Genomic DNA, 57,671 nt, shown 5'->3' on the forward strand with positions numbered 1-57,671 from the left:
TTACAAATAGATTATATAATTGATGTAACGTATGCAGATTAATTAGTTTGGGGGGAAATAGGTATGGAAGGTACGGGTTATGAATTTAAGGTTGATTTAGAAGAATTGGAGAATCAAAGAGAAAAGTTAAAACAAGTTTTTTCGTATGTTCATAATGGTTTAAAAAATATTGATGAAGCTTTACAAGGTGTAGAAGATAAAGGAATTAAAGGGAAATCTGCTGATAGTATAAATGAATTAATGGAAATTATAAGATCAGATGTCATTTCAGTATCAGATAGTTATAATAATTTATTGATTTCTAACATCAATGTAGCGAAAGTAGTTTTCAAAGAACTATAGGAGGGAGTATATAAAAATGGTAGCGAAAAATTACTTTCAGGCACCAGGTAGTCCAGAACCCGATTTATCAAAAAATAACTTATCAAGTAATGTTCCAGGTATGCCTGATCCACCTGATAAAAAAAATTCATCTGGTCCATCAGCTAATATAAAAAGCCCAGAAGTGATGACAAGAAATGCAGGTAAACAAATCTTAATGAATAAAGTAAAGATTCAAGAAGATATTTGCTTAAATATTCTAATAGGTACAAATCAAATTAAAGAAGGTAAGAAAATTTTAGGCGAAATTAAGGGCAATATTACAGAAGATATTTGGAAATCGAAATCTGCTAAGGAATATCAAAAATATTTAGAACAATATGAATTGTATATTGATCAATTAGCTCAATTTTTTAATAATTTTTCAAAAAAATTAATTGATAATGCGGAAGTTTTTGAAGAACTTGATACGTTGATGCAAAAGCAACTTAATTTTGAAGATTGGAGACCTGAATAAATGGGGGACAAAAGAATTATTTTGGATGATCAGATGTCAAAGGACCATCTTAATTTAAAAAGTGCTATTGAAAATTTTTCAGCTATTATGACTAATTTTTATACTAATTTAGATAAAGTAGATGAAGTTAAATCAAGCACTAAAATAGCTAAAGGTAATTATTTAGGTTTTAATAAAAAGGAATCTGACCTGCACACTAAAATAAATTGTGCAACAAGAGAGTCTTTTTCAGAAGAATTATATGCAGATTTAGCTACTATCGAAGGAATTATGACAAACACTGTAACTACATCTAAAATAAATGATAATGCTTTAACAGTTCAAATTACTGAAAGAATAAATGAGTTAGAAATAATACAAAAAATTATAAAAGAGTACGATGAAACTATTTCAAATAGTGGAGATTTATCTAACCCTAGTACATTGGCTAATCTTACAAAAGTTCGAAGTACATCAGGAATTAATGATATTGCAGGAGCAATAGAAGCAAAACAAAATCGTTTGAAAAATAGAATTGGAAATAAATATTTTACTGATGCTGAGTTAGCAAAAATGATCAAAGAAATATATGGAGAGCCTGTTGCCACCGATAATATGGAAGAATTTTTAAAATATGCTCGTTATACAATGTTGACGGATAATTATTTAGCTAGTATATTTAAATTAGCGAATGGAAAATCCATAACTGATTTCCAAGGTCTTTTAGTGCAGGATAAAGACGGTAAGTGGCGATTTGTTATAAAATCTAAAGATAACAAATGGAGTGCGACAATTATTGATTTGGATAATTTAGGTGATGGAGCTTATTTTAGTCCTTTGTCCGATGTGAATCCTAAAGGTACTGGTTCTGTAAAAGGAAATAAACCAACAATGGGGTTTGATAGTGGACTTAATACGAAAGGTGGCATCAAGGGGAGCCTTTTTAAAGTTGAAGATAATGATGGAAACTCTGTTTCAATGGGAAATGCAAATGTAGGGGCTAACATTAACCAAAAAGGAATAAATTTCGGATTAGATGCTAGTTTAATAGAGACAAATAGTACGCTAGTTTTCCATGAAAATGATCTATATTATTACCAAACAGAACTAGGTGTTACAGCTTTATCAGCTTCTGTGGGAGGATCATTGACAACACACGGATTTAAATTAAAAACGCCAGGTTTGGTTAGTATATCAGTTGGAATTGGGAAAGTTGATAAAATTGATACTGATTTTAATAATTAGTAACTAGGAGGAAATAAGCTTGAAAAAAAAATTATTAATAGGGGTGACTTTATTATTTCTGTCAGGTTGTTATAACTCTACGAATAAAGTTATAGAATCTGATAATACCTCTAAAAGTAGTGAAAATAAAATAAAAAAAGCAGTAATTATTTTTGATAACACTTATAGATTAGTCTATAATAATAATCAAGAAAAAAATGAAGTTGACAAAACTAATATGGTTGAAATGAAACCTTTGTTAATTAGAAATTTTGAAAAAGTTGAAAATAAAATAAATAAATCTATGGAAATAAATGTTGTACCATTAACTTATACTATTACTAGCAATCAAAATGGTAAATTTATTACTTTTAATATATTTGTAATAAACACAACTGACAAAGAGATAACTAACTTTGAATCAATTATGACGTTTAGTTTTACTGATAATTCATACAGTTTTTCTGACTCATTAAATATGAAAGATATTGATATGGATAAATTATCACGTAATGAAGGAGTTATAATTTCCTATTCTCAAAGCATTGTAGACCAATCTGAAGAATATTTTAATAATCTTAAACTTGAAGATATTAGTATTAATTTAAGTGAAGTAAAAATAGATAGAAATTAGTATTTAAATGTGGTTGGAAATTAAATAATTTGGTTTTTATTTTAAAACAATATTAAATACTGTAGCACTACTAGGAGGAAATAAATTTGAAGAAAAAATTATTAATAGTTGTTTTTTTAATATTCTTTACAGGCTGTTATAATACTATAAATAAAAATAAAAAAAATACAGAATCAGATAATATTTCAAAAGGTAGTGAAAATAAAAAAAAAGCAATAATTATTTTCGATAATAACTATAGGTTGGTATATAATAGTGCTCAAGAAAGAAATGAGATTGACAGAAAAGCAATGATTGAGGCTAAACCATTGTTAATAGAAAATTTTAAGAAAGTCAAAAATAAAATAGATGATAGCCTGTCAATTAATATTTTACCGTTATCCTATATTTTAAAAACTAATCAAAATAGTAAATACATTTCTTTCAATTTATTTGTTATAAATACCTCGGATGAAATTATTACGAATTTTAAAACTAAGGCGAATTTTAGTTTTGTGAATAATCCTTATAAATTTTCATTTGTAACTGAAATGCAAGATGTTGGTATGGAAAAATTATTGCCTAATGAAGGAGTTATAATTTCATATGAAGAAGATATTACTGATCAACCAACAGAATACTTTAATACTCCCCAACTTGAAGATGTTAATGTTAATTTAAGTGAGTTGAAAATATTTTAGCATGAGAAGGATAAACAGATATAGAATGAAATAATTATTGATTTCGATAGTTTAGATGATAGTGCTTATTTTAGTTCTTTATCGGATATGAAAATTAAAATGAAAAGGTTTGTCAAAGTAAATAAATCAAATTTTTTTAAGATAGACGATAATAATGACAGTTTTTTAGTTAGAGTAAGTTTTGAAATTAATGTTAGTCAAAAATTGTTTTTATTACTACCAAACAGAGATAACGATTTCAATTGTTGGACTATTAAAAACTAGGAGGAAATGAGTTTGAAAAAAAAGTTATTAATAGTAATTACTATAATATTTCTTTCAGGTTGTTATAAGACAATAAATAAGACTGAAAAAAATGTGGAAGTAGAAGGTATTTCGAAAGATAGTAGTACAGCAATAAAAAAAGCCCTTATTATTTTTGATAACACTTATAGGCTAGTATATAATAATAGTCAAGAAAAAAATGAAGTTGATAAAAAAGCTATGGATGAAGCTAAACCGTTATTAATTGAAAATTTTGAAATAGTAAAATATAAAATTGATAAATCGAAAAAAATTAATATTTTACCATTATCATACAGTTTGATAACTAATCAAAGTGGTAAGCATTTATCTTTAAACTTATTTATTATAAATACTTCTAATGACAAAATTGTTAATTTTAGGGCTAATGAAAATTTTAGTTTTTCTAATAATCCATATAGCTTTTCTGATACCTTAGAAATGAAAGATATTGGTATGGAAAATTTATCGCCAAATGAAGGAGTGATTTATTCATATGAACAAAATATAACCGATCAACCAGAGGAATATTTTAATAATCTTAAGCTTAAAGACATTAATATTAACTTAAGTGAATTGGAAATTTAAAAATAGTAAATTGAAAGAAAAAATATTTTAAATGACAATAGTTATTTTTATGTTCGAACTATTTTCTAACGATTTTAATTTACTATTAATAGGGAGAGATTTAATGAAAATAAAATTACCAAAATATATGGAAAAGGATTTAGAAAAAAATGACTTAAATATTTTAAAAGAAATTGAAAAAGAGTTAATTTCTTCAAAACTTACAAATGATATCTGTATTTTTTCTGATAAGGTTTATTTGAATGGAAAGAAAATATCTGTACCTCTCATTTTTTTTAATAATACCGATAAAATAATTGGCGATATAGAAATAAAAGTTGCTTTTTCGATATATGGAAAAGTAATTTTTAATGGTGCTATTGCATTTAAAAAAGATATGTATGATAAATTACTTCCTCAAGAGGGGGTATTGGATTATTGGATACTTGAATTAGCTGGAGAACAAGGTGAAATGGAGATAATAGAATTAAAGAAAGATGAGTTTAATTTACAAATAATAGAGTGCCATGAAATTTGTTATGAATAAATAAATTTTTATTATAGTTAAAAGGAGATTAATAAAATTGAATCAACTCTATAAAAAATTGGACACACTTGTACAGTACATGATTGGAATTCAGATTTTTGCAACCATTGCTATTCTGATTGGTGGTTTTTATATTAAAAGTCAAATTTCTTATATAGATGTAAATATGGCTGTATTTGTTATCAAAGCATTAGCTCAAGGAATTATCTCGGTGGTTGTTTTGTGTAAAGAAAAAGAAGAGCCTTCGATGGGAAAAGCAATGTTAGCCTTAATTTTAGCTGTATCAATAGGATTTGTTCGTTTTTCAATTATGTTATCTAGTGGTCTTTATGTCAGTTACGGATTATCTGGTATTGCTCTTGTAATAACAGCAATTGTATTAATTGTTTATCAAGCAAAATATGATGGATTAAAAGGATAATTTTCAGTTGCTTAGGCTACTCAAATTAAAGTCAATTAATTGAGTAACCTAAGTTTTAATTAAATAATTAGATTACATTTGTAATAGTACATAATTTGAAATTTTGGAATAAGTTGTATGAATTATTTATGAGAACAGGAAGAGTAGTAAAGTAACGATTTTAGAAGACGGCACGTATATGATAAATGACGTTAAGCAATTAAAATCGGAAGTGGATATTTTATTTGGAAAATTAGGAGCAGAAGCAAATGCTAATAAAAAAGTTAAGCCGAGTATATCTTCCAAAGGAAAGGTAAAGTCGTGAATTAGTATAGGTGGAGATTTTTCAGCAGAGGCTGTGGCCATGCAGTTAGTTCAAAATGGAGTGCCGTTGGTTTCTATTAATAATGGAGATGTAGAAGTATTGAAGAATACGCAAACCAACTTTGTAAGACAGTATAGTTCTGGAACATTCAATATTACAAAAGCAGGTGAGGGAAATCTAGGTATTAATCTTTCAGCAGGAGTAGATCTGGCATCTATTGAAAGTAAAGTTATTGAAGTAAAAATACCAGGTACTCCTTACTATGTGGCGGTTAAGGTTAGTGGAAATATTGGAATGGGCTATACCTTTACTCCTATAAATTCTGATGGTTGGAAATACGCTGGTGAAATAGGTGCAACTCTGGGATTTGGAGGAAAAGTAGGTACTGAATTTGGTAATAAAGACTATTCAAAAGATTCGATTAATGATTTTGATTTTTAAAAAGTAGAAATGGAGTTAGTGGCTAAGATGAAAAAAACATTATTATTATTCATGTTCCCATTTTTAATTTTAGTTGGTTGTAGTGGAAATGAAGTTCAATTCGAAAAAGAACCGAGTAATACTAAATCAAACAAATCACAGGAGGAAAAAATTTTGAAAGAAAATGACTCTGAAAATTCAAAAGTAATGGACATAAGTGAGTATAATTATAAAATTCCTGAAGCTGTAATAAAGCAAAATAACCAACAATTATTAAATTCTTTTGCTACTATGAAAAAAGTATTTATTGATGAAAAGAGTAAAGAATATAAATCGCAAAATTCAAGGTTCGATGTGATTCCGTACGAGGCTGGTTATAATAAAGAAAGGAAAAAACTTGGCGTAGTTGTACTTCTGGTAAATGTTAGTGGAAGAGATATTGATAATGTTGAATTTAATTTAGATTTATATTTAAATACTGAAAATTATCCTCAAATAAACAAACAAACAGTGAAAATCACTAAAATAAATACAGGTGGAATAGCTGCCAATACTATTATGCCCTATCCTATAAGATTTGACGATGTTGATTTGGATTTAGAATCTGAAAATTTCAGTTCTACCGATTTTGCTGGAAGTAATATGAACAATCTAATAATTAGGTATGAAGATTGATGGATAAAAAAGTCAATAAAATGTTTAGTAAATTAATAAATTTAGCAATGATTATGTTTATGATTCAAATAGTAACGAGCATTTGGATGATTTTAAGAATTTTTGTGTATGATGTTCCAAATTCTTTTTTTGATTTTTCAAAAAGCAATTTAATATCGTACATTATTCAAGTAATTATCCAAGGAATTATTATGCTATTTTTACTCAATTTAGAAAAGAAGAATCCTAAAGTATGGATAGCACTTCTTCTTTTTTTATTAGCCAATTATTTGGGTAGTATACGATTTACCCTAACATTGAACAAACAGAAAACACCTTTATAGTTCTCCAATTTTATACAATGGATGGAATCCAATTAACATTGAGTTTTATTTTACTGATAAAACAAATTCGTTATAGTAATCAAACAAGGGCACGTAAACAGTCTTTTTAAAGTCAATTATTTATAATAAATTAAATGATTTTTGAGACATGACTAAGTGTAGAAATTTATTGATTTATTCATTTTCCCTTTCATATTTTTTAGGTTAAATTATAAATTTCTGTCGATTATATAAAAATCATTCTCAAAGTTATTAATATGAAAATGTTTGTTTTTTTATATGATAATCAATTAAATTCCAAATATATCTAATTATTATTTATTTAGTGTTTTTTTAGCAGGATGTTCAGCAAAAAACGTAGAAAAAGAAATAAATGGAAGTGATTTGATAAGCTCTTTACTAGAGAATGAGTTGAAATTAAAAGACCCTAAGAATGTTGTGAATGAGAGCTATAAAATGGGAAATTAGCATTTCACCCTGATATTACAATTATTTTTCATGAAAATGATTTATATTACTATCAAACAGAGCTTGGCGTCTCAGCCTTATCGGCTTCTGTTGGTAGATCATTAACAACTGAAGGTTTTAAATTAAAGACTCCAAGTTTGGTTAGTATATCAATTGGGGTTGGTAAAGTAGATAAAATTGATACTAATTTTAATCATTGAGTAACTAGGAGGAAATAAAATTGAAACAAAAATTATTAGTAGGGCTGATTGTTATTTTAATGATACTTACTGGTTGTCATAATGTTACAAATAAAAGTGAAGAAGATAGTTCTAAAAATAATGAAGATGAAATAAAAAAAGCTATCATTGTTTTCGATAATAAGTATAGATTGGTATTTAATAAAGGGCAGGAAAAAAGTGAGAGTGATCAAAATACCTTGAATGATGCAAAGCCATTACTTATTGAAAATTTTGAAAAAGTAAAAAATAAAATAAATACTGAAAAATCAATTAATATTTTGCCTTTATCTTATACGTTAACGACAAATCAGAATGGAAAATTTATTTCATTTAATTTGTTTATTGTAAATACTTCAAGTGAAAATATTTATAATTTTAAGACTGATACGATTTTTAGTTTTGTGGGTAATCCGTATGAATTTTCTTATATAACAGAAATGAAAGATATTGGTATGGATAGGCTATTAAATAATGAAGGAGTTATTGTCTCATATGACCAAAAGATCACTGATCAACCAGAAGAGTATTTCAATAATCTTAAACTTGAAGATATTAATATTAATTTAAGTAACATAGAAATTGAAAATAGTAAGTAATAAATAAAAAAATAGCTGAATGATTTTAAAATATACTATACGGAGAATTTTGATGAAAATAAAATTACCAAAATATATGGAATAGGATTAAAAAAAAGCTTAAATAGTTTAAAAGAAATTGAAAAAGAGTTAGTTCCTTCAAAACTTACAAATAAAATCTGTTTTTTTGACACAAACAAGATAATAAAGGAGGTTCAAAATGAGAAATAAATTAGTGGGGGTAGGAGTCTGTTGTATTTTGTTTTTAGGAGGTTGCTATCTATCAAAAAATTATAGCTATGAAGAAATCACAAAGGGTGGAAAAATAGATGTCGAGAAAGCTGAGGCCTCTGGGTATGTAAGTTTAGAAGAAAAAGAAAAATTAGGCTATTACACAATTGAAAGTTCAGCTAATAAAAAGGTTCAAAAGAAAGCGCTAGAACAGAAAAATGAACTTTTTGATCATCTTAAACCTCAAATTGAAGCAAGTTTAGGAGGAAGAGAAGTTGAAATGTTAGGAGTCAATTCACCTTTTCCATATGAGGCTGTAAATGTTTCCTTTAGAAGCAAAGAAGAACCTATTGTGGCCGATTCAGTGACAATTGGATTGTCAGATAATGGCTACTTTGAAAAAGGGGCGATAAAAAGCGATGCCCCTTCAGGTTTTATGGAAAAAACAGTAGAAGGTCTATATGTGATGGCGTATCGAAAAGAAATTCAAGAGATGAAAGAATATATTAAAAAAGAATACCCGCAATATGAAGCTTATCCAGTAAACATGAGAAATTCTGCTCATCAAATAAATGAATATATAAATATAAGTATTTCGTATAAAATTGGTGATGTTGATAATAATGATTTATCACGGGCAGAGCAGAAAGAAATTTTTGAATTATATAAAAAGAATAAAAATAGAACAGATGAAGAGTGGAAAACTATTTTTGAATCAAAGAATCATTTAGATTATTTAATATATTTAGATATTGTAATAAAAAATGGAACTACTTTACCAACAGAACTAATGGTTTATGAATTATTAGATGATATGAAAAGTAACTTATTATTTGAAAAAGGTATTTCTTATGGGGTAATGTTAAATTCTAATTTTCAGGATACTAACAATAATAGATCTTTATCATTTGTGAACAAAGCATACGTTTAAAAAAATAAGGGAGAAGAAATGAAAAATACAACAACACATGAAGACAGGATTGAATTAGATGAATTTTTTTTGTGAATCCAAAGTAATTTAGATAACTATTAAAAAGATAAAGATATCGCGTTAAGAAAAGCAGTATAAGTTAAGATAAATGGTATTAACTATGTTCCGAAGACTGAATTAAATCTAATTACGTTAATTAATAAAACAGATGAAGTAGCCGTTACCTTCGTAAAAACACTAGATATAACGGATGCACTGTCACTCATCAATACAACTCCTCCTCTATACGAAGTTTCAAATAGTCACCGACACAAAATTATTTTTACCATCCTGCCACCAAACTTTTAAAATCTCCCCATCGCATTTTCAAATAAAGTGCTATAATGAAAACTAGTAAAACCAAAGGAGGATATACATGGGAGAAGTTATCAAAACCTATCAAATGGATTCAAAAGTTCAAAAAAATAGATGGCTGATTTTGATTGCCATTGGTTTGTTTACGTTTATGTCCACACTAGATGGCAGTATTGTGAACATTGCGATACCGGTGATTTCAAAGGCTTTAAATGTGCCAATGAACCAATCGGAATGGATCGTGTCAGTATACTTAATGGCAGTTTGTATTTTTATTTTATTATTTGGAAAAATAGGAGATTTAATTGGGAAAATCAAAGTCTTTCGTTGGGGAACGTTTTTATTTGTCATCGGTTCGCTACTTTGTGGCTTTGAATTTAATTTGTCGTTTTTATTGTTTGCTCGAGTAGTACAGGCGATTGGGGCAAGCATGACGATGTCGACCAATTATGGAATTATCACGGAAATTTTTCCGATTAGCGAACGTGGGAAGGCTTTGGGCTTAATTGGGTCCTTCGTTTCGTTAGGCAGTATTGCAGGGCCAGGTATTGGAGGCATTATTTTAGCTCATTTTGGTTGGTCGTATATTTTTTGGATCAATGTTCCAGTGGGCTTGATTACGATTTTAATGGGAATCAAGATTTTACCTGAAGATTTATTTTTCCGAAAAGAAACGATTGATTACAAAGGTTTTCTTGCCTTTGCATGTATGATTGGCAGTTTGTTTATCGGGATTTTTATTGGGCAAGAAATTGGATTTGGCCACGCTTTGATTTTAGGGCTTTTTGCAGTTGCTATTTTGAGCTTTGTAGCATTTATTCGAATCGAAAAGAACGTGAACAAACCGCTAGTTGATTTAAGCTTGTTTAAAAATGGCTTATTTTCGGTTAGCCTATTTTGTGCCTTTTTGATTTTTGTGGCAAATTTCTTTTTTAATGTAATGATGCCTTTTTATTTACAAGGAACAAGAGGATTGAATCCAAGTCAAGCGGGACTTTTATTGATGGTCTTTCCATTAGTAATGGTGATTGCAGCACCCATTAGTGGGAGTTTATCGGATAAGGTCGGTAGAGAATTGCTGACGTTTATCGGGTTGGCACTAACGACGATTGTACAGTTAGGCTTTGTCTTTATTGATGGAAATACGAATATTGCAGTCTTTATTTTGATGACGGGAATTATGGGGCTGGGAAGTGCACTCTTTCAATCACCAAATAATGCGATTGTCATGTCTTCTGTTTCTAAAAAGGAACTGGGAATTGCGGGCAGTTTAAATTCCTTGGCTAGAAACTTAGGAATGGTCTTTGGCATTTCTTTTGCGACGACGATTTTGTATGTTGCTATGAGCAATAAATCAGGATACAAGGTAACCACGTATTTAGCAGATCAGCCAGAATTATTTGTTTACGGAATGCATGTGACTTTTGGGGTTGCCTTTGTGATTTGCTTAGTCGCAACCATTTTAACCGGACGACGCTTACTAACTGCAAAAGGGAAATCCGCTTAATAAAAAATGTTTATAAGCTAGGGATAAAGCTGGCTTATAAACATTTTTACATAGTAAGATGCTTAATTTTTTGTTAAATGTTGAAGGATAAAATAGGGAAGTCATTGCAACCTTTTGTGTTTACAAGTAAAATAGAACAAGACAATAATGATGAGAGTAGGTTAATGAAAAATGCCAAATTCTTCAATAAATATGGAAGAAGCCGTAGTGGAAGAACAAACGGCTCAGGAAAAGATGATTCGTGGCTCAGCTTGGATGACTGCAGGCAGTATTTTTTCAAGGGTATTAGGCGCTATTTATATTATTCCTTGGATGGCTTGGATGGGCGGTCAAGCAGAGTTAGCGAATGGCTTGTTTGCTAAGGGATACAATCCCTATTCGCTTTTCTTAGTGATTGCAACAGCAGGTGTACCCTCGGCAATTGCTAAACAAATTTCCTATTATAATGCTCTTGATGAGTATCAAACGGGACGGAAATTGTTTAAAAAAGGCATGATTCTAATGGTAATTACTGGGATTATTTGTTTTTTAGCGATGTATTTACTCGCTCCTATTATGGGGGTTGGAAATCCCGATGAAATTAAGGTGATTCGTTCGCTTAGTTGGGCGTTGTTGATTATTCCAGGGATGAGTTTGATTCGTGGCTATTTTCAAGGGTATCAAGAGATGGCACCCTCAGCGATTTCGCAGCTGATTGAACAGTTTGCTCGTATTATCTTTATGTTGGCTGCAACTTTTTTAATTATGAAAGTTTGGCATGGCGAAATGGTAGATGCGGTTACGGCTTCAACTTTTGCTGCTTTTATCGGAGCCATTTTTAGTTTAGCAGCGTTAGGGTATTATTGGTTGCGTCAAAAGGATCGAATGGATGTCCTTGCAGCAGGAAGCTTAAATCAAATTGAAATTTCAACGAACCAGATTTTAGTGGAGATGGTCAAAGAATCCATCCCATTTGTGGTTATTGGTTCAGGAATCACCTTCTTCCAGTTAATCGACCAATACACCTTTGAAAAAATTGTGCTAGCTACGTCAAAAATTACGTCAGATGAAGCAAAAACGTTGTTTGCGTTGTTTGCATTTAATGCTAATAAATTGATTATGATTACCATTTCTATTGCAGTAGCAATGGCGGTTACCTCAATTCCGTTGATTACGGAGGCCTTTACTAAAAATTTAGGCAAAGAAGTGCGTAAGCAAATTTCAACGAATATTCAGTTATTTTCATTTATCATGTTCCCAGCTGCAATTGGCATGGCGATTGTTGCAGAACCATTGTACACGTTGTTTTATAAGCACAGTGATTTAGGAACAACGATTTTACAGCTTTCATCGTGTATGAGTATTATTTTAGGACTATTTACAGTTTTATCTGCGCTTCTTCAATCCTTGAATCAAAATCGTTATGCGATTTTCTGTTTAATTGTAGGGATTGGTGTTAAAGGTGCAGTTCAGTATCCGTTAGTATCGATGTTCCAAGCTCAAGGAGCACTTTATGCAACGATTTTTGGTTTTACGGTGTCTTGCGCGATGATGTTGGTATCATTACAAAAGTTAACCCATTTTCATGTGAAATTTGTGCTAAAACGATTGTTGCTGATTGTGATCATGACCGTGATTATGGCACTTGTAACGATTGTGGTTCGGGAAGCTTGTTACTTGTTTATTAGCCCGATGGATCGTGGTTTGGCATTAGTCGTGATGCTCTTATCAGCAGGCGTTGGTGGTTTTGCTTATATGTATTTGACGTTAAAAACAAGACTGGCTGATCGTTTACTCGGTGATAAGGTTGCAGGCTTAAGAAGAAGATTGAAAATCAAATAACCAAAAAGGTATCTGGAATTGATGGAAATACTCCATGTTGCAGGTATCTTTTTTAGAAGGGAAGTCTGACATGCGTTTAGATAAATTTTTAGCCCATACAGGCTTTGGTACAAGAAAAGAAACAAAGGATTTATTGAAAAAAAAAGCAGTTGAAGTGAATGGTGTATGCGTAAAGGATGGCAAATTTCAAGTTAAACCGTTTGTCGATCAAGTGGCTGTTTATGGTGAAGTAGTAGCGTATCAAGAATTTATTTATTTAATGCTGCATAAGCCACAAGGGGTTGTAAGTGCGACGATTGATAATGTGAATCCAACAGTAATTGATTTGTTGACGCCGGCTGAGCAAAATTTTGAGCCTTTTCCTGTTGGACGTTTGGATAAAGACACAGAAGGTCTGTTAATTTTAACTAATGATGGTGTGTTAGCTCACGAGCTGCTTTCTCCTAAGAAGCATGTTGCAAAGCGCTATGAAGCTACTATAGAAGGAATTGTTACGCAAGAGGATAGTGATGCTTTTAAAAAAGGGGTTGTCTTGTCTGACGGCTACCAATGCCAAGCAGCAGAGCTAGAAATTGTCAGTGTGATGCCTGACGAAGGGACTTCCTCGATTTTTGTGACAATTCATGAAGGGAAATTTCATCAAGTGAAACGAATGTTTGAAGCTTGTGGAAAAAAGGTTGTCTATTTAAAACGAGTCGCCATGGGATTGTTGGAACTAGATCCTACCTTACCACTTGGCAACTATCGACCGCTCACACAAGAAGAGCTGAATTTATTAAAAGGAATAGACTAAAAAAGAGAGACACTTCATTTTATAGAAGTGTCTCTCTATTACTTTAAAAATCAAATTTTGTAGCATAATCTTTCATGACGCAAGGAATCCGCTGGATAATTTGAGAAGGAAGTGTCACATAATGCGTTTTTGCTAAATCATCACTGATTCGACTATGAAGGTAAACAGCTGCCAAAATGGCTGTTTTACGGTTTGGAAATTGCGCTAAAAAGCCAGCTAACATGCCGGTTAATGTGTCCCCCATACCACCAGTTGCCATGGCAGGTGTTCCTGCTTCGTTTTTCCAGACTTCCTCTTCAAAATAAATTTCTGAATGGTGTTTTTTTAAGACTACTTCTGCCCCTAATTGTTTTCTGAAATGCGCATTTAAATCTTTCGTTTGTTCTTCAATCGTTAAATGGCTCAATCGTTGCCATTCTCCTAAGTGAGGAGTATAAACGGTTTGTGCTACAGGTGTTTTAAGATTTTCAGAAGCCATTAAGGTAATCGCATCTCCATCAATGACAAGTCTTTGTTGAGGCGTACATGCAGCTAAAACAGCCTTTAAAATTAGTTGCGACTGGTCATCTAGCCCTAAGCCAGGACCAATAACGACGGTTGTCGCTTTTTTCATATGATGAATGACTTTTGCTGTATCATAACCATCAATCACCATTGCTTCAGGTAATCTAGCGTGAAGTGCTGTATGGTTGCTTGGATGAGTTGCGACTGTAACAAGACCAGCTCCACTATAAACAGCAGCACTTGCGGCTAAAATAATCGCTCCTCCTAACTCTTGATTGCCACCAATCAAGAGAACATGACCGTAATTCCCTTTGTAGCTTTCATTTTTTCGTTTTGGTAAAATTCCTTGTACAATATTTTGATTTAATTCTTTCATTATTTATTCCTCCTTGATTCCCGATGTTCTCTTCTATTATAATAGGAATCTCATAGATTTGCACGAAATGTATTTTTTTAGAAAATTGCTATCCTTGGATTGGTAAATATCGTAAAAAGTGATATGATTAAGATGTTGAAAATCAAGAAAAGGAGTGTTGATAAATGTCAATTGATTGGAAAAAAGAAGTAGAAAGTAGAAAAGACGATTTATTTGCAGATTTATTTACTTTATTAAAAATTGATAGTGTAAGAGACGATAGCAAAGCTTCAGAGGATGCACCAGTAGGTCCAGGACCAAAAGAAGCACTGTTAAAATTTTTAGAAATTGGCGCTCGTGATGGCTTTGTGACTAAAAATGTTGGCAATTTAGCTGGGCATATTGAATATGGTGCAGGGGATGAAACTTTAGGCGTTTTTGCTCACGTAGATGTCGTTCCTGTTGGAAGTGGTTGGACAAATCCTCCATTTGAGCCAGTAATCAAAGATGGGCGTTTATATGCACGTGGTTCAAGTGATGATAAAGGACCTGGAATGGCTGGTTACTACGCTTTGAAAATCATTAAAGAATTAGGCTTACCAGTTTCTAAACGTGTTCGTTTTATTATTGGAACAGATGAAGAAAGTGGTTGGAAATGTATGGATCACTATCTAGCAGTTGAAGAAACACCTGATTTTGGTTTTTCTCCAGATGCAGAGTTCCCAATTATCAATGGAGAAAAAGGGATTTTAACGGTTCAATTAAGCTTTGGTGGAAATACTGAAGGTGGAGCAAATGAATTAATCAGCTTTAACTCAGGCTTACGTGAAAACATGGTCCCACAAGATGCTAAAGCCATTTTTATTTCAGAAGATGCAACTAAAATTGAAAAAGACTTCTTTGATTTTGTGGAACAAAATCCAATTACTGGAACTTGCCATATCGAAGGCAACCAAGTAACCATTGAAGTAGTTGGGAAAGGCGCTCATGGAATGGAACCAAAAGCTGGAATCAATGCGGCTACTTATTTGGCAACATTCTTAACAAACTATTCATTTGGTAGCGATGCTAAGCATTACTTGGCTTTAACGACTGAATATCTACACGACGATTCAAGAGCAGCTAAACTTGGGTTGAATTATGTAGACGCTGTGATGGGAGACCTAACAGTTAATCCTGGTGTTTTTAATTTTACAGCAAAAGAAGGCGGTTCAATCGCTTTGAATTTCCGTTTCCCACAAGGAATTACCATTGAAGAAATTGAAGCTGGCCTTGCAAGTAAATTAGCTGATTTTGGTGTGACGTTGTCTCGTGGCAAAGCACAAACGCCTCACTATGTACCAGCGGATGACCCATTGGTTCAAACCTTACTTGATGTGTATGAAAAACATACGGGTGAAAAAGGAGTTGAAAAAACCATTGGTGGCGGAACTTATGGTCGCTTATTAAAACGCGGAGTAGCCTACGGCGCGATGTTCCCAAATAGCATCGATACAATGCACCAAACCGATGAATTTATGGCGATTGATGATATTATCAATGCAACGGTTATTTACGCAGATGCGATTTATCAATTGATTAAAAGTGAAGATTAACATTTAAGGGAAATAAAAAAGCGATGAAGAAGTGTGGTAAAAACCACATTTTTTCATCGCTTTTTTTAAGCAGATTTTTTAATAAATAAACTATTTATTTAGATGTTGAATAGCGTAGTCTGCTTCTTCTTGAGTGAATTGTTCGCCATGTTCAGAAGTTAATTGATCTCGGATCGCTTCAGGGGACATAGACATCGTTTTTTGATAACTTTCAGCTTTTTTAAGAGCATTCTCATTCCAGTCAGCTTTAATATTATCAATCGCATATTGAGCAGCCTCAGGAGAGAATTTATCACCATATTCTGAAGTTAATTGATTTTGTATGCCAATTTTAGACATAAACATCAATTTAGCGTAAGAGTTCGCTTTTTTTAAGGGCAGATGTATACTCAACAGGCACCTCTTTTTCAGGTGCGGGTTCGTTACTTTCTGTCGAATCAGTAGTGCTCTTATTTTCTGATTTAGCTTCTGTTTTTCCAGTTTTAGTTGAAGTATCCTTGTCACTTCCTCCAAGTGAATCAACGATAAAAAATAATACTAATACAGCAATAACCCAAACCCACCATTTTTTGTAAAAAGGCTTTTTCTTTACATAAACATTTCCATTCTCATCTTTAATCTTCTTAGCCATAATAAGCTCCTTTTTTTTGAGTAAAATAACTTTGAATACCAACGGGTAAAGTTATTTTATTCTGTATATAATTGATCAAACTGTGTGATTATACCATAATCTTTATCTGGTAACCATAAAAAAAATGGTATTTATATAACTAAAATCAAGAGTTTTTTTGAAGAATCTTCATGAAAAGAATCTAAACATAATAGAATGATTATTTCCTGAATAGTATATAGATTACTATTATTTTTTTAAATTTTTAGTTTTAAAGGTAAAATTAAAAAAATTCCTATAGATCCAATGAAAAACCAAATAAGTTAATTATGAGTAAATCGCATTAATCGATTTTAGTTTTATGGACAGGCTAAGTTATAAAGGGCCTAAATAAAAAAATGAACATAGAAAATGCTGCTACAAAAGAAAAGTAGCAGCAGTTATCTTGTTTTTAGCCGAATGGCGTATCGCCATATGTTGAAGAATTTCCAACAGTTAAAATTAAATCCAATAAATTATTGATATTCATTTTGTTATCCTCCTATTATATGATATTATAATAATGTTGAACTTGTTATCATCATATAACAGTTGTTTGTTAAAAGCAACAAAAATTTGAAAGGGGAAGTTAAAGTGATCATTTTAGGGGAGAAAGTAAAAGAGTTAAGAAAGAATAAACGATTTAGTCAAAAGCAATTAGCAGAAGGTATCTGTACCCAAGTAACAATTAGTAAAATTGAAAATCACAATAGTATCCCAACGATGAACATTTTAAGTAAATTATGTGAAAGACTAGATGTTGACATCCACGATATATGTATTAATGAAGGTGATTCTAATGAAAATTATGCAATTTTTCAACAAGTGGATCAACTTTGTGACCTTTTTCAATACAAAGAAGCTTATGAAATTTTAAAGATAAAACTCAATGAAGAGCGTCTTTCAACGTTACATGAAAAAAAGATGTATTTTTATTTGATGGGGAAAATTTTGTTAATGGGCTTTAATGATATTGAAGAAGCGTTACATTATTTAAACTTAGAGTTAATTGTAGATCGTAGTGAACGAGTTGATTTTACAGATGTCTTGGTTTCTAATACGATTGGGGTAGCCTATCATTTAAAAGAGGAAACGAACAAAGCAAAAATCTATTTTGAACAATCGATTCGTGAGTTAGAAAAAATAGCTAATATTGATTTAAAGAATTTAGACAAAATTTTATTGATTTACTTTAATACAGCTAAGTTTTATTCAGATATTGGTGATTATCAAGAAGCAGTCACTCTTTGCGAAACGGGTATTCAAATGGCAGAATCTGAAAAAACAACTTCGCAACTAGATAAACTCTATTATGAAAAAGCTTTTAATGAGGCAATGAATGGACAATTAGCAGAAGCAAAGAAAGGTTATTTTATCGCGATGGCCTTTGCGATTATGAATCAAAATGATGTGATTATTGAGATAATCAAGAAAAATATGCATAAATTTAAACTGACATTTGATGAGTTGTTTATTTGATTGAAGAAAAAGGGTAATTACTAGCTAAAAACAAAAGGTTTGTTATGATAAAGGTAATAAGAAAGTAGGTGCTGAAAATGAGTTATAAAATTACATTTCATACAGTTGATGGAAAAGCAATTATTGTCGATGATGTTGTTGCAGAAAATCAAGTAGATGCATGGAAAGAAGTATGTGAACTAAACAGTGAAGGTTATTTGATTACTGTAAATAGTCGCCAAACTCTTCATCAAGTAATGAAACATCAGTTGGTAAGCATTGAAACCAAGGACAAGTCTGCTTCTTCTTTTAAAAATACGGAGACGGCAATGACGGCAATCGATGCATTGTCAAATATGGGCATTTAAACAAAGAAGCACTTTAGTTCATTTTAACTAAAGTGTTTTTTTGCTGTCATTTCAAAGATTTGGAGTAAGGATGAATGAATTTGATAGGTAACACCTGCGTAAAAAATTGTTACGGAAGGGTTATCATATAAATGGTTGTCTTTATCAATTAACCAGATATCTAAGGGAACCCCGTCAATGGTTGATTCAGGATCGAGTGTTACACACGTCCATTCGCCAACTAAATTTGCATAAAGATAGCGCAAAATAGGACACCTCACTTTCAATTTTAGTATAGCGAATTTTTTCTAAAAATAAAAGGTGTTTTTTAAATTTGTATAAAAATAGTCAAAAGCAAGTGTATGCTTTTGACTATTTTTAGATGCCTACAAAGCATTTAAATAAATACGGCGACTAATTTCTAACGTTTGATCACGGCGTTCTGAAATAGCTGTTAACTGATGTTTTTCAAGTTGAGCAACAAGTGGTTCCACCACTTCTTCACCTAAATCGTACTCTTTAAAGTGAGTAGGTGCCCCAAGTTGTTCAAAAAAGGCGCGGGTTTTTGAAATCGCTAATTGAATTTTTTCATCCTCTGTTGCATCTGTAATGTGCCAGACACGTTCCGCATATTGAATTAATTTTTCACGTTTTTCATGTTGACGGATTTCCATTAAAGAAGGCAATACAATAGCTAATGTTCGTGCATGGTCAATATGATACAAGGCAGTAATCTCATGGCCTAAACTATGACTTGCCCAGTCTTGAGGAACTCCAGGAGCTAAAATACGATTTAGCGCATTTGTAGCAGTCCACATAAAGTTAGCTCGTAAATTATAATCATGATTCTTTTCATCAATAACCTTTGGTCCAATTTCAATCAGTGTTTGTAATAACCCTTCTGAAAAACGGTCTTGCACCATGCCGCCAACTGGATAAGTTAAATATTGCTCCATAATATGAACAAAGGAGTCAATTACGCCATTTGCTAATTGTCTAGTTGGTAGTGTGTACGTTAATTCAGGCTCTAAAATTGAAAATTTAGGGAAGGAAAAGGGGCTGCCAAAAGATAGCTTGGCCTTCTTTTCAACAAAAGTAACCACTGCGCCATTATTCATTTCTGAACCCGTTGCTGGTAAGGTTAACACAGTACCAAATGGTAGGGATTTAGTAACAGGCAAACCTTTGCCAATACCAGCGCCGAATATATCAATCGGATCTCCATCAAAAATAGCACCTGCTGCGATAAATTTCGTTCCATCAATAACTGATCCTCCGCCGACAGCTAATAGGAATTCATAGTTTTCTGCTTTTACTAATTCTACAGCCTTCATTAAGGTTTCATATGTTGGGTTGGCTTCGATTCCACCAAATTCTCCAATCGTACGGTTTGGTAAAGCTTCTTTGACCTTATCTAATGTTCCGAAACGAACGACACTTCCACCGCCATATAAAATCAGTACCTTTTTATTCTTAGGAACTAAACGATCTAGTTCAGGAATACGATTTTTCCCAAAGACGATTTCTGTGGGATTGTAAAAATTAAAATTTGAAATTTCAGTTTGCATAAAACACCATCCTAAATGTGAGACTTTAAAGTAAGTATACTCCTAACAAGTACACATAGAAAGTAATAAACCCTATTAAAAAAGACGAATCCTATTCGATTCGTCTCTTTTAATTAATTTTTTCGACAGTCACATGAGGCAATTCTTGCAAAGCTTGAACCAGTTCCATTTCTTCTTCGTAATTTTTAGTCCGAATGGTGAAAGAAACGTGATAGACTTTTGTTTCTTCAAAAATTTCTCGTTTCGATTCAAAAGTTTGATAAATTTTTTGTTTGCTTTGCATAAGCTCTGTAATCTTAGGTAAGGAATCTGCTTTTGTTGTAGAAATTTGAAAAGAAGTTGTGTGATGTTCTATTTTTCGAAACATCAGATTCGATAGTTCAAAACCAACTAGCGTTAAAATGGTAGCACTCACACTAATCCAATACATGCCACCACCAACAGCTAAACCAATACCAGAAGTTGCCCAAATACCAGCCGCACTGGTCAAACCTACCACACTTTGTTTTTGAATGATAATCATACCAGCTCCAATAAAGCCAATACCGCTGACAACTTGTGCAGCTACACGACTCACATCTAAGCTATAGCCAGGTTGACCCACAACGTCCCCAAATCCATGTTGAGAGACAATCATTAAAAGGGCACTTCCTAAACAAACTAAAAAATGTGTCCGAATTCCAGCTTCTTCTGCACGGAACTCACGATCTACACCAATGATTCCGCCTAAAAAACTGGCTAAAATTAAGCGTAATAATAAAATCCAATCCATTTTCATCAGTCCTTTTGTTAACAATTCTTACTATATAGTATAGCATAAGAAAACCAGAAGAGGGCTTGTAATAATTTGCCACTAGCTTGTTACAAAACTAATATAATATTACAAGGAGTGCTATGCTATAATTTAGAAAACGAAAACAAGATTCAAAGGAGGACACTGTGAAAAAAATCATTCAACTAAGTTTAATTTCAACACTGCTATTGTCAACACTTTCCGTTTTACCAGCAACTCAAGTATCAGCGGAAACTACTGAAGAAATAAATCAAAAACAACAAGAACTCGATTCAAAATCAGCAACTGTTGAAAATGGAATCGAAGCTACTGAGGAATCATTAAAATCATTAGAAACTGAAAAAAGTACCTTAGAAAAAGAAGTTCAATCTCTACAAAAACAAATCGATGAGGTCATGAAAAAATTAGAAGAGCAACAAGTAAACTTAAAAGATTCAGAAGTAAAAATCAATGAGTTAAAAGAAAAAATAGCTACTTTAGAAGACCGAATTCAACAACGTACACAGAAATTAGAAAACCAAGCTCGCTTCGTCCAAACGGATGGCGACACACATAGTCTAGCAACGATTGTTTTAACTGCTGAAAATTTTTCTGATTTAATCGGAAAAGTAACGGCCGTGACTCAATTGGTGTATGCAAACAAACAAATTGTAACGGATCAAGAAAACGATCAAAAAGAATTAAAAACAGCTGAAACTGCAGCTATTAATGAAAAAAAGATAGCTGAAAATTTAAAAAATGAAATTGAACGTTCGAAGAATAATTTGTATGCTCAAAAATCAGAATTAGATGATAAAATCCTTCAAATTGCAACAAAATATCAACTTACGGAAGCCGAAAAAAACACCTTGATTTCGGAAAAAAATACAATTGCTACTCAAACAAGTAAACTTACCAGTGATTTAAAAGCTGAGCAAGATCGCATTGTGGCTGAGCAAGCAGCAAAAGTTGCAGCAGATAAGAAGGCGGAAGAAATGGCGACGCCAACAACTAATACTCCGCCAGTTAGCAATGAAGGAACGCCGACCCCTCCAAATACAGGAGGAACAACCTTTATTCGACCAAGTAATGGATACGTATCGTCACCATTTGGTTATCGTAGCGATCCTTTTACAGGAGCACAAACCTTCCATAAAGGAATCGATTTAGCAGGAAGTGGAGCAATTAAAGCAGCAGCTGACGGCGTTGTAGAGTATTCAAATTACAACAATGGCGGTTATGGTTATTTAGTAATCATCAATCATGGCGCTATTAACGGCGTCAATTATCAAACATACTATGCTCATATGGCACCTGGAAGCCTAACAATGGTGGCAGGACAAACGGTTCGTCAAGGGCAACAAATTGGGGTTATGGGAACAAGTGGTTCCTCAACCGGTGTGCACCTTCATTTTGAAGTTCGAGAAAATGGCACACCAGTGAATCCAGCACCATTTATTGGATTGTAATTATCTGTTATACTAGTTAAGACGTCACAAAAATAAACCAAACCAAGCGTCTTTTGAGTTTACTCAAAGGACGCTTTTAGTTAAGAGCGAACTAGGAGGCAATAACGATGGAGACAATTCTATCTGTTAAAAATGAACGAGTGAAACAATGGAAAAAATTACAAACGAGAAAAGGCAGAGAAAAAGCAAAACGTTATTTGATTGAAGGGTTTCATTTAGTAGAAGAGGCGATTCACTATGATGCACCGATTGTTGAACTTTTAATCAGTGAAGAACATGAGGACTTAGCTTTTAAATACCCACTAGATAAACAAGTTATGATTTCAAAAGAAATTGCCAATCAATTAAGCGAAACACCTACAACTCAAGGTGTGTTCGCGGTAATTTCCTTAGAGAAAAATCAAGCAACGCCAACTTTTACCAAGCCATTTCTATGTTTAGATACTGTGCAAGACCCTGGCAATTTAGGAACGATGATTCGTACAGCCGATGCTGCGGGGTTTGGTGGAGTCGTGTTAGGCAGTGGATCAGTGGACATGTATAATAGCAAAGTTTTACGTTCAATGCAGGGGAGCCACTTTCATCTACCTATCTTTGAAGGCGATTTAACTGAATGGTTTGAAACGTTTAAGCAGCAGAATGTTCCTATTTATGGGACAGAGTTAAACGAAGCCGCTGTTAGCTACACGAGTATTCCTAAAACAGATGCATTTGCTATCGTAATGGGCAATGAAGGCAATGGGATGCAGGCTGATTTATTAGCTAAAACAACTAAGAATCTCTATATTCCAATAACAGGAAAAGCAGAGTCCTTAAATGTTGCTGTAGCAGCAGGAATTTTAATGTTTACATTGAAAAAATAAGTTGTGACAAAAAAGTTAAGGATTGTTTAAAATTCTATAAATTGAATTCCTTCTACTATTAATCGTAGTAAAAAGGTGTAAAATAGAAGTTAGCAAGAAAATAGTAGAGCGATTCAGCTTCATATCAAGAACTCTAAAAAAAGGAAGTCGTTAAATGACGGAACCAAAATGGAAAACAGATACCGAATATATTGGACATATTGAGGATTTAATCAACCGCAAAGAAGTGCAACAACTTTCTGAGTATACTCAACATCATTTTACAACCAGACTTGAACATTCCATTAGTGTGTCTTACCGAAGTTACCGAATTAGTAAAAAATTCGGCTGGAATGCACGTTCAACAGCCAGAGCAGGTTTGCTACATGATCTGTTTTACTATGACTGGAGAACAACGAAGTTTGATGAAGGAACACATGCCTATGTACATCCAAGAATGGCTTGTGAAAATGCTGAAAAATTAACACCATTGTCTGATTTAGAAAAAGACATTATTATTAAACATATGTGGTTAGCAACGATTGCGCCACCTCGTTATAAAGAAAGTTACGTTGTAACTTTTGTCGATAAGTATTGCGCTTGTGCGGAGGTTATTGCGCCATTGATGGGTCGCGCTACTGCTAGTGTGAAAAACACTTGGTTAAAACTGAAAGTATCCGTTCAATCATAAAAAAAAGTTTAACTCGTCAATTTGCGAGTTAAACTTTTTTATTGACTAAAAATTATAAGCCATTTTTTAAAGCTGTTGCTACTTGAACCAAACGTTTTGCTTGATCTGCAACAGCAGGTTGGATATTTTTTGCATCCACTACTTCTCCGTCTTGACTGATTGTCGCGCTGCTTCCGTAAGGGTTACCACCTGCGCCGAAGGTACTTTGATTGATGTAACCAGTTGGGACAAGAATGGTACTCCAATGTTGCATTACAGTATAAATACTTTGAATGACTTCTTCTTGGCCACCATGTGGGTTACCAGCTGTTGCCATTGCTGTGACAGCTTTATTTGCTAATTTTCCTTGTGCCCAAAGTCCACCTTGCAAGTCAATAAATTGTTTTAATTGGCTAGCCATCACACCAAAACGTGAAGGAGAGCTAAAAATAATTCCGTCTGCCCATTCTAAATCAGCGCTTGTTGCTTCAGGAATATCAGCCGTTTCATTAACATTTTTACGCCATAAAGGATTTGAATCAATAGCAACATCAGGGGCTAATTCATGAGCTTTTAATAAACGAACTTCAGCACCAGCTTCTTTTGCAGCGTCAGCTGCCCAACGAGCCATTTGGGTATTTCCTCCTGTTGAACTATAGTAAATGACAGCAATTTTTGTGTTTGACATGTTTCATTCCTCCAATTTATTTTTACTTACTTTATATTAGTATCCTACTCCTATTGTAAAAAATAAGCAAATAATAACTCTTTATTTTTTTAGAAATGTGCTATACTATAGAAACTAATAAAAAAAAAGAGTTAGAATTAAAAGCAAGTTACTTATTTTTTATAACCATTAATGCTATAATAAAAAAAAGAGGTGAAGAAGATGACATCATGTGAAGAAAGACAGAAAACGATTTGTCCAAAATTTGAGCAAACTTTTTCTATTTTAGGGAAAAAATGGATGGGGCTCATTATCGACGTCTTGTTAGAAGGGCCACAACGTTTTAAAGATATGGCAGCGAAAATTCCAAGTGTTAGTGATCGTGTGTTAGTTGAGCGCTTAAAAGAGCTTGAACAAGCAGGCATCGTTACACGAACTGTCTATCCCGATTCACCTGTTAGAGTAGCATATAGTCTAACTGAAAAAGGCGAGTCATTAAAACCTGTAATGGATGAAGTTCAATGCTGGGCAGATAAATGGATCGACTCAGAAGAAACTGTCCCACAAACCGTATAAGAATAAATTCTCTAATCCCTTACTCAATGAATCCTAAAGCTGTTGATTTGCTCTTTTTAAAGGAGAAGAATCAACAGCTTTTTATCATTTAAACGAAAAAGAAAAATAGAATCTGCTTGACGAACCTTGATTTATTCCGTAAACTAAGGAAGAGAAACAATTGAATACACATATAAAACAATGACAGAAAAAAAGTAAGTAGTATGAACTCCGTAAGGTAGAGACAAATGGCGTGGCTGAAACCATTTGAAAGGAATCAGATACTAGTGAACATTCACTTCTCGAGTTGACTTTTGGCTATTGCAAATTGTAATGAAAGAAGTTCCGGCATTAGCCGTTATCTAAATGAAGTGCAGTTTAGTTGCCATCGTGCAATTAACTGAACAAGGGTGGTACCGCGATTCTAAGACCTCGTCCCTTTCTGGGGAACAGGTCTTTTTTTATTTGCCTAAAACAACCTAAATATACTATAAAGGAGTAGAAAATGATGGATTTAAAAGCAAAAATTGAAAGTTTAAAAGAAGAAGCACTAGCAAAAGTAGCAGCTTCTGAAAATCTAGATGTATTGAACCAAGTGCGTGTAGCGTATCTAGGGAAAAAAGGACCGCTAACAGAAGTTTTACGAGGTATGAAAGATTTATCGGCTGAGGAACGTCCCAAAGTAGGGGCATTGGCTAACGTTGTACGTGATGAAATTACGACGATGCTAGAGGAGAAAAAAACAACTTTAGAAATGAAAAAAATTAATGAAGCTTTAGCAAATGAGGCTATTGATGTTACACTACCAGGAAGCTATGTTAGCGTAGGTCAACCACATGTCTTAACACAAATTATTGAAGAAATTGAAGATTTGTTTATTGGAATGGGGTATGAAGTTATTGAAGGTCCTGAAGTAGAAGAAGACCGTTACAACTTTGAAATGATGAACTTGCCAAAAGATCATCCAGCCAGAGATATGCAAGATACCTTCTATATTACAGAAGAAATTTTACTAAGAACCCACACGTCTCCTGTTCAAGCTAGGACAATGGAGAAGCATGATTTTACAAAAGGGCCATTAAAAATGATCAGTCCAGGAAGAGTGTACCGTCGCGATAGTGATGACGCTACTCACTCACATCAATTCCATCAAATAGAAGGTTTAGTAATCGACAAAAATATTACAATGAGTGACTTAAAAGGAACCCTTGAAGTTTTTGCTAAACAACTGTTTGGAGCAGATCGTGAAATTCGTTTACGACCAAGTTATTTCCCATTTACTGAACCCTCTGTTGAAGTGGACGTTAGCTGTTTTAAATGTGGTGGAGCAGGTTGTAACGTATGTAAGCATACAGGCTGGATCGAGATTTTAGGCGCAGGAGTCGTTCATCCTAATGTTCTTGAAATGGCAGGCATTGATAGCTCTGTTTATGGCGGATTTGCCTTTGGGATGGGACCAGATCGCGTTGCTATGTTAAAATACGGAATCGATGATATCCGTCATTTCTATCAAAATGATGTACGTTTCTTAAATCAATTCAAGGTGAAGGAGTAAAAATCATGAATATATCTTATAAATGGTTAAATGAATATTTAGATTTAAACGCAAATAAAGAGATTACCCCTGAAAAATTAGCGGATAGAATGTCTCGTACTGGGATTGAAGTCGAAGATGTTTTTAAAGGCGAAACAGGCTTAAAGAAAATCGTTGTGGGACATACCCTTTCAGTAGTAGATCATCCAGATTCAGATCACTTACACATTTGCCAAGTAGATATCGGTGAAGAGGAGCCAACCCAAATCGTTTGTGGTGCGCCGAATATTGCTAAGGATCAAAAAATTATTGTAGCTTTACCAGGAGCAAGAATTACTGGAAATGCAAAAATCAAAAAAGGTAAAATTCGTGGAGAAGTTTCAAATGGAATGGTTTGTTCTTTAAGTGAATTAGGCTTTTCTGAAAAAGTAGTGCCTAAAAAATACGCAGATGGTATTTATGTTTTACCAGCAGAGGCAGTGGCAGGAGAAGAAGTTTTCCCATATCTAGCAATGGATGACGCTATTTTAGAATTATCCATTACACCAAATCGTGCAGATGCCTTAAGTATGCGTGGAGTAGCTTATGAAGTTGGTGCAATTTATGATCAAAAACCAATTTTTATAGAAGTGGTTCTAACAGAAGACTCTTCAGTAAAAGCAGCAGATTACATTCAAGTAGAGGTTGAAAATTCAGTAGATGTTCCAAGTTACAACATGCGTATTATTAAAGATGTAAAAATTGCCGAAAGTCCATTATGGATGCAAACGAAATTAATGAATGCTGGCATTCGCCCAATTAATAATGTTGTGGATATTACCAACTATATTCTTTTAGAATACGGCCAACCTCTTCATGCATTTGATTATGATCGTTTAGGATCAAAAGAAATTTTAGTTCGTCGTGGCAAAAAAGGGGAAGTATTGGTTACTTTAGATGGCGAAGAACGTAAATTAAGTGAGGAAAATATTGTTGTAACAAATGGTGAAATTCCAGTGGCACTTGCCGGCGTTATGGGCGGTTTGGATTCTGAAATTCAAGAAGATACTGTTACTGTTGCTTTGGAATCAGCTTTATTTGAATCAACCACCATTCGTAGAACGGCAAAAGAGTTCAATTTACGCAGTGAAGGCAGCGCGCGCTTTGAAAAAGGGATCAACACTAGCACTATTTTAACAGCCTGTGATCACGCCGCACAATTAATGGTGGAGCTTGCCGGCGGCACAATCGTCAGCGGAGTGGTTTCAAAAAATGTCTTAAAACCAATGGATAGTTCATTAAATATTACATTAGATCGAATTAATGGCTCGTTAGGAACAGCTATTTCAAGTGAAGAAGTGGTTGCCATTTTCGAACGCCTAGGCTTTGGCGTTACCCATTCAGAAGGACTTTTTGACGTAACGATTCCACCAAGACGCTGGGATATTTCAATTGAAGCTGATTTGATTGAAGAAGTGGCACGGATTTACGGATACGATAATTTGCCTTCAACACTACCAATTAGTGAGGCAACACCTGGAATGCTAAATGAAAATCAGCGTTTGGTTCGTCATACAAGACGTTACCTTGAAGGGGCAGGACTGTCACAAGCTATTAGTTATGTGTTAACGACACCAACGAAAGCCAGTCAATTTATGATGCGTGAAAGCGAAGCAACAATGTTGGATATGCCAATGACGGAAGAGCGTAGTACGTTACGTATGAACTTATTAAGTGGCTTATTGGATGATGTTCGTTATAACAAAGCACGTAAAAATCAAGATGTTGCCCTTTATGAAATCGGTCGTGTCTTTTATAAAGTAGCAGGGAAAGTCTTGCCTTTAGAAGAAGAACACGTTGCTGGTGTAATGACTGGTTTAGAAGTGACAAGTGATTGGCAACAAAGTGGCAAAGCAGTTGATTTCTTCACTGTCAAAGGTGTGCTTGAAGGATTACTTGCGATGTACGGATTTACAGGTTCAATCAGCTATCAAAAGGCAGAAACTTTAGACGGAATGCATCCAGGTAGAACGGCTTTGATTTTATTAGATGGTGAAGAAATTGGGTATTTAGGCCAAATTCATCCATTACGTGCTAAAGAGTACGATTTAAAAGAAACCTATGGTTTTGAAATCAATTTACAAAAAGTAATGGACGCACCAAAAGCACCAACGATTTATCAAACAATTCCTAAATATCCTGGTATGACAAGAGATATGGCATTATTAGTCGATGAAACCGTTGATAATCAAGAGTTAACGACTTTGATTAAAGCTAAGGGTGGAAAATATTTACAAGATGTTCAATTATTTGACGTTTATAACGGTGAAAAAATTGAAGCTGGTAAAAAGTCAATGGCATACAAATTGATTTATTTAAACCCGGAAGCAACGCTTGTAGAAGAGGAAGTAACGTTAGCATTTGAAAAAGTGACAAATGCACTAGTAGAAACCTTCCATGTTGTGGTAAGATAAGAAAATCAATTATAGAAAAAGAACGCTATTGTTGAATAGGGTTCTTTTTCTTTATTAGTAAAAAAGGATGTGACCGTATTTTATGGGAGGAACACAATTGAAAAAAGAAGTGAGTGCTTTAACCGCGCTTACAGTAGTGATAGGAACGGTTATTGGAGCAGGAATCTTTTTTAAACCAACTGCTGTATATGGCGCAGCCGGCTCACCTGGATTAGGTCTATTGGCTTGGGTGTTAGGTGGCATTATTGCGATTGCAGGAGGTTTGACAGTTGCCGAGATTGGAACGATTTTTCCAGAAACAGGCGGCATGATGATTTACTTAGAAAAAGTATTTGGAAAGTGGCTTGGATTTTTGGTAGGTTGGGCACAAATGATTGTCTATTTTCCAGCCAATATTGCAGCATTAGCTATTATATTTGCTACACAAGTAACGAGTTTATTTGATTTATCAATGGGGTATTTGATTCCAATTGCAATTTGCGTTGCTAGTTTAGTAATGGGGATGAATTTATTAGGAACTAAATATGGTGGTTTTGTTCAAAATGTTTCAACTTTGTTAAAATTAATCCCAATTGCTGTTATTATTATTGCAGGTTTGCTTTATCCAGGAGGTGGCGTTGTTCGATTGTTGCCAATGAGCGTAACGGATCACCCCTTTGTAACTAGCCTAGGGTCTGCTTTAGTTGCAACCGTATTTGCTTATGATGGATGGATGAATGTCGGCGCGTTAGCTGGTGAAATGAAAAGTCCAGGAAAAGTGTTGCCTAAAGTAATTATCGGAGGTTTATCGATCGTTATGTCGGTGTACTTATTGATTAATATTGCGTACTTATTCGTGTTAGATGCGCCTCAATTGGCAGCTACGGATACACCTGCAGCCGCTGTAGCGCATGCTTTATTTGGTGGTTTTGGAGGAAAACTTGTGACGATTGGAATTTTAATTTCAGTTTTTGGTGGAATTAACGGATATACGATTTCTGGATTAAGAATTCCATATGCGTTGGGAAGCCAAAATTTATTGCCTTTTAGCAATTGGTTTAGCAAGTTAAGCAAATCTGGAAATATGCCAACAAATGGTGGAATCTTAATGTTGGTGATTTCAATTGTGATGATTTGCTCGGGACAATTTAATCAACTGACGGATTTAATTGTTTTTGTCATTTGGATTTTCAATACGTTAACTTTTGTTGCGGTGATTAAGTTAAGACGAACCAACCCTGAATTGGTTCGACCTTACAAGGTTCCCTTCTATCCAGTCGTTCCTTTAATTGCGATTTTAGGTGGCTTCTATATCATTTTAAATACATTATATGTTCAGCCTTTAAATGCAGGTTTAGGATTATTATTAACGTTACTAGGTATTCCAGTGTATTTATATCAACAAAATAAAATAAAAAAAAGGTAAATAAAAACTTCTAGAAGTTGTGTGAATCACGACGTTCTAGAAGTTTTTTAGTATCAAAGAATAAGATAAGTAGATAACGTATGAATTTTAAACTTGTGATATTCATGAATTTTTGTTATGGTATATTCATGAACAGAGTGAAAAGTAAGAAAAAGGAGGGTTCAAAATGGTGAGAGGATTCTCAGAGGAAGACAAATTTCAGATTAAAGAAAAATTAAAAAGAGCTTGTGAGCAGAGCTGGAAGACAAATGGCTACAAACGAACGAGTATTCCATACTTAACTAAGACCGTTGGGATTTCAACAGGTGCTTTTTATTTGATGTATGAAACCAAAGAACAACTTTTTATTGAAGTTCTTGGAAAGGTACAAGAAAACTTGTTAAGGACATGGGCGGACTTTATCCAAGAGGAAGAGTCTTCTTTTGTAGGCTTTAAAAAAGGAATGAAGTGGCTTTTTAAAGAATATCGTCAGTATCCAGCTTTGTATAATTTTAATAACTCAGAGTATGATCTATTTTTTGCCAAATTACCTCAAGAGCAAGTCACGCAGTTAAAAGAAAAAAGCTTGGACATTTTTTCAGAAGTAATTCACACTTCTAACTTGCATTTGTTGTTGCCTGAAAAAGAGGCGATTGACATTATTCACACTATTTTATTTTTGGCAACAATTGATCGAGATACGTTAACAGCTACAGAAAAATCTTTTGAATTTTTATTAGACCACTCATTGCCAGGCATTTTTAAGGAGGAAAACAGATGATAAAAAAAGTTCATTATTCGTTAAATAAGTTAAATCAGAAATTGGGAATTTCAGTTACACTGCCGGTGCCAACTAAGCGTTCGTTAAAAAGAAGTCAATATGCAAATGGAATGATTGCGACTGGATGTCTATTTCTAAGTGTTCCATTTTCTTCAAAATTATTGCTGGGAATTGGTGTATTAAGTGTAGCAAGCATTGTGGTTACTCAAATGGAAATAAAAGCATTAGACGAGTAAATTGTTATTTTTTTGGAAACAATAACTAAAACACCATCAAAAGTAAACTGCTTGAAAAAAATTTATTTTGTAGTAAATTTATCAAGAGTGTTGATTTAATAACAATGACAGTTGCACTGTCCTACATGCTTGTAAGGCAATCTTTAAAAAAAACTTTTTTTCTTTTAGGATAATAGAACGAGGAGATGGCAGATATGAATTTTGGCAAACAAATCAAAAAAGTTAGAACTGATAATAAATTAACACAAGAACAATTGGCTCAAAAACTAATGGTTTCTAGACAAGCTGTTTCTAGTTGGGAGAATGATCGGAATTTACCTGATTTAGAAATGGTGGTGCTTATTGCAAAATTATTTGATATCTCACTCGATCAATTAATTTTAGGAGATGAACAGATGACAAACAAATTAGTTAAAGATGCAAGTGAAGTCAGAAAAGCAAAACTGATGGTGATTAGTATTAGCCTCTTGTTAATAGGAGGACTTTGTTTCTTGTCGAGTGCATTTACAGAATCAAGAATCGACAGCAACGGCATGTTACATGAACCTTACTTTTTCTTAATACCGCTAGGCTACTTATTTCTTTTTAGCGGTGTGATCACATGGATTGTTCATTTCGTAGTAAAGCGCAAAAAGCGTTAACAAAAAACATCTTCTATTCAATTGAATAGAAGATGTTTTTTGTTGAAAGGGGCGTCTTTTTTAGTAACGACCACTGATTTTTTTTGCTTTTTCAGTATTAGCGAAGTGAAGTTTGGCGTATTTTCCTAGCAGTGTTACGCCACCTCTTTTTAATAGTTTAGCTGCAACCAAATCGACATTGTTTCCAGCGCCAGAAGGAATGTTCGTTCCAGCTTCTGCAGATAGGTCGTCCAATCCTTTTAAAAAGGCATAACGAGCAATGATAGAAGCTGCAGCCACAGCTAAGTGATGTCCCTCGCCTTTAGTTTGAAAGTAAACCCGCTCTTTTATTTGCGCAGGTTGATCTTGAATGTGTTTAAAATAAGTACTAGGCAATTCAAATTGATCAATTAAAATGGCATCAGGTTTTTGTGGAGAAATCTTAGCTAAGACATGTCCTAAGGCTTGATTGTGTAAGACTGCTTTCATTTTTCCTTGGGTCATTGTTGGTTGAATTTGATTGTATTTCTCCGGCATTACATTGAGCAAGCTAAAAGGTAAAAAGGTCATCAAGTCTTTCGCAATGGCAATGATTTGAGGATCTTTTAAGTCTTTAGAGTCTCGCACACCTAGCTCCTTTAGCAATGGAATTTGACTTTTTTCAACATAAGCTGCTACAACAGTTAACGGACCAAAGTAACTGCCTGTTCCCACCTCATCGCTTCCGATAACGGACCAAGAATCAAAGCCATGGGGAAGTGGCGTGTCGATTGGTTTTTTACTAGTGCTTTTTTTTGAGGGTAAAGTAGTAGTGGCCTTGCTCTTCCAAATATGGGCTTCTTGCTCAGCCGAACTTCCTTGAAATAAAACTTTACCAGAATTGTAGCCCGTGATATTTACTGAACTTTTTTTTGCAGCAAAAAGTGCCCCAGGTGGAGTAGTAGGTTTTAAATAGTCTTGATAATAATTTTTCATTTCTTTAAGAGTTGCTTTTGCAACCGTTAATACATCATTTGCCAAGCGGATTCACTCATTTCTAATCCATTGATTTTCTTATAAGTTTACCATATTTTACTGAAAAACGAGTCGAAAGCCTTAATTTAATCTTAAATCAAGTGATTTTCTTAAAAAAGAATGCAACTTTGTTCAATTTCATGGTAAAATAAGGGAAATGTAACATTAGGAGGGCTTTCTTTGTCAGGTGAAAAAAAACGTTATAAGGCAACCATTGCGGGGAAATCCTATACCATTGTTGGTTCAAGACCAACTGAGCATCTTCAACTGGTAGCAGAAACCGTTGATGAGCAAATCAATCAGATTAAAAGCTTAACAGATAATCTTGAACTAGATAAAATGGCGGTTTTAACAGCAGTAAATGCCGTTTCTGATCAATTAGAAATGCAAATCGAAATGGAAAAAATGCGTCAAAAAATAACTGAGTTAGAAACTAAATTAGCAAAATTTGAAGAGGGATAATCAAATCCCCTAACTTTCAGGTAGAAAAGGATGAGAGAATGCTTTCATTAGGAATCATCATTATTTTAGTGATAAATTTTTATGGTGGCGCAAGAAGGGGTCTTGTCTTACAAATTGTCATGACAGGAGGCTATTTGCTCTCTTATATTGTGGCAAGACTTTATTATTTAAAACTAGGAGCTCATTTAGAACTTTTTATTCCCTATCCATCGGCAACCGAAAACAGTCAATTTGCTTTTTTCGATCATGCCCTAGGTTTGGAACTAGATAAAGCTTTTTATAATGCAGTTGCTTTTATGTTGATTTTATTTATCGGCTGGTTGGTTACAAGATTTATTGGACGACTCTTAAATTCGTTAACTTTTTTCCCAATCATCAAACAAGCCAACTATTTAGGTGGCGGAATTTTAAGCGTACTTGTGGCTTATATTGCTATTTTTTTGATTTTATATGTATTAGCCATGATTCCAATGGATAACATCCAAGAAATGTTAAAAAATAGTAGTTTAGCGCAGTTTATTGTCAAACATACGCCGATACTGTCCAATCAAATTTACAATTGGTGGATCGGTACAATCGGTTAATGAGTCGCTCTTCTTTTTTGAAGGGCGTTTTCTTTTAAGGAAATGAAGTGAAGGAAGGGTTGGACATGAATAAAAAAATTAGTTACACACTTGAATTCGATAAAATCAAACAGGCACTTGTTCGTTACACTTCTTCTGAGTTAGGAAGAGAGCAAGCGGAAGGAATAGCTCCTTCGACGTCCATCGAGGAAGTTGAAAAATGGCAGGAAGAAACGGAGGATGGTGCAAAAATCTTGCGTTTACGTGGTGGAATGCCGATTCCTAAACTGCAAAACATTCGCCCACATTTGAAACGCTTAGAAATCGGAGCCATGCTAAATGGCCTTGAGATTGCTCAAATCGGTAAAATTTTAAAAACGACGTCAGAAGTAACACGCTTTTTTGACGACTTGAAAGATGCTGAAATCGAGTTGCATCAATTATATGAACTAGTAGCAAAACTTGTCACACTGCCAACATTAAGCCAATTAATACGTGAAACAGTGGATGAAGACGGTCGCGTTTTAGATGACGCAAGTCAAGCGTTAAAAGGCATTCGTAACGGAATGAAGCGAGCAGAGAGCAACATTCGTGAAAAATTAGATGGCATGGTACGTGGCAAAAGTGCTCAGTATTTAAGTGATGCGATTGTAACTATGCGAAATGATCGTTACGTGATTCCAGTAAAACAAGAGTACCGAGGTCATTTTGGTGGGGTTGTCCACGATCAAAGTTCAACAGGTCAAACCTTATTTATCGAACCACAAAGTGTCGTTGACTTAAACAATCGCTTAAGACAACTACAAATAGAAGAGCGTCAAGAAATTGACCGTATTTTAGCTGAAATTTCAAATGAAATCGAACCATTTGGCAATGAAATTTTAAACAATACCTATTTATTAGGAAAATTAGATTTCATCGGTGCAAAAGCCAGTTATGCAAAAGCCATTAAAGGAACGAGACCTTTGATTAGCGAAACAAATGAAATCAAATTTCACCAAGCAAGACATCCTTTATTGGATGAAAAAATAGCAGTAGCAAATGACATTACTATTGGTGGTGATTACCAAGCTGTTGTGATTACGGGACCAAATACGGGTGGGAAAACCATTACATTAAAAACACTCGGTTTGTTGCAATTAATGGGACAATCGGGCTTACAATTGCCAGTAGCAGAAGAAAGTCAGATGGGAATCTTCAATGAGATTTTTGCCGATATTGGCGATGAACAATCGATTGAACAAAGTTTAAGTACCTTCTCTTCTCACATGACTAATATTGTGTCTATTTTAGATCAAATTGATGAAAAAAGCTTAATCTTATTTGATGAATTAGGAGCTGGAACCGATCCTCAAGAAGGAGCCGCTTTAGCGATTGCGATTTTAGATAAAGTAGGAGAAATTGGTAGTTTTGTGATGGCAACAACTCACTATCCTGAATTAAAAGCCTATGGCTATAATCGACCTAAAACCATCAATGCAAGTATGGAATTTGATGTTGAAACTTTGAGTCCAACGTATCGTTTACTAATTGGCGTACCTGGGCGTAGTAATGCTTTCGAGATTTCGAAACGTTTAGGATTAGATGAAACCGTGATTCAAGCAGCTAGCAGTTTGATTGATGGAGAAAGTCAAAACCTAAATGAAATGATTGCAGATTTGGAAAATCGTCGTAAAATGACGGAAACAGAGTATCTTGAAGTGCGTCATTATGTCAATGAAGCTGAACAGCTGCATCTTGATTTGCAAACTGCAATCACGCAGTTTTATGAAGAACGAGAAGGTTTAATGAAGAAAGCTCGTGAAAAAGCCAATCAAGTAGTCGAAACAGCAGAAGAAGAAGCTAGCCAAATTGTTAAAGATTTGCGCAAAATGCAGTTAACAGGTCAATTTGAAGGTGGCATTAAAGAACATGAACTAATTGACGCTAAAACAAGATTATCTAAACTACATCACGAAGAAGCACTAGCTAAAAATAAAGTCTTGAAAAAAGCGAAAGAACAAAAGACTTTCAAAAAAGGCGATGAAGTGATGGTTCATTCTTATGGTCAACGAGGCATTTTAATGGAAAAAGTAGACAACAATCAATGGCTTGTTCAAATTGGTATTTTAAAAATGAAGATTAAAGAATCAGATTTAAGCCGAGTCCAAGCTGAAAAGGAAACAGCACGCAAAATGGTAGCAACTGTCCGCTCAGAAAGCAACAGCCACGTTTCAACACAATTGGATTTACGAGGTGAGCGTTATGAATCAGCTTTAAAAGAGTTGGACCAGTATTTAGACGCTGCATTATTAGCAGGTTATCCACAAGTCACTATCGTTCACGGGAAAGGAACTGGCGCTCTTAGACAAGGGGTAACCCAAGCTCTAAAAAATCATCGTTCCATTAAAAAGTTTGAAACAGCTCCCGCCAATCAAGGTGGAAATGGCGCTACGATTGTCGAATTTAAGTAGCGAGCATTATTTTAGAAAAAAAGGAAAAAGTTTGTTATAATAAGTTTAGAAATTAAACTTACAATTTATAAGTAACAGGAGGAAATAAATATGGTATTAGCAGTTACAGATCAAACATTTGAAAATGAAACAAAAGAAGGGTTAGTAATCACTGATTTTTGGGCAACGTGGTGCGGACCTTGTCGTATGCAATCACCTGTATTAGATCTTTTAGAAGAAGAAAAAGGCGAACAAGTGAAAATCGTAAAAATGGATGTGGATCAAAATCCAGAAGTACCCGCTTCATTTGGTATTATGAGCATCCCAACATTACTTGTTAAAAAAGATGGCGAAGTGGTTGAAAAATTAGTTGGCTATCACGCAAAAGAACAACTAGAAGAAATCATTAAAAAATACGCTTAAGTTACAATCAGATTGCATTGCCTAATTTACTAGGCAATGCCTCTTTTTTTTGTCAATTGCAACTTCGATTAAAATGGATTAAACTAGATAACAAGTAAACACATTTCAATTATTAAAAGGGAGGCCAAGGCATGAAAGCCGTTTATATTCCAGTTGATAACACCGAGATTTATTGTAGAATTTCAGGTGAAGGAAAACCTCTTATTTTACTACATGGCAATGGAGAAGACAGTAGTATTTTCGAAGACCAAATAGAAGCATTTAGTCAGAAATACCAAGTGATTGCCATTGATACAAGAGGACATGGACGTTCAGAGCATGGCCAATACCCCCTTAGCTTTACACGATTAGCCTTAGATATTGTGGAAGTAATGGATTATTTCAATGTTCGTAAGGCGGCTATTGTTGGGTTTAGTGATGGTGGCAATATCGCGTTATATGTAGCCTTAAAATATCCTGAATATGTTCAATCGTTAATTATCGTAGGGGCAAACTTAGAAACGGATGGTATGAAAAAACTTCCTGTTTTTCAAGTAAAGTTAGCTTATAAAATGACTAAACTGTTAGGAAATGTGAGTCGCTATTTTAATCAACGTAAACAAATCATTGATTTAATGTTAAAACAACTCCAACTAACACCAGAGCAATTACAAACGATTCAAGCACCTGTGTTAGTTGTGGCGGGAGACAATGATATGATTGAAGAAGAGCATACCAAATTGATTGCCGCTTCCTTACCTAACAGTCAATTAAAAATTATTCCAGATGCAGATCATTTTCTAATTATGAAAAAACCAGATCTATTTAATCGGTTAGTATTTTCATTTTTAGAAGATGTTTATCCCTAAATAAAAGGAGGTTTTACTCATCCAATGAATGAACATATCGAGCATAAATTAGCTCTTTTGCCAGACCAACCTGGCTGTTACCTAATGAAGGATAAAAACGGCACCATTATTTATGTTGGAAAGGCAAAAGTATTGAAAAACCGTGTTCGTTCTTATTTTAGAGGAAGTCACGACACAAAAACAGAACGTTTAGTCAGCGAAATTGTTGATTTTGAATATATCGTAACGGGCTCCAATATTGAAGCTTTGTTATTAGAAATAAATTTGATTAAAAAAAATGATCCTAAATATAATATCATGTTAAAAGATGATAAGACTTATCCATTCATTAAAATTACCAATGAAAAATACCCGCGTTTATTGATTACGAGAAAAGTATTAAAGGATAAGGCGATTTATTTTGGACCTTATCCAGATGTTAAAGCAGCCAATGAAACCAAGAAACTATTAGATAAACTTTACCCACTAAGAAAATGTAAAATGTTGCCAAATCGAGTGTGCCTCTATTATCATCTAGGACAATGTTTGGGTTGTTGTGTGAAAGACATTCCCAAAGAAACCTACACTGAGATGGTAGAAGAAATTAAACGATTCTTAAACGGCGGCTACGAAGATGTAAAAAATGAGTTGACAGAAAAAATGGAAACAGCAAGCTTAAACATGGAGTTTGAAAAAGCCGCTGAATTTCGAGATCAAATCAATTCAATTGAAACCACCTTGATTCGTCAAAAAATGACAAGTGCCGATTTTATCGACCGCGATGTGTTTGGATATGCGGTAGATAAAGGCTGGATGTGTGTCCAAGTCTTTTTTGTTCGTCAAGGAAAATTAATTGAACGGGATGTTTCTTTGTTTCCTTTCTATAATGAAGAAGAAGCTGATTTTCTAACCTTTATCGGTCAGTTTTATCAAAAAAATCAACACTTTATACCAAAAGAAATTTTGATTCCTAAAAATATTGATCGTGAAAGTGTAGCAGCACTAGTAGATGCTAAAATACTTCAACCACAAAAAGGGCAAAAAAAAGAATTAGTCGTACTAGCGAACAAAAATGCTAGTGTATCGCTTCAAGAAAAATTCTCATTGATTGAGAAAAAAGAAGAGCGTACATTAGGGGCAGTTAAAAATTTAGGGGACGCAATGAATATTCCGGCTCCAATTCGTATCGAAGCTTTTGACAATTCGAATATTATGGGAGTGGATCCCGTTTCAGCAATGGTCGTGTTTATTGACGGGAAACCTGCTAAGAATGAGTACCGAAAATACAAAATTAAAACTGTTGTGGGACCAGATGATTATGCGTCAATGCGAGAAGTCATTTATCGACGCTATTCACGGGTTTTAAAGGATGAGCTACCATTGCCTGATTTAGTCTTGATAGATGGCGGAAAAGGGCAGGTAGACGCTGCTAAGGAAGTATTAGAGAACCAGTTAGGCTTGGAAATTCCAATCGCAGGATTAGCTAAAGATAACAAGCATCGAACGAGTGAACTGTTATTTGGTCCAAAACTAGGTGTCATTCCATTAAAACGAAACAGTCAGGAATTCTTCTTACTGCAACGAATTCAAGATGAAGTCCATCGTTTCGCGATTACCTTCCATCGTCAATTGCGAAATAAAAACAGTTTTGCCTCTAAATTAGATGGCATCGATGGCTTAGGTCCAACCCGTAAAAAGAATTTATTGAAATCTTTTAAGTCTGTCAAAAATATCCAAGAAGCCTCAATGGAAGAGTTAAAAGCTGTGGGACTTCCTAAAAACGTAGCTGAAAATGTAATGAAGCATTTCAGTGCACTAGAATAACCGATTAAACCAAAGAAGAAATTTCAAAAATTTCTTTCTTTGGTTTTTTTTTGAAATAAAGGATAAAACACGCTATAATAGGAAAAGTTGACTATTTAGGACAATCGACGGAGCAGAAATTCATTCTCAAGGCGGATGTTAGAAGCAGAGATATTCGGTAAACTAAAAATTGTAGTATTAAATGATAAAATTGTAATTTATCAGTCAATTCTAGCGAAGTGACAAAAGTGTTAGGTGTTTTAACAAAACTTACATATATTTGTATGTTTTTTTATAGCAATAAATGATAGAATTATGACAATGTGTAATCTGACTGTAATATTCAGTGAAGATGAAACAAGGCAAGGAGGTATTTCAAATGAAAGAAGCCATTCATAAATTAAAAGAAAATGATATTGTGGTATTTTGTGCAAAAACCGTATTCTATTTAGCCATTTTATTGATTTTGGTTTACTTATACGATTACACCAATACAGACAGTGGCAATTTTATTTATAATGAATTTTAACAAGAAAGGAGCGAGTTGCATAGTTTAGATATGTAACGAAATCAAATGACAGAAACGATTATAGAACGACTAAAAAAAATGACAGAACGCAATCCAGATGCAATTTGTTATGATGATGGAACACAACAGTATTCTTTTGAATTATTGATGCAACAATCAGATAAAGTTGCAAGTTATTTAAACCAACAAACAGCATTGACAAAAAAAGCGCCAATTCTTGTTTTTGGTGGACTGCAGTTCGAGATGCTGATTACTTTTTTAGGATGTATGAAAGCCGGACATGCTTATATTCCAGTTGATGGACATACTCCCTCAGAGCGTTTAGAACAAATTATTTCGATTGCAAAGCCAGCAATGGTGATTTCAATCGAAGATTTACCGATTGCCCTTGAAACGAAGCAATTGAAAATAGATAAGACAACATTTTTTGATGTGTTGGATGCTGACAAAGTGTTACCCTTACCGCTATCAGAAGCTGTTCAAGGAGATGAAAATGTCTACATTATTTTTACATCTGGAACAACAGGCGTTCCCAAAGGCGTTCAAATCAGCCATGATAACCTAATTAGTTTTAGTGAGTGGATGGCTAATGACTTCCCACTTGGAATGAACAAGCGCTTTTTAGCGCAAGCACCATTTTCATTTGACTTATCCGTAATGGATTTGTACCCATCGTTGTTATCTGGTGGTACATTAGTTTCTTTAACAAAAGAAGTGACAACAAATTTCAAGCTTTTGTTTGAAAAATTGCCGACTCTAGACTTAAATGTATGGGTATCAACGCCTTCATTTATGGATATTTGTCTAATGGAACCCCATTTTGATGCAGAGCATTATCCATCGTTAGAAACCTTCCTGTTTTGTGGCGAAGAGTTAACGAACCGAACAGCAACATTATTAAATGACCGTTTTCCAAAGGCAGCAGTTTTTAACACCTATGGTCCGACCGAAGCAACGGTTGCGATTACAGAGGTTTTGATTACGCCAGACGTTACAAAAGAATACCCACGTTTGCCAATTGGTCGCGTGAAGTCGGATACAGAAGTAATCTTAGTTGATGAAGAGTTAAATCAAGTGGCAAGTGGCATGCCTGGAGAAATGGTGATTACAGGACCAAGCGTCTCTAAAGGTTACCTTAATAATCCTGAAAAAACAGCGGAAGCTTTCTATCAAATTGACGGCGTGCAAGCGTATCGAACAGGCGATATTGGAAAATATGAAGGCGATCAATTATTCTATCAAGGACGAATTGATTTTCAAGTGAAACTTCATGGCTATCGAATTGAATTGGAAGATATTGATCATAATATCGAACAAGTATCTTACGTAAAAGCAGCAACCGTTGTTCCAAAAATAAAAGATCACAAAGTTCAAAGTTTAGTGGCTTTCGTTGTGGCGAGAGAGCATGATTTTGAAAAAAACTATCAATTGACTAATGCAATCAAAAAAGAGTTGCAGCCGTTGATTATGGACTATATGATGCCTCAAAAATGGAATTACGTCGAGCAGTTGCCGCTAACTCAAAATGGCAAAGTGGATCGAAAAGGATTAATGAATGAGGTGAATTCATGAGTTTACCCTATGAGGCACCCAAATATTTTGTGATGTTAACCGTTTTATTTTTACCTATTATTATTGGATTGTTAAATGGCAAGCGATTTTTGATTTATCAAAACCTCGTAACATTAGGCTTGCTGTACGTGACGTTTGGTGGTAGCAACTGGAAGCAAGGTATTTCAATTATTGTATATGTTATTTGGCAAGTCCTTCTAGTTTACCTTTACCATCGTTATCGAATGCAAAAAAATGAAACGAATGTCTTTGTTGGCGCAGTGATTTTAGCCATTGCTCCACTAGCAATCGTAAAAATTTTCCCATTCGTTACTGGACACACCTCGATTATTGGCTTTTTAGGGATTTCATATTTAACCTTTAAGGCCGTTCAAATGGTTATGGAAATTCGAGATGGCATCATTAAGGAATACAATCCATTAATGTTCCTCCAGTTCCTTTTATTTTTCCCAACGATTTCTTCCGGTCCAATTGATCGTTACCGTCGTTTTGAAAAGGATTTTGTGACACCTCCTGATAAGGAAAAATATGCAACGCTTATTGGAAAAGGCATTATGATGATTTTCTTAGGCTGTTTGTATAAATTTATTATTGCTCACTATATTGGGCAATTTGCAGTTCCATTTACGGAACAGATGGCTTTGCATACAAAAGGCTTTTCAATGAGCTTATTGTTGTATATGTATAGTTACAGTTTTTATTTGTTTTTCGATTTTGCAGGGTACAGCTTATTCGCAGTTGGAACCAGCTATTTATTAGGAATTGAAACACCGATTAACTTTAACAAGCCGTTTATCAGCCAAAATTTAAAAGATTTTTGGAATAGATGGCATATGTCGTTATCTTTTTGGTTTAGAGATTATGTCTTTATGAGAATGGTCTTTATGCTAATGAAGAAAAAAGTCTTTAAGAGTCGCGTAACGGTTTCTAATGTGGGCTACTTAACCTTATTCTTATTAATGGGTGTGTGGCACGGTTTAACGTGGTACTACATTGCTTATGGATTGTTTCACGGTGTTGCGATGTGTATCAATGAGGCGTGGCTTCGTTTTAAAAAGAAACACAAAAAACAACTGCCAAGTAATTTTGCAACGAAAGGGTTAGCCATTTTTATTACGTTTAACGTTGTCTGCTTTAGCTTCCTGATATTCTCAGGGATTTTTGATAAAATGATTCACTAAAAATTGAAAAGAGGGTTTTATTATGAATACAAAAGAAGAAGTATTAGATTTATTAGAAGAATTAACTGGAACAGATGAAGTAAAAGAAAATTTAGATATGAACTTATTTGATGAAGGGGTTTTAGATTCATTAGGAACTGTACAATTATTGATTGAAGTAGAAGCTAGATTTGGTGTTTCTGTACCTGTTTCTGAATTTGACCGCGCAGAGTGGGCAACGCCTAACTTAATTAGCCAAAAAATTGAGTCTTTAATGTAATGAAACGCAAGTTAATTATGGCGATAGGCCCATTAGTAGTAGCAGTGGTCATGTTACTAGGAGTTTTATTTGCGCCATTTAATATTTTACCTGTTGGAAAAAGACAAGTAGCTGATTCTGCTACAGCAATCAGTACCAATATTATGAAGGGGGAAAAAGTGTATCAAACAGCAATGAATGAGCCACAAATGGTACCTTTCTTTGGGTCTTCTGAATTGTCACGTTTTGATCCGTTTCACCCTTCTGTGTTAGCTGAAAAATACCAAAGAAACTACACTCCTTATCTGATTGGAAATGCCGGTTCTCAATCACTAACACACTTTTTAGCAATGGAGGGAATGGGAGAAAGCTTAAAAAATAAAAAAGCAGTCTTTATTATTTCCCCACAATGGTTTGTCAAAAAAGGCGCGCCAGGAATGATGTTTGATTCGCACTTTTCACCATTGCAAACCTTCGAGTTTATTAAAGCAAATGATAAAGACACACCAGAACGTCGCTACGCAGCATCGCGCTTACTAACTTATAAATCCGTTAAATCCGATATCAAAATGGTTTCAGCTTTACGCTCGGTAGAAAAAGGCGAAGCCTTGACACGGAAACAACGTGTTTATATTAAAATGAAATTGCGTATTTTAGAGCGAGAAGATGATCTATTTGGTGCTTTCATTACAAATAAAAATAAACAAAAAGTTGAAAAATCAGTTAAACGTCTACCGGATGTTTATAATTTTGAAAAGCTAGATAAATTAGCCTATCAAATTGGCGAAAAAGGAAGCAATAATAATCCTTTTGAGATTAAAAATGGCTTCTATCAAACAAGAATTCAACCGATTCAAGGGGATTTAAAAAACTCACAAACTCATTTTGACTATGAATGCTCTCCGGAATATTCAGATTTTCAATTAGTATTAGCTAAAATGAAAGAAAACAATATGGACGTTCGCTTTGTAGTAACACCTGTCAATCATAAGTGGATGGAATTTACAGGGTTATCTCCAGAAATGATGGAGCAATTTTCTAAAAAAATCAATTATCAATTAAAAAGCCAAGGTTTTAAAGTCGTTGATTTTTCACAAGATGGCTCTGAAAGTTACTTTATGCAAGATACGATTCATATTGGTTGGCGTGGTTGGTTGGCTCTTGATAAGCAATTAAAACCATTTTTAGAGTCAAAAACAAAGGAATCCAATGTAATTAAATTAAATAATTATTTTCTAACAAAAGAGTGGCAAGATAAAAAGGCTGCTGATATGGGAGAATAATGAGTAAGTGGCGAATTTTTCGTCACTTTTTTTGTACGTTATTTTATCCATAAAACTTATGTAATTCTAAAGATATATGATAAACTAATAACTATAAATAAAAAAGTTAACAGTTAAATACAGGGTATATGAATTGGAGGAGTAAAGATGCTAGAAGTACGAAATTTAAAAAAGACATTCGGTTCATTAACCGCGGTAAATGACTTATCTTTTACAATCAACGATGGTGAAATTCTAGGTATGATTGGACAAAATGGCGCTGGTAAAACAACAACGTTTCGTTTGATTCTACAATTTTTAACAGCAGATACAGGGGAAATATTGTGGAATGGCAAACCGTTAAAAAAGGTAGATTATGATATGATTGGCTATTTACCAGAAGAAAGAGGGTTGTATCCAAATATTTCTATCGAAGAACAAATTTATTATTTTGCACGATTACGAGGAAAGTCTAAAAAAGAAATTAGACCTCAAATTGATTATTGGATGGAAAAATTTCAAGTGAAAGGTAAAAAAACAGATAAGGTCAAATCACTATCAAAAGGAAATCAGCAAAAAGTTCAATTGATTTGTACCTTAATTCATAAACCAAAACTTGTAATTTTAGATGAACCTTTTAGTGGTTTAGATCCAGTCAATGCTGATTTATTACAACAGGGAATTATAGAATTAAAAGAGCAGGGGAGTTGTGTCATTTTTTCAAGCCACCAAATGGAAAACGTTGCTGAAATTTGTGATAGTTTAATTATGCTGCGTAATGGAGAGACGGTTTTACATGGAAAAGTCAATGAAATTAGAGAAACATTTGGTCGGACAAAATTATTTTTAGAAAGCCATTTAACAACTGCTGAATTGGAGAATCTTCCTGGCGTGCTGAACGTTGCTTATTCAACAGAGGGCGTTGCAGTTATTCATTTAAGTGACGCACATTATGGCAAGGAAATTTTTGATATTGTGACTAAAAATGGCTACATTCCAACCTTTAGTCAACAAGCTCCGACTTTAGAAGAAATTTTCAAATTGAAAGCGGGTGGCAATGATGAAAATAAATAAATTTTGGATTATCGTTTGGGAAGTTTATAAAAAAAATGTCAGATCGGTAGCCTTTATTATGATGGTTCTTTCCCCAATTTTAATAGCGGCAGCAGCAGGTGGAATTGGATATATTGTCAATAAAACCGCAACAACTCCAGAAATTGCCATTATTTCTGAAAATAAACAATTTGTTGAAGCCCTAAGCTCCTCAAAAGACGAGTACAAAATTAATAAAAAAATTACGACTGAAAAGGCTGCTAAAGATGCGTTGAAAAAAGAAGATTTAACTGGCTATCTTGTTATTGAAGAAAAAAATAATAAAATAACTGGTAATTATATTCAAAGTACAACAAGTGACAATGTGGATACAACGATGATTACTCAGATTTTGACAGCAATTCAAACGAATCAAGTAGCCGGTAAATTAGGGTTAAGCCAGAAAGACGTTGCAGCACTAGTTACGCCTGCAGATGTTAAAACGACAACGTTAAAATTTGAAGGAAATAAAGAAGAAACCAATGAAGAAACAGATGCTATGATTAAACGCTGGAGCGCTTATATTGTCGCATTTGCCATTTATATGTTTACTTTATACTACTCAAGTATTATTGCCCAAGAAATTGCTTCAGAAAAAGGCACACGAATTATGGAGATTATTTTATCAAGTGTTTCTGCAACGCAACATTTCTTTGGAAAATTAGTCGGCATTTTATTTGTTTGTTTCACTCAAATTTTTAGCTATGCTATTTTAGGTCTAATAGCTTATCAAATTGGGAAATCTTTTGATTTTGTGGAAGAAGCTTTAAAAGGAATCGATTTGTTTAGCCTATTAAAAGATTTAATTGGGAATGCGATTATCTTCTTTATTTTTGGAATTATGATTTATACGATTTTAGCTGCGTTACTAGGTTCCTTAGTCTCAAAAGTAGAAGATGTTGGTAAAGCAATTACACCATTAACGTTATTGACGCTAGTTGGATTTTTTGGAGGAATGTATGGGTTTGCCACACCTAATGAACCATTAGTTAAAATCGGTTCATTTATTCCATTTTTCACACCGTTTATGATGCCATTTAGAATCGCCAGTGATACAGTTAGCAGTAATAGCGTTATCATATCAATCATTGTGATGGCAGTTTTCACAATTATTTGTACGTATGTATCATTAACCATGTATCGTTCAAATGTCTTGATTTATTCTGATGCAAGTTTAATGAAATCACTTAAACGTTCGTGGGTTATTATGCGAAATGAAAAAAATAAGATTTAAACCCGAAATCCTTACTGAAAAGTAAGGATTTTTTTATTAATTAAAATCGCCATTGTATTTAGAAGCTTTTGCCATTAAGATAATAGTATAAAATAAACTGCTTTAAACTCAAAAGACAGCAAGTAGAGAGGACTGGCAGTAACAAAGGAAGTAAATAGCATGGCACTTAATTTTATTAAATCACAATTTATCGAAGTTATTGAATGGTCAGATACCACGAAGGAAACACTAGCATATAAGTTTCCAATTCAGCAAAAAGAAATAAAAATGGGAGCCCAATTGACGGTTTCTCCAACTCAAATTGCTCTTTTTATCAATGAAGGAAGAGTGGCTGATGTTTTTACTCCAGGTAGATACGAACTTCAAACACAAAATTTACCGATTTTAACAAAATTAAAATCTTGGCAATATGGATTTAATTCTCCATTTAAAGCTGAAGTATACTTTATTGATACAAAAAGAATGTTGGATCAACGTTGGGGAACTAAACAACCAATTAATCTAAGAGATGAAGATTTTAGATTTATTGCTGTTCGCAGTAATGGAACTTTTTCATATCACATCAGTGATCCAATCGTTTTCTTAAAAGAAGTCGTTGGAAGCGGTGAAGAAGTAACCGCGACCTCTTTAATTGACCATTTACGTTCACAGATACTAGCTAGCTTTAGTGATTGTCTAGGAGAAGCAAAGCTATCTTATATGGATTTAATGGCTTTTACAGATGATCTTGGTAGAATATGTGAAATGAAGCTACAAGAAAAATTTATTGCATTAGGCATTGAATTAGACAGTTTTGATATCCAAAGCTTTAATTTACCACCTGAAGTTCAAGAAGCTATCAATAAGAGAAGTACAATGGGAATTATGGGCGATGCAGTTGGCACCTACACACAACTTCAAGCGGCTGATGCAATGACTGAAATGGCAAAAAATCCTAATGGTGGCGTCGCTGGAATGGCGGCCCAAATGACGAATGGTGTCGTTTTGGGAAATGCAATGAGTCAATCGATTGCAACCAATATGGCAAAATCAGCACCTCAACAAGTAGTTGAACCAACCGTTCCAGAAATAAAATCTGAGACAACAACACCTAAATCAGCAACCAAATGTATGAATTGTCAGCATGAAAATCCAGCGAATGCCAAATTCTGTATTGAATGTGGTTCAAGTATACAAGTCGTTACCCCAAAATGTATCAATTGCCAAGTTGAAATTACCCCGCAAACTAAATTTTGTCCAGAATGTGGTCAAAAGCAATCTTAAAAAGCTGAGGTGTTTACCATTAACGAAGAAGAATTAAGTGAAAAAAAAGCACAACATGTAAAATGCAGCCAGTGCGATGGAGCAGTTGAGTTTGATCCTGCGAAAAATAAAATGGTTTGCTTATATTGTGGAAGTGAATACGATGTTGTTTCCAATAACGCCCCTATTACAACAACTAAATTAGCAGATGAATTAGTAGGAAAGAAAGAAGTCGTTAAAGGCTTATCCACAATGATTCATTGTAATGATTGTGGAGCCGAAATTTTAACGGATGCGACGCAAGTTATCAATGTCTGTACATTTTGTAATTCTCGTTTAATTGTGGAAAATAAGGAATATGAAATGATCCTGCCAGACGCTTTGATTCCTTTTAAAGTATCTAAAACTGAAGTAGAAGCGAATTTCAAACAATGGATTAAGAAAAAGCGATTCGCTCCAAATAAATTAAGAAGTGCAAAGCAAGCGAGTCAAATTCAAGGGGTTTATTTACCCTATTGGGCATTTGATACTAAAGTTGATGTTGAGTATCACGGCATGCGTGGGGATTATTACAACACTAAAGAAACCTACTGGCAAAATGGCACTACTAAACAAAGAGATAAGCGCAAAGTAAGCTGGAAAAAAGCTAGAGGAAATCTGACAAAAGAATTTAAAAATATTTTGATTCCAGCAAGTGGCAAAGAAGGTAGTAATTTTATTAAAAAACTAGAACCTTTTCAATTTAAAGAACTCGTTCCTTATCAAAATGATTATTTAGCTGGACTTTCTGCAGAACGTTATCAAATTGATTTGTCCGATTCATGGAAAGCAGCTCAAGGAAAAGTAATTCCAGCTATCAAAGCTAGTATTGAAACGGATATTGGTGGAGATACAACCAAAGAAATCGAGTATCAAACGAGCTATACTCACCCTCAATTTAAACACTTATTATTGCCGATTTGGATCAATAGCTATTCTTATAAAGGCAAAACTTATCATTATTTTGTGAATGGTCAGAGTGGAAAAGTTGTGGGAGCGGCTCCAAAAAGTCCTTTAAAAATTACGTTATTAGCAATTGCGATTTTAGTCTTAATTATTTTGATTTAATTTAAAAAGGAAGACCAAAGAATTTCTTTGATCTTCCTTTTTTAGTTTTGTTTCATCATCTTTTTAAGCTCCGTTAGTGCACGGTACGAAACTTCGCATTTTTGGCCATTTATCATGTAAACAAAGCGATTTTTAACATCAACTTCTTTAACATTAGTCAAATTAATTAAATAAGATTGGTGACAACGGAAAAAATTGTGTTTTAATAACTCCGTTTCAACATCTTTAAGAGAACCATAAAATTCTGCCTGTTTGGTTAATGAATGCATTTTAATTTTATGAACTTTTGAAGAAACTTCGAAAAATAAAATATTTTTGTATTTTTCAGTAATAATACGAGTACCATCCTTAATACTAAATTGTGACTGTTCATTACTTGAAGGATTACGTGAAATAATAGTGGTTAAACATTCAAGCAAACGACGTTCAAGATTATCTGTATCCTGTTTTACGATATAATCCAATGCTTCAATTTTGTATTTGAAAGTATGTTGAAATTTCTCTGTATCAGAAGTAATAAAAATAATAAAACCACGAGGATCTAGCTCTCGAATTTTTTGAGCAAGTTCCAAACCATTCATCACATTGCTTCCTAAATCAATATCTAGAAAATAAACACCAGGTTCTTTAGATGATTTAACAATGTTTAGTAAAGTTGTAGGGTTACTCGTTGTTAATTTTATTGAAAAATCTAATTGATTTTCTTCAATCACATTAGCGGCATGAGCGGTAATTTGTTTTGCAATCGCTGGATTATCCTCACAAATAAAAAGTTCAGTCATAAGTTGATTCCTCCATAATATTTAATTGCTGAATAAAATAATGATTTTCAATTGCGGTGTCTAAATGGATCACATCGGACTTATCCATCATTTCTGATAAATTCCAAAGTCCTAAACCACGGTCAGAGCCTTTCGTCGAAAAGCCATGTTCAAATAGTTGATAAATAGGAACAAGCAAATCTTCAATTTGATTTTCAATTGTAATCAAGACGCGGTCTTCATATGTGATAAAGGAAAGACGAATTCTACCATTTTCAATAGATTCAGTTGCTTCAATGGCATTATCTAACAAAATCCCAATGGCCGTGCATAAATCTAAAATATCCATATTAATACGGGTCACAGGAGTGGGGACCTCGCAACTGATGTCCATGCCTTTTTCTTGAGCAAGCAATAATTTTGTTGCGACTAAGCCTTTTAATTCAGGAATTTCAATTCGATAAAGATCCGCAAGCTTAATTAGATTAGTAGTAATCGATTGACTGATAGGTACGATATGCTCAGTAAAATAACGTTCTAATCCAGCGATATCCTTCGTTTCGATATACCCAACCATCCCAGTATACATATTTAAATAATCATGGCGAAATTTGCGATATTCTTGATAGTTTTCTTCGAGCTTATTGCTATAAATTCTAAGCTGATCCAACTCTAATTTTCTTTTTTGGACTTCTGTTTCACGGGTTAGAGCGATATAAAGAAAAATAAAAGCAATTAGAATGATGCTTCCAAAAGCTAAGAACATCAAGTTGGTTATTTGAATAATTTCATGGTCAAACTGATAGAGTTTTTCTAAAGTTGTTGAGGTAATAAAAAAGATAATGGTAAGTGTAAGAAACACTACAGCAATAACAATAAAAGTTCTATTAGAAACAAAGGTCCATAATTTTTGAGTAGACTTCAATGTTTTTTTGACAATTAAGAAAAGACAATAAGTAATAAGATAATAGGTTAATAAAAATAAAGAAATGGACATCCTTGAAGAGAAGGATTCATAATTTGCTGTATCTTTATAAATAGGCATCATGATAAATCCGGTTAAGTATTGCGCTGCATAAGTGATTATAAAGGTTAGCAGTACAATAATAATGGTGTTTATTAATTCTCGATTGACAAAATAAACAAGACTTATAATTGTTAGAATTGAGAAGGGTAACAATAAACTTTCATTGATATGATAAAGTATGCCAAATTCGACTAAATTAAAAAGAATATAAATAAGTGTAATAAATTTTAAAGAAGCTTTCTTTTCCAAAAATTGATAGGCTAAGAAAAAAAGACTGATATTTTCTAAAGATCCATAAATTAAGAGTTCCATTTTTTCTCCATTCATAAAAAATAATTATAAAGCCATTTTAACAGAAACGGCTTTATAATTAAATTGGTTTAAGCTTCTTTTTGTAATTTTTGTAGTTCTTTTAATTTAGGAGAAACGGGCTCATATTGAACAACAAAACAAGTTCTTGCTGAAGCGCTAGTTCCAAGATGTAAGAATAATTTTTTGAAAATACTATTCATAAAGTTCATAGTTATTGTACCTCCTTTTTAAAATTTTATAAGTTACAGGTAGAATTAATAGTGCTTGATAAAATCCACCTAGTAAAATCAATGTTTTGATAGTTGCAGGTACAAATGCAACCATGATTAAAAGAATAATGCAACAAATGGTTGATTTTATTCTTAATTTTTTTCTTTTTTCACCATCAACTAGTGGATTATTTTCAGTATCAGCAGGTGAGTATAGTAAAATACTAAAGAAAATAAAGAAAGAAATAAGAAAAATCAAAGGAGTTGGCAATATAAGCTCTTTAAAAAAATAGGGAATAATATTAAAAAGAGCGATGCTAGTAATGGTACAGACAAAACTACTGAGAGAATGCAATCCAAAAGAATATCTTCTAAGCAACATATAAGATAGATGCACAATTAATGTTGGGATTAATTGTTTTGTAAGATAAGCAATACCATAAATAATGGTTAATTTAGATAGATTAATAAGTAAAATCTCTAGCCCATATTGAATATAATCGTAATTTTTTTCAGATGATGTTATTCCCATTTTATTTAATAAAAACTCAGAGAATTTAGGTATAGTCATTTTGTTGCCTCCTTAACTATGAATATAACATGATTCTTTTTTTAAAAGAATCGAAAATATCGTAAGCGTTAATAAAATAGTCATATTCGTTTTTTGTTGATTGTTATTTAAAAAAAATATTAAATTTTACTCGCCTTCTGTTAAAGTTTTTCTTTATTAAAAAAATCATTTGATTTTTTTATCTTGTTATTTTAGAAATAAAAAAATATCTGAATTATTAATAAAATAACCCAGACACTCTTTGTTTTATTTTTTATTTTTCTTTTGATGCCTAGAAGAGCGAGAGGGTAATGTATCAAAGATCGTTTCTTCCTCTAATTCTGAAGAAATTTGCTCATTCACATCTGTAAATTCTTGAGAAAGTTTATCAAATTCTGATAAAGCTTCTTCAGCACTCATCTGATGAAATTTTTCAACCTCTTCTTGAGAAACAACGGAAGCTGATGGAATAAGGACTTCTTCTTCAACAATTGTTTCTTCCTCTATTCTTTCTAAAGGAAGGTCATCTGTGATGGCTGTTTCTGGTAACTCCAATTGAACATCATTAATAGGTTCTACTTCAGGAACCAATTCTTCTGCAAATAAGTCGCTATCAATCTCTTCATCAAAAGTTTCATTTAGTTCAGTCGCTTCATTTTGCTCCATGCTTATGGATTCAACAGCTAACGTTGGGCTCTCTTCTTTTTCTTCAGTCATAACAAAAGTTTCAAGAGGAGTTTCAATTGAAACCGTGTCTTTTGCATCCCATTGAAGGGTAATGGTGACTTCTTTTGCTTTGAGAGAAACTTCTGATACTGCTTCAGCATAAAGTGTTTCTTGTAATTGAATCTGTTCTGCTAAAAATCCTGTTTCTAAACTGAAGCTAGGTTTTGCATGCTCAATTCGAGTGTTAACGATGTCGCCTGTTAACGTATAAATCCGTTGATGTTTTTTTTCTTTTGCTAATGTGAGTGAACCAAAGCCAGCCTTTTTGAAAAATAAGACAATAGCTGAAAAATCTTCTAAAGGATATTGTCTTGCCAGTTCTTTTCCTGCCCAATATAAAATATCTTCCGTGTCTTTTCCTAAAAGATTTGGCAATAGACCATCACGTATCAGTTCATAACCAAACATGGAAACTGAACCATTTAAGTTTTCTAAATCCAATGATGTTGCTTGTTCTTCGTTTTTCATTTGCGTCACCTCATTATAGTCTTCTCGTTCATTATAACGTGAAAAGTGTTTGAAGCCCATCTTTTTTCACTTTACTTAATAAAAATGATAGAAATCCTCAAGTTTCCATTAAAAGATGCAGCTATCCCTTGAATTTTCCGTGAAAAAAAGCGAAAATAGAAAGTATCAACGATACTAAATGTAAAATGAGGTTTTTGAACTATGACAAAACAAGCGATTGGCTTTATTGATTCAGGAGTTGGCGGATTGACGGTTGTCAAAGAGGCCATGCGTCAGTTACCAAATGAATCTATTTATTATGTTGGAGATACGGCTCGTTGTCCATATGGTCCTAGACTGGAAGAACAAGTCCGCCAATTTACTTGGGAAATGACTCATTTTCTATTAGATAAAGATATTAAAATGCTTGTAATTGCGTGCAATACAGCAACTGCAGCAGCTTTAGAAGACATCAAAAAAAAATTAGCCATTCCTGTCATTGGGGTGATTTTACCAGGAAGTCGAGCAGCAATTAAAGCAACAACTAATAATCATATCGGTGTGATTGGAACAGCTGGAACTGTAAAAAGCGATATGTATAAAAAAATGATTCAATCTAAAGATAAAAAAGCAACAGTTAATAGTTTAGCTTGTCCCAAATTTGTTCCGATTGTTGAAAGCAACGAATACAACAGTGCAATTGCCAAAAAAGTTGTAGCTGAAACGTTGAAGCCAATGCAAAATAAAGGTGTAGATACGTTGATTCTTGGTTGTACTCATTATCCTTTATTGCGTCCGATTATTCAAAATGTAATGGGAAAACAGGTTACATTAATCGACTCTGGAGCAGAAACAGTTAGTGAAGTTAGCACAATTTTAGATTATTTTGATATAGCAGTCGATAGTAAAAATAAAGAAAAATCAGAACGCTGTTTTTATACAACTGGCTCAACACAGATGTTTCAAGAAATTGCTTCTGGATGGTTAGGCCTTGAAGAAATGAATGTGGAGCAAATCAAACTTGGTAGTCATTAAGAAATAAAAAGAATAGAGGCAAACAACATGCGAGTAGATGGAAGAAGTTTTGATGAAAGTCGGAAAGTAACAATTGAGACCAATTATTTAAAACACCCAGAGGGATCTGTTTTGATTTCTGTTGGGGATACAAAAGTAATTTGTAATGCTTCATTAGAATCCCGCGTACCGCCTTTTATGCGTGGCGAAGGCCGCGGTTGGGTAACGGCCGAATATAGCATGTTACCAAGAGCGACAAATACCCGCAATATTCGTGAAGCAGCAAAAGGAAAACTAACTGGCCGAACAATGGAAATTCAACGTTTGATTGGACGCGCATTGCGTTCAGTAATTGATTTAGACTTATTAGGTGAGCGCTCAATCGTCGTTGATTGTGATGTAATTCAAGCAGACGGTGGAACGAGAACAGCAAGCATTACAGGGGCTTTCGTGGCGCTAAGCCTTGCGATTAACAAATTAATTAAAAGTGGCGAACTGACAACCAATCCAATCAAAGAAAATATTGCAGCAATCAGTGTAGGTATTTTAACAAACGGGCAAGCCGTTTTAGATTTAAACTATCTTGAAGATAGTTCTGCAGCGGTGGATATGAATTTAGTTATGACAACGGGTGGAAAGTTTGTTGAAATCCAAGGTACTGGTGAAGAAGCGACTTTTTCAACAGATGAATTAACCTCAATGCTAGCCTTAGGTGATTTAGGTATCAAAGAATTGATTCGTCTTCAAAATGAAGCGATTGAAAATAGTTTAACGGAAGCAATCGTTTATCCAGCATTGCCTAAGAACCAATTATTGATTGCAACTCGCAATAAGGGAAAAGCTAAAGAGTTTGAAGCCTTATTTGCTAAAAAAGGTTGGTCAATTAAAACCTTACTAGACTTTCCAGAAATTCCAGATGTTGATGAAACTGGAACAACCTTTGAAGAAAATGCGTTATTAAAGGCAGAAACGATTGCACAAACGTTGAACATGGTTGTTTTAGCAGATGACTCAGGTTTGAAAGTAGATGCTTTAGGTGGGCAACCAGGTGTGTATTCAGCCAGATTTGCTGGTGAAGCTAAGAGTGACGCTGCCAATAATGCTAAATTGCTTCATGAGTTAACAGATGTACCAGACGCAGAGCGTACGGCACAATTCCATTGTACACTAGCTTTAGCAATGCCAGATAAAGAAAGTTTGGTTGTAAGTGGCGAAGTAGACGGCGTTATTTTGACCATTCCACGTGGCGACAATGGGTTTGGTTATGATCCTTTATTCTATGTCCCTCGTTTGGAAAAAACAATGGCGGAATTATCAGGAGAAGAAAAAAATCAAAACAGTCATCGTAGTCAAGCTTTAATGCAATTAGAAAAAGTTTGGGACGGTTGGGTCAATCAATAAAAATTCGAGGAGTGAGCACATGTTAGTCTTAGTTGTTAGTGATAATCATGGCGATCGTGAAGTATTAGTGGATTTGATTGAAAAGTATCAAGGAAAAGTAGACGGGATGTTTCATTGTGGGGATTCCGAATTAGAAGCGACAGATTCTGTGTGGAATGATTTTTATGTTGTCCGTGGCAATTGCGATTACGACGATGCTTTTCCAACGACCGTTGTAGCAGATATCAAAAAAGAGAAAATTTTTATGACTCATGGACATTTGCATGAAGTGAAATTTACGATGAATACTTTATTATTGGCAGCTAAAGAGGTGGGTGCTGGTTTTGCCTTCTTTGGACATACCCATGAACTAGGAGTAGAATTAGTCGATGATGTGTTGTTGCTTAATCCAGGGAGCATTCGTTTGCCAAGAGGAAAGTATCCAATTAAAACATACGCAATCGTTGAAACGACATCAGAAAAAATAACAGTTAAGTACTATGATGAAACCCATCAATTGGTATCTGAATTAACAAGTGAATTTAAAAGATAGAAGCTAAAAGCTAAAAGCAGAGAATATATTCTCTGCTTTTTTTATTTAAAAATAACAAGATAAGTGAAAAAATTTCCCTTTCAGACAGAATTCGCTATAATAAAAGAGTTGGAGTTCCTAAAAGTTAACGAGAGAAGAGTCGTTAGATAGAACGCTTTCTTAAGGAAGTATTAAAGTTAAAATACTAACAAGAAAGACTACTTTTTTTCACATTTATAACGTAAAATAAGAAGTAAGTTAAGGACTTTTAAGGAGGATATTTAAATAATGATAGGGAAAGAAATAGGAGAAATGCTCCTTGAAAATCAAGAAAATTTTTTAATTCCAGCAGAAATGGTAGCCCATGTTCAAGTAAATAATCATTTAGACCATGCACTATTAGTTTTAACAAAAGTAGGCTACTCTGTTATTCCTGTTTTAGATCATGAATATAAAATAAAAGGGTTAATTTCAATGCCAATGATTATAGATGCTATTATGGGGCTTGAAAAATTCGATTACGATAAATTAAGTGATACATGTGTGCATGAAGTGATGCAGACTGATTTTGCAACGATAAATAATCCGTATGATCTAGAAGAAGTTTTACATTTACTAGTAAATCATGCATTTATCTGTGTGGCAAGCGAAGATGGAAGCTTTACAGGGATCGTAACAAGAAGTGAAATTCTCAAAGGAACCAATCGAATTGCTCATGAATTTGAAAATGAATTTGATGTGATAAAAAAAGAAAACATGAAGAAAAGTCATTAGAAATCAATTTTTAACAGAAAAGGTTTCATTTTCCGTTAAAAATTTGCTATGCTAGTCATAACGATAAAAGATTTATAGAGGAGAGATATCATGGATGCAAATGAAATCATTGCTTTTATAGCAAATAGTGAGAAAAAAACACCTGTAAAGGTTTATATTAAAGGGTCTTTAAAAGAATTAACCTTCCCAGATACAATTCAAAATTTTACCAATTGTAAAACTGGCGTACTTTTTGGCGATTGGAAAGATGTAGAACCTTTTTTAAAAGAAAACCAAGCGTTAATTACCGATCAAGTAGTTGAAAATGATCGTCGCAATTCAGCTGTTCCATTAGTAGACATGAAAGGCTTGAATGCAAGAATTGAACCAGGTGCGATTATTCGAGATCAAGTTGAGATTGGAAATCAAGCAGTTATTATGATGGGCGCTTTAATCAATATTGGTGCCGTTATTGGAGATAATACAATGATCGATATGGGTGCTGTTCTTGGTGGACGTGCAACTGTTGGAAAAAATTGTCATATCGGAGCAGGGACGGTTTTAGCAGGTGTAGTTGAACCAGCTAGTGCTCAACCAGTAGTTATTGAAGACGATGTATTAATCGGTGCTAACGCAGTTGTCCTTGAAGGGATTCGTGTTGGCAAAGGTGCTGTTGTTGCAGCGGGAGCAATTGTTGTTAATGACGTTGCACCGTATACCGTTGT

The 57,671-nt window shown here is 33.8% G+C and carries 63 protein-coding genes and 1 other annotated feature (2 of these 64 cut by a window edge); of the genes, 50 read left to right on the forward strand and 13 right to left on the reverse strand.

Going from position 1 to position 57,671, the window contains the following annotated elements:
* The 17 genes from BR52_RS02015 to BR52_RS02095 all read left to right on the forward strand — a co-directional run.
* Positions 1 to 42, forward strand: partial view of a V-type ATP synthase subunit I domain-containing protein gene (locus BR52_RS02015; RefSeq protein ID WP_034568661.1) — the 3' portion only. The gene continues 468 nt to the left of window position 1, outside the view; 42 of the gene's 510 nt are visible here — the last part of the coding sequence; the start codon falls outside the window, past its left edge; the stop codon is at positions 40 to 42.
* Positions 43 to 63: 21 nt separating this feature from the next.
* Positions 64 to 342 carry a hypothetical protein gene (locus BR52_RS02020; protein ID WP_034568663.1) on the forward strand — a complete coding sequence of 93 codons (279 nt, stop codon included), beginning with the start codon at positions 64 to 66 and terminating at the stop codon, positions 340 to 342.
* A gap of 16 nt (positions 343 to 358) precedes the next feature.
* Positions 359 to 838: a hypothetical protein gene (locus tag BR52_RS02025; RefSeq protein ID WP_034568666.1), complete on the forward strand. Its 480-nt coding sequence runs from the start codon at positions 359 to 361 to the stop codon at positions 836 to 838.
* Complete coding sequence (locus tag BR52_RS02030; protein ID WP_034568668.1) at positions 839 to 2,062, forward strand: hypothetical protein; 1,224 nt, start codon at positions 839 to 841, stop codon at positions 2,060 to 2,062. It abuts the gene before it with no gap.
* A gap of 19 nt (positions 2,063 to 2,081) precedes the next feature.
* Complete coding sequence (locus BR52_RS02035) at positions 2,082 to 2,675, forward strand: hypothetical protein (RefSeq protein ID WP_034568670.1); 594 nt, start codon at positions 2,082 to 2,084, stop codon at positions 2,673 to 2,675.
* 86 nt (positions 2,676 to 2,761) lie between these two features.
* Positions 2,762 to 3,355 carry a hypothetical protein gene (locus tag BR52_RS02040; RefSeq protein ID WP_034568672.1) on the forward strand — a complete coding sequence of 198 codons (594 nt, stop codon included), beginning with the start codon at positions 2,762 to 2,764 and terminating at the stop codon, positions 3,353 to 3,355.
* 276 nt (positions 3,356 to 3,631) lie between these two features.
* Positions 3,632 to 4,225 (forward strand): hypothetical protein, encoded by a 594-nt coding sequence (locus BR52_RS02045; protein WP_034568674.1) that lies wholly within the window; start codon positions 3,632 to 3,634, stop codon positions 4,223 to 4,225.
* A 103-nt stretch (positions 4,226 to 4,328) separates the two neighbouring features.
* A complete protein-coding gene (locus BR52_RS02050; protein ID WP_034568675.1) occupies positions 4,329 to 4,751 on the forward strand; it encodes a hypothetical protein in 423 nt (140 codons plus the stop codon).
* Between the two features lie 37 nt (positions 4,752 to 4,788).
* The gene (locus tag BR52_RS02055; RefSeq protein ID WP_034568676.1) at positions 4,789 to 5,172 is read left to right on the forward strand and encodes a hypothetical protein; all 384 of its coding nucleotides are present in this window, start codon (positions 4,789 to 4,791) and stop codon (positions 5,170 to 5,172) included.
* Between the two features lie 343 nt (positions 5,173 to 5,515).
* The gene (locus tag BR52_RS02060) at positions 5,516 to 5,917 is read left to right on the forward strand and encodes a hypothetical protein (protein ID WP_034568677.1); all 402 of its coding nucleotides are present in this window, start codon (positions 5,516 to 5,518) and stop codon (positions 5,915 to 5,917) included.
* Positions 5,918 to 5,944: 27 nt separating this feature from the next.
* The gene (locus BR52_RS02065; protein WP_034568678.1) at positions 5,945 to 6,571 is read left to right on the forward strand and encodes a hypothetical protein; all 627 of its coding nucleotides are present in this window, start codon (positions 5,945 to 5,947) and stop codon (positions 6,569 to 6,571) included.
* Positions 6,571 to 6,894, forward strand: coding sequence for a hypothetical protein (locus BR52_RS02070; protein WP_034568679.1), 324 nt, complete (start codon positions 6,571 to 6,573; stop codon positions 6,892 to 6,894). The genes BR52_RS02065 and BR52_RS02070 overlap by 1 nt, the downstream gene beginning before the upstream one ends.
* Before the next feature lie 688 nt (positions 6,895 to 7,582).
* A complete protein-coding gene (locus BR52_RS02075) occupies positions 7,583 to 8,179 on the forward strand; it encodes a hypothetical protein (RefSeq protein WP_034568680.1) in 597 nt (198 codons plus the stop codon).
* Positions 8,180 to 8,378: 199 nt separating this feature from the next.
* Complete coding sequence (locus BR52_RS02080; protein ID WP_034568681.1) at positions 8,379 to 9,320, forward strand: DUF1672 family protein; 942 nt, start codon at positions 8,379 to 8,381, stop codon at positions 9,318 to 9,320.
* 415 nt (positions 9,321 to 9,735) lie between these two features.
* On the forward strand, positions 9,736 to 11,181 hold the full coding sequence (locus BR52_RS02085) for an MFS transporter (protein WP_034568682.1): 1,446 nt from the start codon (positions 9,736 to 9,738) through the stop codon (positions 11,179 to 11,181).
* A gap of 171 nt (positions 11,182 to 11,352) precedes the next feature.
* The gene (locus BR52_RS02090; protein ID WP_034568683.1) at positions 11,353 to 13,002 is read left to right on the forward strand and encodes a putative polysaccharide biosynthesis protein; all 1,650 of its coding nucleotides are present in this window, start codon (positions 11,353 to 11,355) and stop codon (positions 13,000 to 13,002) included.
* 70 nt (positions 13,003 to 13,072) lie between these two features.
* Complete coding sequence (locus BR52_RS02095; RefSeq protein ID WP_034568684.1) at positions 13,073 to 13,795, forward strand: pseudouridine synthase; 723 nt, start codon at positions 13,073 to 13,075, stop codon at positions 13,793 to 13,795.
* Positions 13,796 to 13,838: 43 nt separating this feature from the next.
* Here BR52_RS02095 and BR52_RS02100 read toward each other — a convergent pair whose 3' ends face one another.
* A complete protein-coding gene (locus BR52_RS02100) occupies positions 13,839 to 14,675 on the reverse strand; it encodes an NAD(P)H-hydrate dehydratase (RefSeq protein WP_034568686.1) in 837 nt (278 codons plus the stop codon).
* Between the two features lie 164 nt (positions 14,676 to 14,839).
* Here BR52_RS02100 and pepV point away from each other — a divergent pair, with 164 nt between their 5' ends.
* Positions 14,840 to 16,249, forward strand: coding sequence for a dipeptidase PepV (gene pepV / locus BR52_RS02105; protein WP_034568687.1), 1,410 nt, complete (start codon positions 14,840 to 14,842; stop codon positions 16,247 to 16,249).
* Between the two features lie 90 nt (positions 16,250 to 16,339).
* Here the strand turns inward: pepV and BR52_RS13170 are convergent, their stop codons facing one another.
* Complete coding sequence (locus BR52_RS13170) at positions 16,340 to 16,642, reverse strand: Ltp family lipoprotein (RefSeq protein WP_367593378.1); 303 nt, start codon at positions 16,640 to 16,642, stop codon at positions 16,340 to 16,342.
* Complete coding sequence (locus tag BR52_RS13175) at positions 16,599 to 16,880, reverse strand: hypothetical protein (RefSeq protein ID WP_366945586.1); 282 nt, start codon at positions 16,878 to 16,880, stop codon at positions 16,599 to 16,601. The genes BR52_RS13170 and BR52_RS13175 overlap by 44 nt, the downstream gene beginning before the upstream one ends.
* Before the next feature lie 612 nt (positions 16,881 to 17,492).
* On the opposite strand from BR52_RS13175, the gene BR52_RS02120 reads away from it, so the two are divergent.
* Together BR52_RS02120 and BR52_RS02125 are read left to right on the forward strand one after the other, a co-directional pair.
* Entirely contained in the window at positions 17,493 to 18,377 is an 885-nt protein-coding gene (locus tag BR52_RS02120; RefSeq protein ID WP_034568689.1) for a helix-turn-helix domain-containing protein, read from the forward strand.
* Between the two features lie 77 nt (positions 18,378 to 18,454).
* Positions 18,455 to 18,724, forward strand: a complete 270-nt coding sequence (locus BR52_RS02125) for a hypothetical protein (protein WP_034568691.1) — start codon at positions 18,455 to 18,457, stop codon at positions 18,722 to 18,724.
* A 23-nt stretch (positions 18,725 to 18,747) separates the two neighbouring features.
* Here BR52_RS02125 and BR52_RS02130 read toward each other — a convergent pair whose 3' ends face one another.
* The 3 genes from BR52_RS02130 to BR52_RS02140 all read right to left on the reverse strand — a co-directional run bounded on the left by BR52_RS02130 (position 18,748) and on the right by BR52_RS02140 (position 21,043).
* Positions 18,748 to 18,969 (reverse strand): hypothetical protein, encoded by a 222-nt coding sequence (locus BR52_RS02130; RefSeq protein ID WP_034568693.1) that lies wholly within the window; start codon positions 18,967 to 18,969, stop codon positions 18,748 to 18,750.
* Between the two features lie 120 nt (positions 18,970 to 19,089).
* Positions 19,090 to 20,271, reverse strand: coding sequence for an iron-containing alcohol dehydrogenase (locus BR52_RS02135; protein WP_034568695.1), 1,182 nt, complete (start codon positions 20,269 to 20,271; stop codon positions 19,090 to 19,092).
* Positions 20,272 to 20,380: 109 nt separating this feature from the next.
* Positions 20,381 to 21,043 carry an MgtC/SapB family protein gene (locus BR52_RS02140; protein ID WP_236707209.1) on the reverse strand — a complete coding sequence of 221 codons (663 nt, stop codon included), beginning with the start codon at positions 21,041 to 21,043 and terminating at the stop codon, positions 20,381 to 20,383.
* 167 nt (positions 21,044 to 21,210) lie between these two features.
* Here BR52_RS02140 and BR52_RS02145 point away from each other — a divergent pair, with 167 nt between their 5' ends.
* The 3 genes from BR52_RS02145 (at position 21,211) to BR52_RS02155 (ending at position 24,045) form a co-directional block, all read left to right on the forward strand.
* On the forward strand, positions 21,211 to 22,512 hold the full coding sequence (locus BR52_RS02145) for a murein hydrolase activator EnvC family protein (protein ID WP_034568699.1): 1,302 nt from the start codon (positions 21,211 to 21,213) through the stop codon (positions 22,510 to 22,512).
* 107 nt (positions 22,513 to 22,619) lie between these two features.
* Entirely contained in the window at positions 22,620 to 23,375 is a 756-nt protein-coding gene (locus BR52_RS02150) for a TrmH family RNA methyltransferase (protein WP_034568701.1), read from the forward strand.
* Positions 23,376 to 23,529: 154 nt separating this feature from the next.
* Entirely contained in the window at positions 23,530 to 24,045 is a 516-nt protein-coding gene (locus BR52_RS02155; RefSeq protein WP_034568703.1) for an HD domain-containing protein, read from the forward strand.
* 52 nt (positions 24,046 to 24,097) lie between these two features.
* On the opposite strand, the gene BR52_RS02160 is transcribed toward BR52_RS02155, so the two are convergent.
* Positions 24,098 to 24,712 (reverse strand): flavodoxin family protein, encoded by a 615-nt coding sequence (locus BR52_RS02160; protein ID WP_034568705.1) that lies wholly within the window; start codon positions 24,710 to 24,712, stop codon positions 24,098 to 24,100.
* 201 nt (positions 24,713 to 24,913) lie between these two features.
* On the opposite strand from BR52_RS02160, the gene BR52_RS02165 reads away from it, so the two are divergent.
* The 7 genes from BR52_RS02165 to BR52_RS02195 all read left to right on the forward strand — a co-directional run bounded on the left by BR52_RS02165 (position 24,914) and on the right by BR52_RS02195 (position 32,275).
* A complete protein-coding gene (locus tag BR52_RS02165) occupies positions 24,914 to 25,267 on the forward strand; it encodes a winged helix-turn-helix transcriptional regulator (RefSeq protein WP_034568707.1) in 354 nt (117 codons plus the stop codon).
* Positions 25,268 to 25,438: 171 nt separating this feature from the next.
* Positions 25,439 to 25,689, forward strand: a binding site (T-box leader).
* Positions 25,690 to 25,754: 65 nt separating this feature from the next.
* Positions 25,755 to 26,801 (forward strand): phenylalanine--tRNA ligase subunit alpha, encoded by a 1,047-nt coding sequence (pheS, locus tag BR52_RS02170; RefSeq protein WP_034568708.1) that lies wholly within the window; start codon positions 25,755 to 25,757, stop codon positions 26,799 to 26,801.
* Between the two features lie 5 nt (positions 26,802 to 26,806).
* The gene (pheT, locus tag BR52_RS02175; protein ID WP_034568709.1) at positions 26,807 to 29,233 is read left to right on the forward strand and encodes a phenylalanine--tRNA ligase subunit beta; all 2,427 of its coding nucleotides are present in this window, start codon (positions 26,807 to 26,809) and stop codon (positions 29,231 to 29,233) included.
* Between the two features lie 82 nt (positions 29,234 to 29,315).
* Positions 29,316 to 30,638, forward strand: coding sequence for an APC family permease (locus BR52_RS02180; protein WP_034568710.1), 1,323 nt, complete (start codon positions 29,316 to 29,318; stop codon positions 30,636 to 30,638).
* Between the two features lie 166 nt (positions 30,639 to 30,804).
* Complete coding sequence (locus BR52_RS02185; RefSeq protein ID WP_034568712.1) at positions 30,805 to 31,398, forward strand: TetR/AcrR family transcriptional regulator; 594 nt, start codon at positions 30,805 to 30,807, stop codon at positions 31,396 to 31,398.
* Complete coding sequence (locus BR52_RS02190; protein ID WP_034568715.1) at positions 31,395 to 31,634, forward strand: hypothetical protein; 240 nt, start codon at positions 31,395 to 31,397, stop codon at positions 31,632 to 31,634. The genes BR52_RS02185 and BR52_RS02190 overlap by 4 nt, the downstream gene beginning before the upstream one ends.
* A gap of 194 nt (positions 31,635 to 31,828) precedes the next feature.
* Positions 31,829 to 32,275 (forward strand): DUF3955 domain-containing protein, encoded by a 447-nt coding sequence (locus BR52_RS02195; RefSeq protein WP_034568717.1) that lies wholly within the window; start codon positions 31,829 to 31,831, stop codon positions 32,273 to 32,275.
* A 60-nt stretch (positions 32,276 to 32,335) separates the two neighbouring features.
* On the opposite strand, the gene rnhC is transcribed toward BR52_RS02195, so the two are convergent.
* Positions 32,336 to 33,274 carry a ribonuclease HIII gene (gene rnhC / locus BR52_RS02200; RefSeq protein WP_034568719.1) on the reverse strand — a complete coding sequence of 313 codons (939 nt, stop codon included), beginning with the start codon at positions 33,272 to 33,274 and terminating at the stop codon, positions 32,336 to 32,338.
* 174 nt (positions 33,275 to 33,448) lie between these two features.
* Between rnhC and BR52_RS02205 the strand changes: the two genes are divergently transcribed.
* The 15 genes from BR52_RS02205 to BR52_RS02275 all read left to right on the forward strand — a co-directional run bounded on the left by BR52_RS02205 (position 33,449) and on the right by BR52_RS02275 (position 49,235).
* The gene (locus BR52_RS02205) at positions 33,449 to 33,730 is read left to right on the forward strand and encodes a cell division protein ZapA (protein ID WP_034568721.1); all 282 of its coding nucleotides are present in this window, start codon (positions 33,449 to 33,451) and stop codon (positions 33,728 to 33,730) included.
* A 38-nt stretch (positions 33,731 to 33,768) separates the two neighbouring features.
* Entirely contained in the window at positions 33,769 to 34,314 is a 546-nt protein-coding gene (locus tag BR52_RS02210) for a CvpA family protein (protein ID WP_034568723.1), read from the forward strand.
* A gap of 65 nt (positions 34,315 to 34,379) precedes the next feature.
* Positions 34,380 to 36,746, forward strand: a complete 2,367-nt coding sequence (locus tag BR52_RS02215) for an endonuclease MutS2 (RefSeq protein WP_034568725.1) — start codon at positions 34,380 to 34,382, stop codon at positions 36,744 to 36,746.
* A 90-nt stretch (positions 36,747 to 36,836) separates the two neighbouring features.
* Complete coding sequence (trxA, locus tag BR52_RS02220) at positions 36,837 to 37,148, forward strand: thioredoxin (RefSeq protein ID WP_034568726.1); 312 nt, start codon at positions 36,837 to 36,839, stop codon at positions 37,146 to 37,148.
* 131 nt (positions 37,149 to 37,279) lie between these two features.
* The gene (locus tag BR52_RS02225; protein WP_034568728.1) at positions 37,280 to 37,996 is read left to right on the forward strand and encodes an alpha/beta fold hydrolase; all 717 of its coding nucleotides are present in this window, start codon (positions 37,280 to 37,282) and stop codon (positions 37,994 to 37,996) included.
* Positions 37,997 to 38,020: 24 nt separating this feature from the next.
* Positions 38,021 to 39,799, forward strand: coding sequence for an excinuclease ABC subunit UvrC (gene uvrC, locus BR52_RS02230; RefSeq protein ID WP_034568730.1), 1,779 nt, complete (start codon positions 38,021 to 38,023; stop codon positions 39,797 to 39,799).
* A gap of 358 nt (positions 39,800 to 40,157) precedes the next feature.
* Entirely contained in the window at positions 40,158 to 40,307 is a 150-nt protein-coding gene (locus BR52_RS02235) for a teichoic acid D-Ala incorporation-associated protein DltX (protein ID WP_034568733.1), read from the forward strand.
* A 45-nt stretch (positions 40,308 to 40,352) separates the two neighbouring features.
* Positions 40,353 to 41,879: a D-alanine--poly(phosphoribitol) ligase subunit DltA gene (dltA, locus tag BR52_RS02240; protein ID WP_034568735.1), complete on the forward strand. Its 1,527-nt coding sequence runs from the start codon at positions 40,353 to 40,355 to the stop codon at positions 41,877 to 41,879.
* Positions 41,876 to 43,060: a D-alanyl-lipoteichoic acid biosynthesis protein DltB gene (gene dltB, locus BR52_RS02245; RefSeq protein WP_034568737.1), complete on the forward strand. Its 1,185-nt coding sequence runs from the start codon at positions 41,876 to 41,878 to the stop codon at positions 43,058 to 43,060. The genes dltA and dltB overlap by 4 nt, the downstream gene beginning before the upstream one ends.
* A 22-nt stretch (positions 43,061 to 43,082) precedes the next feature.
* Positions 43,083 to 43,319, forward strand: a complete 237-nt coding sequence (dltC, locus tag BR52_RS02250) for a D-alanine--poly(phosphoribitol) ligase subunit DltC (protein ID WP_034568740.1) — start codon at positions 43,083 to 43,085, stop codon at positions 43,317 to 43,319.
* Positions 43,319 to 44,581, forward strand: coding sequence for a D-alanyl-lipoteichoic acid biosynthesis protein DltD (gene dltD / locus BR52_RS02255; protein WP_034568743.1), 1,263 nt, complete (start codon positions 43,319 to 43,321; stop codon positions 44,579 to 44,581). The genes dltC and dltD overlap by 1 nt, the downstream gene beginning before the upstream one ends.
* Positions 44,582 to 44,728: 147 nt before the next feature.
* Positions 44,729 to 45,634, forward strand: coding sequence for an ABC transporter ATP-binding protein (locus BR52_RS02260; protein WP_034568745.1), 906 nt, complete (start codon positions 44,729 to 44,731; stop codon positions 45,632 to 45,634).
* The gene (locus BR52_RS02265) at positions 45,621 to 46,886 is read left to right on the forward strand and encodes an ABC transporter permease (RefSeq protein WP_236707208.1); all 1,266 of its coding nucleotides are present in this window, start codon (positions 45,621 to 45,623) and stop codon (positions 46,884 to 46,886) included. The genes BR52_RS02260 and BR52_RS02265 overlap by 14 nt, the downstream gene beginning before the upstream one ends.
* 159 nt (positions 46,887 to 47,045) lie before the next feature.
* Positions 47,046 to 48,149, forward strand: a complete 1,104-nt coding sequence (locus tag BR52_RS02270) for an SPFH domain-containing protein (protein WP_034568747.1) — start codon at positions 47,046 to 47,048, stop codon at positions 48,147 to 48,149.
* Between the two features lie 9 nt (positions 48,150 to 48,158).
* Complete coding sequence (locus BR52_RS02275) at positions 48,159 to 49,235, forward strand: hypothetical protein (RefSeq protein WP_034568750.1); 1,077 nt, start codon at positions 48,159 to 48,161, stop codon at positions 49,233 to 49,235.
* Between the two features lie 41 nt (positions 49,236 to 49,276).
* Here the strand turns inward: BR52_RS02275 and BR52_RS02280 are convergent, their stop codons facing one another.
* The 5 genes from BR52_RS02280 to BR52_RS12675 form a co-directional block, all read right to left on the reverse strand.
* Positions 49,277 to 50,017 carry a LytR/AlgR family response regulator transcription factor gene (locus BR52_RS02280; RefSeq protein WP_034568752.1) on the reverse strand — a complete coding sequence of 247 codons (741 nt, stop codon included), beginning with the start codon at positions 50,015 to 50,017 and terminating at the stop codon, positions 49,277 to 49,279.
* Positions 50,010 to 51,335: a sensor histidine kinase gene (locus BR52_RS02285; RefSeq protein WP_034568754.1), complete on the reverse strand. Its 1,326-nt coding sequence runs from the start codon at positions 51,333 to 51,335 to the stop codon at positions 50,010 to 50,012. The genes BR52_RS02280 and BR52_RS02285 overlap by 8 nt, the downstream gene beginning before the upstream one ends.
* Before the next feature lie 68 nt (positions 51,336 to 51,403).
* Positions 51,404 to 51,544: a hypothetical protein gene (locus BR52_RS12835; RefSeq protein ID WP_156099051.1), complete on the reverse strand. Its 141-nt coding sequence runs from the start codon at positions 51,542 to 51,544 to the stop codon at positions 51,404 to 51,406.
* On the reverse strand, positions 51,528 to 52,115 hold the full coding sequence (locus tag BR52_RS02290; protein WP_034568756.1) for an accessory gene regulator B family protein: 588 nt from the start codon (positions 52,113 to 52,115) through the stop codon (positions 51,528 to 51,530). Before BR52_RS02290 ends, BR52_RS12835 begins: the two co-directional genes overlap by 17 nt.
* 246 nt (positions 52,116 to 52,361) lie before the next feature.
* Positions 52,362 to 53,288: a YslB family protein gene (locus tag BR52_RS12675; RefSeq protein WP_115588677.1), complete on the reverse strand. Its 927-nt coding sequence runs from the start codon at positions 53,286 to 53,288 to the stop codon at positions 52,362 to 52,364.
* Positions 53,289 to 53,489: 201 nt separating this feature from the next.
* On the opposite strand from BR52_RS12675, the gene racE reads away from it, so the two are divergent.
* The 5 genes from racE to dapD form a co-directional block, all read left to right on the forward strand.
* The gene (gene racE, locus BR52_RS02300) at positions 53,490 to 54,302 is read left to right on the forward strand and encodes a glutamate racemase (RefSeq protein WP_034568758.1); all 813 of its coding nucleotides are present in this window, start codon (positions 53,490 to 53,492) and stop codon (positions 54,300 to 54,302) included.
* Positions 54,303 to 54,329: 27 nt separating this feature from the next.
* Entirely contained in the window at positions 54,330 to 55,682 is a 1,353-nt protein-coding gene (gene rph / locus BR52_RS02305; RefSeq protein ID WP_034568760.1) for a ribonuclease PH, read from the forward strand.
* Positions 55,683 to 55,701: 19 nt separating this feature from the next.
* Positions 55,702 to 56,214 (forward strand): metallophosphoesterase, encoded by a 513-nt coding sequence (locus BR52_RS02310; RefSeq protein ID WP_034568762.1) that lies wholly within the window; start codon positions 55,702 to 55,704, stop codon positions 56,212 to 56,214.
* 267 nt (positions 56,215 to 56,481) lie between these two features.
* Positions 56,482 to 56,967 (forward strand): cyclic-di-AMP-binding protein CbpB, encoded by a 486-nt coding sequence (gene cbpB / locus BR52_RS02315; protein WP_034568763.1) that lies wholly within the window; start codon positions 56,482 to 56,484, stop codon positions 56,965 to 56,967.
* 90 nt (positions 56,968 to 57,057) lie between these two features.
* Positions 57,058 to 57,671 carry the 5' portion of a 2,3,4,5-tetrahydropyridine-2,6-dicarboxylate N-acetyltransferase gene (dapD, locus tag BR52_RS02320; protein ID WP_034568766.1) on the forward strand. It continues 88 nt past the right edge of the window, so only the first 614 of its 702 coding nucleotides appear in the window; the start codon lies at positions 57,058 to 57,060; its stop codon lies off the right edge, out of view.

This window comes from Carnobacterium divergens DSM 20623, assembly GCF_000744255.1.
In the GTDB taxonomy this organism is placed as follows: domain Bacteria; phylum Bacillota; class Bacilli; order Lactobacillales; family Carnobacteriaceae; genus Carnobacterium; species Carnobacterium divergens.

Bases quoted from the DNA above. Each gene is read 5' to 3' on its own strand.
- BR52_RS02020 (WP_034568663.1), top strand. From the start codon at position 64: ATGGAAGGTACGGGTTATGAATTTAAGGTTGATTTAGAAGAATTGGAG.
- BR52_RS02025 (WP_034568666.1), top strand. From the start codon at position 359: ATGGTAGCGAAAAATTACTTTCAGGCACCAGGTAGTCCAGAACCCGAT.
- BR52_RS02030 (WP_034568668.1), top strand. From the start codon at position 839: ATGGGGGACAAAAGAATTATTTTGGATGATCAGATGTCAAAGGACCAT.
- BR52_RS02050 (WP_034568675.1), top strand. From the start codon at position 4,329: ATGAAAATAAAATTACCAAAATATATGGAAAAGGATTTAGAAAAAAAT.
- BR52_RS02060 (WP_034568677.1), top strand. From the start codon at position 5,516: ATGCAGTTAGTTCAAAATGGAGTGCCGTTGGTTTCTATTAATAATGGA.
- BR52_RS02065 (WP_034568678.1), top strand. From the start codon at position 5,945: ATGAAAAAAACATTATTATTATTCATGTTCCCATTTTTAATTTTAGTT.
- BR52_RS02070 (WP_034568679.1), top strand. From the start codon at position 6,571: ATGGATAAAAAAGTCAATAAAATGTTTAGTAAATTAATAAATTTAGCA.
- BR52_RS02080 (WP_034568681.1), top strand. From the start codon at position 8,379: ATGAGAAATAAATTAGTGGGGGTAGGAGTCTGTTGTATTTTGTTTTTA.
- BR52_RS02085 (WP_034568682.1), top strand. From the start codon at position 9,736: ATGGGAGAAGTTATCAAAACCTATCAAATGGATTCAAAAGTTCAAAAA.
- BR52_RS02090 (WP_034568683.1), top strand. From the start codon at position 11,353: ATGCCAAATTCTTCAATAAATATGGAAGAAGCCGTAGTGGAAGAACAA.
- BR52_RS02095 (WP_034568684.1), top strand. From the start codon at position 13,073: ATGCGTTTAGATAAATTTTTAGCCCATACAGGCTTTGGTACAAGAAAA.
- BR52_RS02100 (WP_034568686.1), bottom strand. From the start codon at position 14,675: ATGAAAGAATTAAATCAAAATATTGTACAAGGAATTTTACCAAAACGA.
- pepV (WP_034568687.1), top strand. From the start codon at position 14,840: ATGTCAATTGATTGGAAAAAAGAAGTAGAAAGTAGAAAAGACGATTTA.
- BR52_RS13175 (WP_366945586.1), bottom strand. From the start codon at position 16,880: ATGGCTAAGAAGATTAAAGATGAGAATGGAAATGTTTATGTAAAGAAA.
- BR52_RS02125 (WP_034568691.1), top strand. From the start codon at position 18,455: ATGAGTTATAAAATTACATTTCATACAGTTGATGGAAAAGCAATTATT.
- BR52_RS02135 (WP_034568695.1), bottom strand. From the start codon at position 20,271: ATGCAAACTGAAATTTCAAATTTTAATTTTTACAATCCCACAGAAATC.
- BR52_RS02140 (WP_236707209.1), bottom strand. From the start codon at position 21,043: ATGGATTGGATTTTATTATTACGCTTAATTTTAGCCAGTTTTTTAGGC.
- BR52_RS02150 (WP_034568701.1), top strand. From the start codon at position 22,620: ATGGAGACAATTCTATCTGTTAAAAATGAACGAGTGAAACAATGGAAA.
- BR52_RS02155 (WP_034568703.1), top strand. From the start codon at position 23,530: ATGACGGAACCAAAATGGAAAACAGATACCGAATATATTGGACATATT.
- BR52_RS02160 (WP_034568705.1), bottom strand. From the start codon at position 24,712: ATGTCAAACACAAAAATTGCTGTCATTTACTATAGTTCAACAGGAGGA.
- BR52_RS02165 (WP_034568707.1), top strand. From the start codon at position 24,914: ATGACATCATGTGAAGAAAGACAGAAAACGATTTGTCCAAAATTTGAG.
- pheS (WP_034568708.1), top strand. From the start codon at position 25,755: ATGGATTTAAAAGCAAAAATTGAAAGTTTAAAAGAAGAAGCACTAGCA.
- pheT (WP_034568709.1), top strand. From the start codon at position 26,807: ATGAATATATCTTATAAATGGTTAAATGAATATTTAGATTTAAACGCA.
- BR52_RS02180 (WP_034568710.1), top strand. From the start codon at position 29,316: ATGGGAGGAACACAATTGAAAAAAGAAGTGAGTGCTTTAACCGCGCTT.
- BR52_RS02185 (WP_034568712.1), top strand. From the start codon at position 30,805: ATGGTGAGAGGATTCTCAGAGGAAGACAAATTTCAGATTAAAGAAAAA.
- BR52_RS02190 (WP_034568715.1), top strand. From the start codon at position 31,395: ATGATAAAAAAAGTTCATTATTCGTTAAATAAGTTAAATCAGAAATTG.
- BR52_RS02195 (WP_034568717.1), top strand. From the start codon at position 31,829: ATGAATTTTGGCAAACAAATCAAAAAAGTTAGAACTGATAATAAATTA.
- BR52_RS02210 (WP_034568723.1), top strand. From the start codon at position 33,769: ATGCTTTCATTAGGAATCATCATTATTTTAGTGATAAATTTTTATGGT.
- BR52_RS02215 (WP_034568725.1), top strand. From the start codon at position 34,380: ATGAATAAAAAAATTAGTTACACACTTGAATTCGATAAAATCAAACAG.
- trxA (WP_034568726.1), top strand. From the start codon at position 36,837: ATGGTATTAGCAGTTACAGATCAAACATTTGAAAATGAAACAAAAGAA.
- BR52_RS02225 (WP_034568728.1), top strand. From the start codon at position 37,280: ATGAAAGCCGTTTATATTCCAGTTGATAACACCGAGATTTATTGTAGA.
- uvrC (WP_034568730.1), top strand. From the start codon at position 38,021: ATGAATGAACATATCGAGCATAAATTAGCTCTTTTGCCAGACCAACCT.
- BR52_RS02235 (WP_034568733.1), top strand. From the start codon at position 40,158: ATGAAAGAAGCCATTCATAAATTAAAAGAAAATGATATTGTGGTATTT.
- dltA (WP_034568735.1), top strand. From the start codon at position 40,353: ATGACAGAAACGATTATAGAACGACTAAAAAAAATGACAGAACGCAAT.
- dltB (WP_034568737.1), top strand. From the start codon at position 41,876: ATGAGTTTACCCTATGAGGCACCCAAATATTTTGTGATGTTAACCGTT.
- dltC (WP_034568740.1), top strand. From the start codon at position 43,083: ATGAATACAAAAGAAGAAGTATTAGATTTATTAGAAGAATTAACTGGA.
- dltD (WP_034568743.1), top strand. From the start codon at position 43,319: ATGAAACGCAAGTTAATTATGGCGATAGGCCCATTAGTAGTAGCAGTG.
- BR52_RS02260 (WP_034568745.1), top strand. From the start codon at position 44,729: ATGCTAGAAGTACGAAATTTAAAAAAGACATTCGGTTCATTAACCGCG.
- BR52_RS02265 (WP_236707208.1), top strand. From the start codon at position 45,621: ATGAAAATAAATAAATTTTGGATTATCGTTTGGGAAGTTTATAAAAAA.
- BR52_RS02270 (WP_034568747.1), top strand. From the start codon at position 47,046: ATGGCACTTAATTTTATTAAATCACAATTTATCGAAGTTATTGAATGG.
- BR52_RS02280 (WP_034568752.1), bottom strand. From the start codon at position 50,017: ATGACTGAACTTTTTATTTGTGAGGATAATCCAGCGATTGCAAAACAA.
- BR52_RS02285 (WP_034568754.1), bottom strand. From the start codon at position 51,335: ATGGAACTCTTAATTTATGGATCTTTAGAAAATATCAGTCTTTTTTTC.
- BR52_RS12835 (WP_156099051.1), bottom strand. From the start codon at position 51,544: ATGAACTTTATGAATAGTATTTTCAAAAAATTATTCTTACATCTTGGA.
- BR52_RS02290 (WP_034568756.1), bottom strand. From the start codon at position 52,115: ATGACTATACCTAAATTCTCTGAGTTTTTATTAAATAAAATGGGAATA.
- BR52_RS12675 (WP_115588677.1), bottom strand. From the start codon at position 53,288: ATGAAAAACGAAGAACAAGCAACATCATTGGATTTAGAAAACTTAAAT.
- racE (WP_034568758.1), top strand. From the start codon at position 53,490: ATGACAAAACAAGCGATTGGCTTTATTGATTCAGGAGTTGGCGGATTG.
- rph (WP_034568760.1), top strand. From the start codon at position 54,330: ATGCGAGTAGATGGAAGAAGTTTTGATGAAAGTCGGAAAGTAACAATT.
- BR52_RS02310 (WP_034568762.1), top strand. From the start codon at position 55,702: ATGTTAGTCTTAGTTGTTAGTGATAATCATGGCGATCGTGAAGTATTA.
- cbpB (WP_034568763.1), top strand. From the start codon at position 56,482: ATGATAGGGAAAGAAATAGGAGAAATGCTCCTTGAAAATCAAGAAAAT.